Here is a 56049-nt window from a genome sequence, read left to right as displayed (position 1 = left end):
TGTTCATCGGGCTGGAAGGCGATGTGGACGGCATGGTCCACATGTCGGACATCGCCTGGGGCGTTTCCGGCGAGGACGCGCTCAACCTGCACCACAAGGGCGAGACGGTTCAGGCCGTGGTTCTGGACGTCGACGTCGAGAAGGAGCGCATCTCGCTTGGCATGAAGCAGCTTGAGCGTGGCGGACCTTCCGCCGCCGGAGCCGCGGCGGGCGCGCGCAAGAACGAGGTCGTCACCGTCACGGTGCTGGAAATCCGCGACGGCGGGCTGGAAGTGCAGATCGGCGACGATGGCGCGACCGGCTTCATCCGGCGCGCGGACCTGTCGCGCGATCGCGACGAGCAGAAGCCGGAGCGTTTCGACGTCGGCCAGAAGTTCGACGCGATGGTGACCGGCTTCGACAAGTCGAAGAAGCCCACCCTGTCGATCAAGGCGATGCAGATCGCCGAGGAGAAGCAGGCCGTGGCGCAATATGGCTCGTCGGATTCCGGCGCGTCGCTGGGCGACATCCTTGGCGCGGCACTGAACAAGGCCCGCGAGGAAGACACCAAATAAGCCTTCCGATCTTCATCGGTTGCGAAGCGGCCCGGGCGTGTCCCGGGCCGTTTTCGTTTGTGCGGTGTGGGCCGGGACGACGCAATAGCCAGGAAAGAGGGCCTGCCGGCTCACTATCTCAGAAGGTGGTGAGACCCTCATTAACGGCGAACCGACAGGCTTGAGTTGGAAACTAACGTTTAGGCGTTAACCGAGGCGGCGGCACTCCGCGCACAAAGGCTTTCCGCCCTTGCCCGCGCGAAGGTTTTCGCGTTCGATGTTGTTGCCGGTGTTGCAGTTAGTATCGTCATGATGGACATTGGCTTTGACCGAATGCCACGCAGCTCGTTTAGCCATGATTGGCCCTTTCTACATGGGGATATGGACAGACTCGCCGTCCTTTGTTATGAGAGGGCCGTGGACACGCGCCCGCTGAGGACGCTGCCCACGGCGGTCCTAGCTCACTGTTAAGAGCAAGGGATGTGCGGTTGCCGCCGCTACATCCCACCGATGGCCAGCCATCGGGACCTCCTTTCTGCGGGGCCTGTTGCACCCCCGCCTTGTGCTGACACCACGAGCGATCGAACGTCGTAGCCCCCTGGCGGGGCTACGATTCGTTACGCGCGCGACTCGGACCGCGAGCGCAACGCATTCTTAACCTGAATGTGGAATTCGCACAAGGCTGTTGTAGATACATTCAATTATGTGTATTTTGCGAGAGCCAAGGCGGCGAGGGCACAATGAACGATACAGCACTGGAGAATGCGCAGCAACGGCTCGCACATGCGCGGCAAATGATGGAGACAATCCATCGGCAGATAGAGGCATCGAAGGCCTCTCTCGCGCGCGTAGAAGCTGAGGCTATGATGCTACAACAGTTTATTGCAACGTGGTACGAACTCGCCGGAATACAGCCCCCGAATGATGTCGAACAAAGAGAGCCCATTGAGCCGCACGAGATTAAAAGCGTACGGCCAAAAAATCCACCACGGGAGAAGGTCGCAGAAGAGGCTGTACGGATCATCCGCGCTCACGGAGCGCCTATGCAAAGGAAGCCTCTTTTTGATGCATTGGCCGAGCGCGGCGTCGTGATACAAGGCAAAGATCCAGAGATGGTCCTGAGCACGATGTTGTGGCGCGAGAGTGATCAGATTGTACGGCTCCCGCCTCATGGCTATTGGCCGAAGGACACTCCGTATAAGCCAGCGTACTACGATCCAGACCTCGAGGAAATTTTCGGGTCTGCGGCAAAGGAGCCGGAAGGTCGTGTTGAAGCTACTGACACCGACGATTCCGACGTTGACCTACCAACCCATTAGGTCTGTGTGTCGGTGCGGTTTAGATGGAACCAACCCGCTCAGGCTGAGCCTGTCGAAGATTAGCGGGAAGGAAGCGCTGACTTCGACAAGCTGAGCCTGAGCGCTTCAACCTAATCAGGACGGAATCTAGCCGCTGCATGGGCGGGGGAGGCGACGCTAGGGTCCAAACTCAATCAGCCTCTTGAAAATCGTTGGTCTCATTGATTCAAGGCGTTTTCGCTGAAGAGGAGGCCTTGGGGATGTCGCGTTCGTTGTTCTGGCTATCGGATGAAGCGTGGACAGCAATCGAGCTCCACTTGCCCAAGAACCAGCCAGGAGCACGACGTGTTGATGACCGGCGGGTGATCTCCGGCATCGTTCACATGCTCAAGTGCGGCGGTCGCTGGGCAGATTGCCCCGCCGAATACGGGCCGGCGACGACGGTCTACAACCGATGGAACAGGTGGAGCCGGCGGGGCATCTGGACACGCATCCTGGCTGCACTGACCGAAGAAGGCTGGATCGCCGAGACCGGGCAGATCGATAGCAGCTACATCAAGGCTCACCGTAGCGCCGGTGGGGCAAAGGGGGGGCGCGAGCCAATGCCATTGGGATCTCGCGTGGCGGCCGGACAACAAAGATCCACGCCCTTGTCGACGTCCTCGGACGGCCGCTTCGTCTCGTCCTGACGCCCGGCAACACATCGGACGTGAAGGGCGCCGACCTGCTCATCAACGAAACAGCGGGAATGAAGCGGGTGATCGCCGACCGCGGCTACGACGCCAATCGCATTAGGACCATCCTGCGCGAACAGGGCACGACCCCGGTGATCCCCGGCCGCCGCAACCGCAAGCGCCCGATCCAATATGACAAACGCCGCTACAAAGATCGCTGGCGGGTCGAGGCTATGTTCTGCCGCCTCAAGGATTTCCGCCGGATCGCTACTCGCTACGACAAGCTTGCACGAAACTTCCTCTCAGCCGTAAGCCTCGCTGCCGCTGTGGCTTTCTGGCTCTGATTGAGTCTCAACCCTAAGATCATACCGTGCTTGCAAACTCCACAACCACCCAACGAAAAAGGCGGCCCGTTTCCGGACCGCCTTTTCATTCCCCCGCGGGACAACCCCCGCTCAGGCGGCCTTGAGAACCTTCACGATCTTGTCCTGCGCGGCCGGCTCGTCGATGTTTTCCATCGCCGCCAGTTCGCGCGCGAGGCGGCTGATCGCCGCTTCGAAGATTTGCCGTTCCGAATAGCTCTGTTCCGGCTGGTCGTCGGCGCGGTGCAGGTCGCGGACCACCTCGGCGATCGAAACCAGATCGCCCGAATTGATCTTCGCTTCATATTCCTGCGCGCGGCGCGACCACATGGTGCGCTTGATCCGGGGCTTGCCCTTCAGCGTCGTCATCGCTTCCTGCATCGTCGCGCTGCTGGACAGCTTGCGCATGCCGACGGATTCGGCCTTGTTGGTCGGAACGCGGAGCGTCATGCGCTCCTTCTCGAAGCGCAGAACGTAAAGCTCCAGCTTCGCACCCGCGATTTCCGAGCTTTGCAACTCGATGACACGGCCGACGCCGTGCTTGGGATAAACCACATAGTCGCCGACATCGAAGCTCAGCGCCTTGCTCGCCATCTAGTTTCCTTCCTCAGACCCATGGGGCTGCCGCTGATGCGTAGGGGGGCTCAGTGCGGCAGCGCCGATTCTGCGACGCAATCAATTGTGCAGACGCGAAGGATCACGCGCCTCTGTTACAGGTTTATAACAGAAACAGCGGCAGAAATCTACTGTTGCGAAGCGGCGGGGATTCGCATCGCCTCGCCCGGGCGGAGATCAGTCTCCCGAGCCGCCCTCCGCAGAGAAATATTTGTCATACTTGCCCTCTTCGCCCTTGTGCGCGTCGGCATCGTCGGGGACCGCGCCCTTGGTGGTGATGTTGGGCCATTGGGCGGAGAAGGTCGTGTTCAGCTCAAGCCACTTCTCAAGCCCGTTTTCGGTGTCCGGAAGGATCGCCTCGGCCGGGCATTCCGGCTCGCACACACCGCAATCGATGCATTCATTGGGGTTGATGACCAGCATGTTCTCGCCCTCGTAGAAGCAATCCACGGGGCAAACCTCGACGCAATCCATATATTTGCAGCGGATGCAGGCGTCGGTGACCACATAGGTCATGGGCGTAATTCCTTCATTTTTCCCTTCGGCATCCGCACTAGCCCTGCTTCCAGAGCGACGTCAATGCTTCTGCGCGGGCGGCGCACGGCCGGTCAGTTGAGTGCGGGGGTCAATTCCGTATAGGCGCGGCAGGCTTCACCATAGGGGCCGCGCCGTTCCGGCAACGCATCGACCCGCACCACCCTGATCTGTTCCCCGAGGGGAAGGGTGAGCACCTGGCCCGGCCTGACCTGGGTGGACGACCGTTCCACCACCCGCCCGTTCAGCCTCACATGTCTGCTTTCACAAAGCGCCTGCGCCACGGTGCGGGATTTCGTCAGGCGCGCGAACCACAACCATTTGTCCAGCCGCAATGCATGTTCAGCCACACATTTCTCCTACCCAGTGCCCAAACCGGCGAGAACCGCAAAAGGTGACGACGAAGGCCGCTGCGGCTTCTGCCGCCCCGACCGGCGCGGGCCGCGCCAGATATAGGCGGGGGCCCCGTGATCGTCCGTCTGCTCCCTGAAACCGAGCGCCGTCATCATGCGGCTGAGCGTGTGCGGGCGGCAGCCGATCGACACCGCCAGCGAATGGTCGAGGAGGAAAGGCCGCCGCCCCTCGCGCGCGCTGTGCGCCGCTTCGGCCACCCGTTCGATCAGATCGATCCTGACGGCCTGATCGCCCAGTTCGCGAAAGCCGCTGACCTTGAGCGCAGGACCGGCCGGTTCGCGCGCGCGGACATCCAGCGTCGCCGCCCCTGCGGCCGGAGAACTGGTCATCGGCTGGCCGCGCGACGCGGCCCAGAGCGCAAGCCGCCAACGGGTGGATTCCGGCTTCAGTACCTGCGGCGCGAACAGATCGAGCGCGCCGAAACGAACCCCCGCGCGCGACAATGTGCGGCGCCCCTCGACCGAAAGGGCGGCGACCAGATCGTCCACTTCGCGCCGCTCGACAATGCCCGCGCCGTCGATCAGCCGCACCGCCAGCCCGCGAACCGCAGGCGGCTGGGCCTTGTCCCCGGCCAGCGCGACGAGGCGCGCCAGCGGTTTCAGCCGCTGCTCCGTTTCCGAGGCGAGCCAGCCGTGCAGCCGCCCGGCGACCGCCTTGCGCGTGTCGGGCGGCAGCGTGTCGAGCGAACGGTCGATCTCCACCTTGGGGCTCAGCATGTCGCGTCCGCGCACCAGCCGCGCGACCCTGTGCCCGCGCCAGGCGACGCCCGGACGGGAGCCGGGTCGGGCGCAGAGCGCGAACGCATCGTTGCCGTCCTCGGCAAGCGAACGCGCGCGCCGGTGGAGTTCCTTGGGCAGGCGGCGTTCGGCGGCAGCAAGCAACATCTTCTTTTCCGCAAGCCGGGCGGTGGCGTCCACCTTGAACCGGAATCCGTCCAGCCTGCCGATCGCCTCGCCTTCCACCGCCACGGTGCCGTCGTCATCGACATGCGTGACGAGATCGGCTGCGCGGCCTCCCAGGTCGCGAAGCAGCACCGAGGTGCGCCGGTCGACGAAGCGGCTCGTCAGCCGCTCGTGAAGCGCGTCCGAAAGCCGGTCTTCCAGCGCCCGCGTCCGGTCGCGCCATTCGCCGGTGTCGGCCAGCCAATCCGGCCGGTGGGCGATATAGGTCCATGTCCGCGCGGCGGCGATCCGGTCGCCAAGCTGACCGATGTCGCCCTGCAGATTGTCAAGCTGGGCGATTTCGCGGGCGATCCAGTCGGTCGGCAGATGGCCGCTGCCTTCGGACAGGTGGCGGTACATGCGGGCCACGATCCGCGCATGCGCCTCCGCGCCCGTCTTCCGGTAATCGGGAAGGCCGCATATGTCCCACAGCCGCCTGATCGACGAAGGCGTGTTCGCGCGGTCGCCGATCCAGTCTTCCGCCGACAGCCGCTTCAGCACCTGCACGTCGATCGCGGGGGCGGCCCGGCGCAGCGCCTCGGCATCCGGATACAACTCCAGCGAGGCGATGAGGGCCGGGACGGAACGCCATTCCAGCCGTGCGTTCCGCCACTCCAGATGCGCGAGCGGATCAAAGTCGTGGCCTTCGACCGCCTCGATCTCGGCCGGCTCGAACAGCGTCTCGCTTTCCGTGCCAAGCTGCACCGTACCGAAGGTGCCGTCGCGCTGGTGCCGCCCGGCGCGCCCCGCGATCTGCGCCATTTCGGAAATCGTCAGGCGGCGGTGCCGCTTGCCGTCGAACTTGGACAGGCCGGCGAAGGCGACGTGCGACACGTCAAGGTTGAGGCCCATGCCGATGGCGTCGGTCGCCACCAGATAATCCACCTCGCCCGACTGATAGAGCGCGACCTGCGCGTTGCGGGTGCGGGGCGACAGGCTGCCCATGACCACCGCCGCGCCGCCGCGATGTCGACGCAGCATTTCCGCCAGCGCATAGACCTCCTCGGCTGAAAAGGCGACGATCGCGGCGCGCCGGGGCAGGCGCGACAGCTTTTTTGAGCCTGAATAGCTGAGCGTGGAGAAGCGTGGCCGGGTGATGATCTCGGCGTCCGGCAACAACGCGCGGATCATCGGGCGCAGCGTCTCCGACCCCAAAATCATCGTCTCGGCAAAGCCGCGCGCGGAAAGGATGCGGTTGGTGAAGACATGGCCGCGCTCGCGATCAGCGCCCATCTGCCCTTCGTCCAGCGCGACAAAGGCGACTTCCCTGTCGGTGGGCATGGATTCCGCCGTGCACAGGAAGTAGCGCGCGCCTTCCGGCAGGATTTTTTCTTCGCCGGTGATGAGCGCAACCTGATTGCGGCCCTTTATCGCGACGACCCGCTCATACACCTCCCGCGCGAGGAGGCGCAGGGGAAAGCCGATCATTCCGGAAGCGTGACCGCACATGCGCTCGACCGCAAGATGGGTTTTGCCGGTGTTCGTCGGCCCCAATACCGCGGTCAATGAAGCGCCGTGGTCGAAACGCATGCATGTAATGTCGGGGCAAACCGCCTGCTTCGCAAGTAGCTATTTTGCGGTGCATTAAGATTTTCCGCGGAGTCCCGATTTGAACGGCTCATCGGCTGAAACGCCACGGCTCGCCGCAGCACAAGGGCCCGGCAGCGGCGATTAAATTGACATTAACCTGTTAGCGGCACAGTCTCCGCCGCAGATTTTCGGGCTTTTTCGGCCGCGCAACGGAAGTCTGGAGAGCGGAGTGCGCGGCGGGGGATGGTGCTTGTTCCAACCGGATCTGCGCGCGATGGACGGAGCGGTCGACGGCAACGCCGTTGCCCTGCCCTCGGCCGGTGCGGTCGCGACCTTCGGCCGCGCGCCTTCCCTTGAAAGACCAACGGCGGCGGCGCGGCTTCGTTCCCTGGCGCGCGATCTTTCGGGCGACGGCGATCTCGTCGTCGACCTTGGCCGCGACATCGGATCGGCCAATTGGTGGCGGGGCGCGATCACCGTCGCCCTGCTCGCCGGATCGGCCGCCTTCATCGGCGCGCGCATGTCGCCCATGCCCGCAGCACCGGTCCCGGCCTACACCCCCACCCAACAGATCGAAGCGTCCGCGCAGGCGATCGCGCCCTTGTCGGCCCAGAGCGAAACCGGCCGCAGGCTCGCGCCCACGTCCATGGTACGCCCGCTTGCCGAAACGCCCGAGCGCCCGCAGATCGAGGTGGCGGCGACGCTCCGTCAGGGCGGCGAAATGGAACGGACATTGCGCAACGCGGGCGTAAGCGCGGAAGATGCAAGTGCGGCGGCCGGGCTTGTCGCCGACGCGGTCGCCCTGTCCGACATCAATCGCGGCGCGGCGCTGGACATCGTCCTCGGCCGCCGTCCGAACAAATCGGTCCCGCGCCCGCTCGATTCCCTCGCCTTCCGCGCGGCGTTCGACCTCAGGCTTGCGGTCAGCCGACAGGGCGGCGAACTGCGGCTGAAGAAAATCCCCATTGCCGTCAATGACGCGCCGCTCCGGATCACGGGCACCGTCGGCTCCAGCCTTTACAAATCGGCGCGCGCGGCGGGCGTGCCCGCCCGGCTGGTCGCCGAATATATCAAGGCGCTGTCCTTCGGGATCGATTTCCAGCGCGATGTCGGCGCAAACGCGAAGTTCGACATCATCTTCGAGCATCGCCTGGCCGAAACCGGCGAGACCGAAACCGGCAAGCTGCTGTATGCCAGCCTCGACCGGGGCGGCAAGAAGCTCCAGATGATGCGCTGGACGCTTGGCGGGCGCGAGCAGTTCTTCGACGCAAGCGGCGAGGCCACGCAAAAGGGGCTGATGCGTACGCCGGTCGACGGCGCGCGGCTCACCTCCGGCTTCGGCATGCGGCTACATCCCCTGCTCGGCTATTCCCGCATGCACAAGGGTGTGGATTTCGGCGCACCGCATGGCGCGCCGATCCTTGCCGCAGCGGCGGGCCGCATCGAATTCGCCGGGTCAAACCGGGGCTATGGCAAATATGTGAAGATCAGCCACGGCAACGGCCTTGCCACCGCCTATGCGCATATGAGCAGGTTCAAGGTATCGGCGGGCCAGCGGGTCCAGCAGGGCCAGGTCATCGGCTATGTCGGATCGACCGGCATGTCGACCGGCCCGCACCTGCATTACGAGCTTTACCGCAACGGACGCGCCGTCGATCCGCGCTCGGTCAAGTTCACCAGCCGCACGCAGCTTGCCGGACGGGATTTGAACGCGTTCAAGGCAAAGCTGGGCGGCCTGATGCAGATCGCCTCCGGTCCGAAGACGACGCCGGGCAAGGCGACCGCCCTTGCCCAGTCGAAAGCGCCTAACGAGGCGAAGGACAGGGCGAAGATCTGAACCGCGCGCATGCCCGGCCTGTTCAGAATATTTCCGCGTCCGACACCACCGGCCGGCTTTCCCGAGTCGCGCGGTATTTGACCGAGGGATCATTAGGTTCGGCCGCAATCACGACATGGTCGTCATGCACCTCCACAAGGGTGCCGACGAACGGGAAATCGCCATAGCTGCTGCCCGATACGCGATAGCTCACCACGTCGCCCACCTTGAAGGTGGCGGGATCGAAGTTGAACTCGAACGCGCACTTCTCACCCATGGTCTGCATCGCTGATCTCCCTGAATTGAGTTTACCGGCAAGAAGCAGCGTCGATCAAGTGCGTGCCGGACCACCGGTCAGAAGATCGCATCTTCTTCCTTGCGGACGATTTTCAGCGTCTTCGGATCCATCTTCAAATCATATTCCACGCCTTTGGCGTCGCGGGCGTCATCCACTTCCCAACGCCCGTCGTCGAGTTCGATTTCTTCCCAGCCTACAAAGCCTTGCGCGCGCAGCACCTTTTCAATGGCGGCGCGTTCCTCGGCATTGGCGTCCCGGTCGGCAAGGGCCGGAGTCGCGACGAACGCAGCGGCAAGCGCCAGCAGCATCGCAGTTCTTGAGGCGGCCATTGTTTTCTCCCTCTATCGTCAGGAAGAGAACCGGGTCACCGGAGAATGGTTTCAACCTTTGACCTGCGCCTGCCACCGCGCGAAAATGGCTGTCGGCAGCAGCAGGCCGCGCCTCTCCTCGCGGATCGCCATGTCACCCATCTCCACCGTTCCGCCAAGATCGGCCGTCGCCTGCCGGACCAGTTCACCGATCGCCAGCGCCGACATGCGGATCGCATAGACGGTCAACACCAGAAAGGACGAACGCGGGTCCAGCAGTTGCCGGCACAGGCCGATCAGCTCCGGCAGCTTTTCCTCCAGCTTCCACACCTCGCCATTGGGACCACGGCCATATTTCGGCGGATCGAGGATGATGCCGTCATAGCGCCTGCCCCGCCGGACTTCGCGCGCGGCGAATTTCACCGCATCATCCACCAGCCAGCGAATGGGGCGGTCGGCCATGCCGGACAGCGCCTGATTGGCCTTTGCCGCCTCTACCGCCTTTTTCGAAGCGTCGACATGCGTCACCCGCGCGCCCCGGGCCGCCATTGCCAGCGTCCCGACCCCCGTATAGCCAAACAGGTTCAGCGTCTCCGCACCCTCGCCGATCCTCTCGCGCATCCACGCCCATTGCGGGGCCATGTCGGGGAAGAAGGCGAGGTGACGAAATGGCGTGTTCGCGGCGTGGAAGCGCACATCCTCCCAGGCAAGCGGCCAGCTCTGCGGCACCTGGGGCGTAAGGTTCCAGCGCCCGCCGCCCTCGTCGTCAGACCCGCCGACGAACTCGCCGTCCGCCTGCCAGTCCGCGTCGGCCGGGGCCCACAGCGCCTGCGCTTCCGGCCGGATGAAGCGAAAGCGGCCGTACCGCTCCAGCTTGCGGCCATGGCCGCTGTCGATCAGCCCAAAATCGGCCCATGGCTCTGCGATAAGGGTGGAAAGCGTCACGCCGCCTTCGCGAGCCTGTGTCCGACCGTGGCCTCGGCCATCGGCCCGGCGAGCATGCGGGAGGCGACGCTTCTCACCCGATCCAGGTCGCAACGGTCGATCTCCGCCACGATTTCCGCCGCGTCGACCGGACGACCGTAGATCATCAGCTGGCGGGCGAGATGGTCGCACCGCGCCTGCACCGATTCCAGCCCCATCAGCAGCCCGGCCTTGGCCTGCGCCTTGGCGCGCTCCAGCTCGGCGGGCTGAAGCTCGGCCGCCGTCGCCTCCAGCACCTGACGGGCAAGCGTCTGCGCCCGCGCCGCCTCCTTGCGGGCCGTCGCCATATAGACGCCGAACAGACCGGTGTCGGCATAGGGAGAATGAAAGGCATAGACTGAATAGGCGAGCCCGCGTTCCTCGCGCAGTTCCTGAAACAGGCGCGACGACATGCCGCCGCCCACCGCCGATGCATAAAGCGCCAGCGCATATTGATCGGCCGCCGTATAGCCCACACCCTCGAACGCCATGGTCAGGTGCGCCTGTTCGAACTTGCGGTCGTCGGCCACCCGTCCGCCGCCGTACCGGGCCTGCTCGGCGACCGCGCGGCTTCCCGGCGACAGATCGCCGAAACGCGCCTCGGCCAGCTTCAAAAGCGCATCCTCGTCCACCTTGCCCGCCGCCGCCAGAACCATGGTCCCCGGACGATAGTGGGTGTCGATCCAGCCCTTCAGCGCGCCGACATCGGCCGCGGCGATGGTCGCCTCTTCCCCCAGCACCGGCCGCCCGAGCGCCTGTGCCGGAAAGGCGGCAAGCTGCAGATGGTCGAAGATGATGTCGTCGGGCGTGTCGCGCGCTTCGCCCAGTTCCTGCAGAACGACCGCCTTCTCGCGTTCCAGTTCGTCGGCGTCGAGACGCGGCGCGCGCACCAGATCGGCGATCAGATCCACGCCCAGGGCCAGATCGCCCGGCAGCAGCCGCGCATGAAACACCGTATGGTCACGCGCGGTATAGGCGTTGATCGATCCGCCGACATCCTCCACCGCCTCGGCAATCTCGCGCGCGGAGCGGCTGCCCGCGCCCTTGAACACCATATGCTCCATGAGGTGCGCGACGCCGTTCAGCCCCGCCTCCTCATGGCGCGACCCGCAATCGGCGTAAAGGCCCACCGCCAGCGTTTCCACCCCGGCCATCGGCTGGACCGCCACCGTCAGCCCATTTGACAGACGGACGATGCGGGGCGCTGCGGCGTTCGCCGTCACCGCTTTTCCGACTTCGCGTCGATATGGGCCTGGATCGCCTTCAGATCGGCCGGAAGCGTCTCGAACCGCTCCTCGCGATCGAACAGGCCCGAGACCCGCGTCGGGAGATGGGGACGAATGCCCGTCGCCCTTTCCACCGCGTCGCGGAACTTGGCGGGATGCGCGGTTGCAAGCGTCACCACCGGCACTTCGGCCGGCACCTCGTCGGAAAGCCGGGCCGCGGCAAGGCCGATGGCGGTGTGCGGATCGATCACCTGCCCCGCCTCGGCAGAAGCCCAGCGCATCACCAGCGCCATTGCATCCTCGTCGATGCTCGCGCTTGAGAAGAGATGCGCCGCCTGCGCCCGCTGCGCCTCGGTGATCGCGAGCGTTTTTGCGGTCTCAAAAGACTGCATGGCGGCTTCAAGCGCGGCCCCGTCGCGCCCGTGAAGGTCGAACAGCAGCCGCTCGAAGTTGGACGAAACCTGAATGTCCATCGATGGCGCGACGGTTGGAGTGACCGTGCCGACGGAATAGTCGCCCGCCGACAGCGCACGGTGGAGGATGTCGTTGACGTTGGTCGCGACCAGCAGCCGCGCGACCGGCAGGCCCATCTTCGATGCGACATAGCCCGCAAAGACATCGCCGAAATTGCCGGTAGGCACCGAAAAGGCGACCTGGCGATCGGGCGCGCCAAGCCGCACGGCGGCATAGACATAATAGACCACCTGCGCCATCAGTCGGGCCCAGTTGATCGAATTGACCGCCGACAGATTGTGCCGCCCGGCAAAGGCACGATCGTTGAACATCGCCTTCACCAGCGCCTGCGCATCGTCAAAGCTACCGTCGATGGCGATATTGTGGACGTTGGGGGCCATGACCGTCGTCATCTGACGGCGCTGCACGTCGGACACGCGGCCCTGCGGATGGAGCATGAAGATGTCGATCTTCTCGCGCCCCGCAACGGCGTCGATCGCCGCCGAGCCGGTGTCTCCGCTGGTCGCGCCGACGATGGTGACATGCATGTCGCGGCGCGACAGGAACCGTTCGAACAGGAGGCCGAGCAGTTGAAGCGCCACATCCTTGAAGGCGAGTGTCGGCCCGTGGAACAGCTCCAGCAGCCAGTGGCGATGGTCAAGCTGCACCAGCGGCGTGACACCCGCATGGTCGAACCGGCCATAGGCCTCGGCGCACAGGTCGCGAAGCTCGTCCTCGCTCAGCGCATCGCCGACGAACGGGGCCATCACGGCAACCGCCGTTTCCACATAGCTTGCGGTGCGCAGCGACCTGAGCGTCTCCACCGAAAGCTGGGGCCAGCTTTCCGGCACATAAAGCCCGCCGTCGCTGGCAAGCCCCGCCAGGGTCACTTCTTCGAAACTGAGCGCGGGCGCGCGGCCGCGGGTGCTGATGTATCGCATGGCGCGGGCTTATCGCCCCGGCGACGGACTCTCAACCAAAAGCTTGCGCCCGCCCCTGCCTGCGAAGCGCGGCAAGGGCGATGAAGCTCACCAGCCCGGCCGCGCTCAGATAGAGGCCGACGGGAAACAGGCCGCCCCTGTCCGCCAGCGCCTGCGCGATGATGGGCGCAAGCGCGCCGCCCAATATGCCGCCGAGGTTGAACGCCATCGATGCCCCCGTATAGCGCACCTGCGGCGGGAAAAGGCCCGGCAGCCACGCGCCCAGAGGCCCATAGACGAAACCCATCAGGGTGAGCGCCAGCGCAAGGAACAGGAAGATCAGGAACAGCGAGCCGCTGCCCATCATCGGCCCGAGCAGCAGGCCGCCAAGCGCGGTCGCGATGCATCCGCCCATCAGGACGCGGCGCGGGCTGACAATGTCTGACAGCCAGCCTGCGGCGATGATTGATGCGGCCATGAACAGGATCGCGCCAAGCTGCACGGCGAGGAATGTCTCGCGCGAATAGCCGAGCGTGGTGGTGCCATAGCCAAGCGCGAAAGCGGTTGCGAGATAGAAGATCGCAAAGCAGGCGACCACCGCGAAGGTGCCGGCCACCGTCTCCGGCAGGTGATGGCGGAGCAGCGCGGCCAGTGGCACGCGCGGCGGCGGGCCTTCCTCCAGCGCCTTTGCAAAGGCAGGCGTCTCGGTAAGCCTGAGCCGCACCCACAGGCCAAGGCCCACCAGCAGCGCGCTGGCGAGGAAGGGCAGCCGCCATCCCCAGTCGCGGAACTGCTCGGGCGTGAGCGTCAGGCCAAGCAGCAGGAACAGGCCGTTGGCCGCAATGAAGCCCACCGGCGCTCCAAGCTGCGGAAACATGCCGAAGCGGGCGCGCCAGCCAGGCGGCGCATTCTCCACCGCCAGAAGCGCAGCTCCGCCCCATTCCCCGCCCAGGCCCAGGCCCTGGCCGAAGCGCAGGATGCACAGCAGCAGCGGCGCGATCCATCCGACGGTCTGGTAGGTCGGCAGGAAGGCGATGAGCAGCGTCGACCCGCCCATCAGCATCAGCGAGGCGACGAGCGTGGACTTGCGGCCGACCCGATCGCCGAAATGGCCGAATATGCTTGCGCCCAGCGGACGGGCGACAAAGGCGAGGCCGAAGCTTGCATAGGCGGCGAGAAGCTGCGCCGACGCCGATTCGGACGGAAAGAACAGCGGCCCGAACACCAGCGCGGCGGCGGTGGCATAGATATAGAAGTCGTAGAACTCGACCGCCGTGCCGACAAGGCTTGCGAACAAGACCCTGCGGTGTGACGGCCCCACCCCACCCTGCTTCGCTGCTGTCATACCGGCGCCCCTCCTTCAAACATTCGAGGCGGGAATAGCGATGCAGGGCGCAACTCGCCACCGATTTGAGGTTTTGCACCGAAGTTGGAAATGGCGAAAGCCGCTACGAGCCCCGGCAGCTTCCTGAGGTGCGTGGCGGTGTGGAGATTTGCCGACGGGCGGGTGGCACCGTCACCGCCGATGGGATTGACGATAATAAATATCAGGAGTGGATCACTACGACACCCTATCGTTCGCGCTCATAATCAATGCCAAGCTGGTCAAGATATGTATCGTACCGGTCTTCGTCGTAGTACAATGGTGACATTTCTTCCCGATATTTCTTCATGATATCGCTGTTTATCCATATAGCGGGTTTGTCGGTGGCAGATAGCAGCGTCTCGTAATGCTGGTCCTTCAACTGTACATTGCTGAAGTAGGCTTTGGCCTCGCTTATCAGCTGGGGGGTGGTTAGCAGGTCGAGCACCGTGAAGGCCACAGCCTTCGCACCCGCAATTACCCCCTTATGAGCGATTGGCGTTGCCATCGCCATAGCCGCCAAAGGGTTGTGGTTGATGAGATTCGGAACATTGGATGGGTAGAAGATTGTGATGGTCGGCACGGCCCACATGATATCCCCAACATCATCGGAACCGCCATGGGGCATCGGCGGACGATTGAACGGCGTAGAAAGCGGTGGGACCAATGAGTCCAACGGCCTCGGTGTTCTGCCGTTTGCTGTCTGGACCTCGCGAGCAAAAGCTTGGTCCGCGGCCGACCATACGGGCATTCCGATGGTTTTGATGTTTTTCCACGCGGCTTCAGCCAAGGGCTTGTTGCCATATTGTGGCGCTGCATAGCCGAGAATCCGGCGCGAAACGGTCGTGCCCGTGGCCTTGGCAGCGGCCTCGGAAATCTGGTTGGCGGTCTCGAAAAGAGTCCGAACACCCCCAAAGGTGCGCTCCCGCAAATAATACCAGACCGCCGCTTCGGCCGGCACAACATTCGGCTGGCCCCCACCATTGGTGATCACATAGTGTGATCGATGGGTGATCGGCAGATGCTCTCGGCGCAAATTCCAAGCGGCACTCATGACCTCGACAGCATCAAGTGCGCTGCGGCCTTCCCACGGGTCCATGGCCGCGTGAGCGGTCCTGCCGGTGAAACGATATTCGACCGATACCATCCCGGTGCTCCCCAGGTCGCCCCAAGCGGTGTTGAACGTAGGGCTGACATGAGCAAACAACGCGACGTCGACATCCTTCAGCAGTCCGTCGCGAACGTAGAAGGCCTTGGAGCCCAGAAGCTCCTCCGCCACGCCGGGGAGGATAACGAGCTGGCCGCCCAAGTCATGCTCTTCCATAATGGACTTCAGAGCCTGCGCGGCAGCAATGATCACGGCCATTCCCGAATTATGGCCCTCGCCATGGCCGGGCGCGCCAGCTACCAGGGGACGCAATGAGGAAGTACCCGGCATCTGCGATGTGCCCAGAACCGCATCGATGTCGCTGGCAAGCAGGATCGTAGGCCCGGACTTGCCCCAACTGGCTCGAAATGCAGTTGGAATACCGGATATGCCACGCTCGACCTTAAAACCGTGGCTTTCCAATTTGGAGGTCAGATATGCGGCGGTTGCATATTCTTGAAAACCGGGCTCGGCGAAACTGAAAACCTTGTCCACCATCTCCTGGGCCTGCTTCGATCTGGCGTCGATGAGGCGTGCCGCCTCCTGCTTGAGGCGTGGCGGTGCTTCGGCTTGCGCAGATGACGCCAACATCCAGAATATTGGCGCTAACCTTAAAAACCAACAAGACATAGCGACGATACCCCCCTCGCAACGACGCCGCAGGCCGATCTGCCCGGACCAATTCCGCCTGGCTTCGCAGGCCGGTGGCGGATCGATCTCGGCAAACTCGAGCACTGTTCGCTCTACCATTGGTGTTGGCGTCGCCGGGAAGAGCCCGATCGCGCAACCTGCATTGGCCACCAGTTTAAAGGCTGTTTATTGCCGATCACATCGACAATCTGGGGCGCTCCGGACCAAATTGCCACGTGCTCCACCAAATCCGGCCTGCAAACCCCATCAAACGTGCGCCGCCCCTGCATAATGACCATCTGGTCACGGATTGCTGAACCATGGCACCTTCCGACGCGGATCATTCCGCCGGGGGGTCAACCAACGGCGGAACAAAACCCTGCAGGAAATGGTGAATAGAACGATCCATGTGCCCGACCGTGTTGCCCGTCACCGTGGAACGATAGATGTGCTTGCGGATAAGGAGATAAACAAGACTGGAATGGAGATGCCATAGAAGCTCACGGTCTTCCTGGCTCACTTTTTCCATCTCTTCACCAGTGCGAGCGAAATGCAGTTCCTTCGCGATGCGATCAAAGATAGGTGTCATGAAGCTGTTCAAATATTCCTTCATGACAGGAAAGTTCGCGAGACCAGCCCCGACGGCTACCCTTATCCAGCGGTAGTCGTCGGAGACCAAAATGTACGATCTGTAAAATCTCTTAAGCCGCTGCTCTATTGATACCGATCGATCCGACAGCATATTAATCCACTCGCTGTCGATCTTCTGCACGTACAATGTTTCAACCGCAGCGGTGATCAAGTCTTCTTTCGTGCGAAAATAACGGAATATCAGAGGACTGGAGACGCCCATGAAGCTCGCCAGATCGCGGATCGTCCCAGAAAACCCGTTCTCCGCAAAAAACCGCATGGCGCCTTCAAGGATTAACGCCTTTCGTGCGCCAGAAGTGAGGCGTGGGCTGCGAACGCGACGTGGCGGCTGCTCGTCGCCAGCCTTGCTCCCTCTTTTCGGCGGTCGAACCTTGGCTGGAGCCAAACGGCCGCTTCTACCTTCGCTATCGGATTCATCATTGATCATCTGTTCAACAGTGCCTCCGAAATATCCACGGCGCAACCCCCTAAACCTTCCGCGAGCGCTAACATCGCCCCAACGATACCAAGTCCTTGCGGGGACAGCCCCGTCGCTCCGCCTGCCTCTTTAATCTGGCCAAGGCGGAACGTGATTGAGCGTTTATGCACCGTCTAAAAGCCCTGAGCGTTCCTTTGGCAGCCTCATACTCCTCACATAGTCCTCCAACAATCGCCGCGACACCGGCACCGTCCGAAAATCGCGCAGGCCAGCAGAACCAACCCTTTCCTGCCCAATATCTTTTATCCTTTTACCCTCGCTTTTGAGGGAAAAGCTGGGCTGCGGTTACGTATAAAACGCGGCGCGGGGGCGGCGTGCAGCGCTCCATCACGCGTGCGATATTGCTCTCTGGCGCGATTGTGCGGGTGGTCGGCCGCTTCCTCCAAAGTGAGAACGGGGGCAAAGCAGGCGTCCGTGCCCTCCAATAACTTACACCAGTCGTCGCGGCTACGCCCCGCGAAGATACCGGCAAGGACCTCTGAGTCGGCTGGCCAGCGCGCGTGATCGTTCTGGCTTTCCAGCAGTGTTGCCGGTGCGCCGATCAACTCGAGGAGTTGGCGGTAGAACTGCTGCTCAACAGCGCCGACCGCGATATCGCGTCCGTCGGCGCAACGGTAACAGCGGTAGAAAGGAGCCCCTCCCCCGATCCAATTTTGTCCGGGCTCCAGCGAGATCGCTCCCGATGGGACAAGCCCTGCAAAGAAAGACATGAGCGAAGCCACGCCATCGACGATTGCCGCATCGACGATCTGCCCTTCACCCGTCTGTGCCCGTTGAAACAACGCAGCGAGGACCCCCATTACGAGATAGGTTGATCCACCACCAAAGTCGCCGACGAGATTGAGCGGTGGACGAGGTGGCCCCTCATCACTCCGGAGAGCAGCCAGCGCTCCAGTGAGGGCGATATAATTAATGTCATGGCCGGCCGCTCTGGCCAGTGGACCGTCCTGCCCCCAACCCGTCATGCGACCATAGATCAAACGACTGTTCCGCTCACACAGCACATCTGGGCCCAGGCCGAGTCGCTCCATGACACCGGGACGGAAGCCCTCGATCAGTACGTCAGCATTGTCAGTCAGCTTCAGGCACTGTTCCTTGCCCGCGGCACTTCTCAGGTCTAGCTCGAGAACCGACCGGCCCCGATCTACCACAGGATTCGGCCAGCCGTTGCCACCGGGGCGTTCAACCCGCAATATGGTTGCACCCATATCCCTCAGCAGCATCGCCGCATGTGGGCCGGGGCCGATGCTGGAAATCTCCACAACGGTTACACCCGCCAGTGGACCGTCCACTACGGCCCCACTCTCATTGCTCATTGTTGGCCCCAGTCTTGAACAAACGACCTCGACAGCGCGCGCATCACCTTGTGGAGGTTGTCACCAGCGCCAAGAAACCGGCAGCGCCGTGAATCATATCTCCATTCGCCAGCCAAGGCAGAATATCCGATATCAATCTTCCCTATCGTAGAACTTAATGGCCATGCCCCCGTGAGCCCCTGCCGCGCCAGCACAGAGCGCCGAGGAGATCATAATCGCCTCACTGAGCTCTTCTTTGCTTACGTCAATCTTCTTGGCATCCTTGACGTGAGCCTCAATGCAGTACACGCACCCTGTCGCATGCGCTACGGCAATAGCAATAAGCTCTCTATACTTCCGAGGTATTGCACCATCTTCAATGCCTACCACCCGCATAAGCCCCACGAACGCCTGGAACTCCTTCGGAGCAGCTTTAGCCATCTGGCTCCGATAAGCCGCGTCTTCCTTATCGTAATAGTGTGACATGCCATTCCTTTCTCGATTATAATAGAACTGAATACGTGACCCTTCGATGGTCTCAGTTCCGAGTTAAAGACAAAACTTTAGCCAAATCAGTATAGCCGTAGCGCTGGCGATCATCCGTTCTACTAGGCGCCAATCGCACTCAAGCCGGCCGATAAATCTCTTCGGAGATCCTCCACGTTTTCCAAGCCAGCAAAAAGCCTTATGAGCGGCGCGCCCGCCCACAATCGTTTCGTCCGCTTGATGGCGCCGATCATAACCATACTGTCGACTCCGCCCCATGAACCACCAATACGGAAAAGCCTTAGACTCTCGCAAAAGATCTTTGCCCTCAGCATATCTTGAGCGGCGTCTCCGACGGACTTCAATTCAATCGAAAACAGGCCGCAACTACCGGTAAAGTCTTTGCGCCATTGCTCGTGAGATCCAAAGGATGGCAATCCGGGATGAAGAACACGTGCCTATCCGCTTAAGGCATACACCCACTAGATATGGTATGGTGGGTCCATTGGCCTGAGTAGAGTTCGGCAAAGGTCGGCGCCTCGATATCACTGGCGATCCCGAGGAGGGATCGGAAGGCGTTGAACGGGTAGAAGCGGCGATTGAAGCGGAAAGTGAACTCGTTGAGGTAGGCTTGCAGATGCTTGGTGCTGACGCCGTGGTGGATGCCGTTGAGCCACGCTTTGAGGTTTGAGAACACCAGATGGACGATGGGCAGGAACTCTTCGGACACCTCCGGGTCGCCACACTGGGCGATGGCGTGATGGTCGTAACCGCCGCCCTGCAACCCGCTATAGCCGCTCCAATCATCGGTGATGACCAGCGTTCCCGGCTCGACCGCGCTCTGTACAAAGCCACCAAGGGCACCGGCACTGCGGTCTGCACCGATGGCCAATCGAACCCTTCCGGCATAGCGTCCGTTCCGGCGGCGGTCCTGGCCAGTGCCAGGCTCCCGGTGACGAACTTCGACGGCGGCGACCACCAGCGTTTTGTGGTGGGTTCCCCGGCCTTCGCCGCGCGTTCGCCCGCCGATCCAGGTCTCATCGACCTCGACATGCTGACCGCTCTGCCCGCCGATCCGATCCTGATCGGGGCGCACCATCGCGGCGCGCAGTTTATGGAGCAGGCCAAAGGCCGTCTCGTACCGGGTCAGGCCAAGCTGGCGCTGCAACTGGACGGCAGATATGCCGGTCGTCTGACTCGCAACCAGGTAAGCGGCCCAGAACCACACGCTGAGCGGGATGTGGCTTCGTTCCATGGCCGTGCCGACCATCAGGCCGGTCTGACGGCGACACGAGCGGCACATCAGGATGACAGGCCGAGTGGTGAAACGAAACGGATCGCCGACGACGCCACAGCGTGGGCACGCAAATCCATCAGGCCAGCGAGCTTTTTCAAGCCAGGACGCGCAAGCGCCATCATCCGGGAAAAGCCGCTGGAACTCGGGGAGGGATTTCGGGAACGGCAGCTTGTCGCGGTCAAGAACGTCCACAATCCCCACCCTTTACAACCGCTTTGGGTGGCACCAAGCCGCAGGAAAAGTCAGGCGCGCGCCACAAGGCAGCCACTAGATGTAGTGGGTGTATGCGTCAAGCGGATAGGCACGGAAGAACATTCGCGACTTCCTCCTGGCTTTCGAGCCAATGAGCAAGGAGCATCCCGGTAGCTTCGTGCTGCTTAAGGCGAACTGCCGCGGTCCTGACGCCACGCAATACCAGATAGGCGTCTTGACTGGTGACAGATGGACTCGTCCGCTGAATGTAGCGCCATAACGGATCCCAATGCTGCGTTCGAACGACAATTGCGCCCATCACGAGGTCGGAATGTCCGTTCCAGAATTTTGTAAGAGGTAGTATGGAAATGTCGACGCCCCAATCGAACGGCTTTCCAAAAAACGGGGATCCCCAAGCATTGTCAGCCGCTACCAAAATATTATTTTGGCGCGCAATTGCAGAAATTGCCGGAACGTCGATAACATCGAATGTCATCGTTCCCGGGCTCTCCAGGTATATCATCCTGGTAGACGACCGGAATCTTTCAGATAGACTATCGGCATCAATAAGCGGGTCGAAGAATTCTACCTCTATTCCAAAACGGGTCAGCTCTTCTTCGGCAAATATCCGTGCGGGACCGTATACGGAGTCAGATATCAGAACATGGTCGCCGCTAGAAAGAAATGAAAGAAATACTGCTATTATTGCATGTTTACCAGATGGCACGAGGGCGGTGCGGCAATCATGCCCTCTGCCCTCCACCTCGCTAATCACTTGAGCTAGCTGGGCGGTTGTTGGAGTGCCCGCAGTTCCGTACGCGTATCGGTCAGGTTCTCCGGATACGACCGATTTTACGGCTTCTTCGTACAGATCAATATTCTCAAAGAATATTGTCGATGCATGATAGACGGGCGGGAGAGCTGTCAAAGGCTCTTGTCTTGAACGCGTCGACACAATGACTTGGGTAGCGTCATCGAAATGATCGTCATGTCTCATTGCGAACCAACTCTCTCACGCTTTTCCATCCTGATTACTCAGCAATGTCGTTGAAAGGACATCAAGATGCTTTTGGATATCCCATCACGTCCCTGAGAGTGCCGTCGCTGTACTCACGGCGAAAAAGTCCGCGCCGCTGGAGCTCAGGAACAACTTCTTGTGTGAACGAATCGAGGTCTATCGGCACGACCGGGAGACCGACCATGAAGCCGTCACAAGCACCGTCCCGGTACCAGTCCTCCATCTCGTCAGCGATATCCGTAGCCGTCCCGGCGAAGATCGGCAGGCCGAGGCCGGGAATCAGGCGCTGATAGGCTTGACGGACAGTTACTGCGTCTGCGCGCACATATTCGTTCACCAATTTACGAGGTGACCCGGCACCGATAACGTCAGCCTCCAACAGCGGCATTGGCTTATCGAGGTCCTCTACGGTAAACGGATGCTTCACGGAGTGAACCAGGTGCTGGATTCCAACTGCCGGCGGAATGAGCTCTGAAAGACCTGCGATTCTAGCCTCCGCATTTTTCTTTGAGCTGCCGTGATAAGGCGTCATTCCCGGCAGAAACTTGATTTCCTTGGGATCGCGGCCGAAACGCCGGGCGCGCTCTAGGATGTCGGCCCGCAGTTCCTTACTGGCGGCCTTCGTACGCACTGCCGCAAAGATGGCGTCTGCATATCGAGCCGCGAGGTCCCGTCCCCCTTCGGACTGACCAGCATGCACCAGCAACGGCCGCCCCTGTGGGGGCGTCATGATGTTGAGGGGACCGCGAACCTGGTAGAAACGACCCTTGTGATTTAGTGAACTCACTTTTTCGGGATCGGCGTAGACACCGGTAGCCTTGTCCTCCGGGAACGCATTCTCCTTCCAACCGCTCCACAACCCCACACAAACATCGACGAATTCGTGCGCGCGCTCATAACGAAGTTCCTTTTCCTCGTGTGCGTCGCGATTGAAATTCAGCGCATCATCTTCGTAGGAGCCCGTGACGATGTTCCAGCCAGCCCGCCCGCCGGTGAGATGGTCCAGCGAGGCAAATCGACGCGCAACAAAATAGGGTTGATCGAAAGAGGTAACGGCGGTCGCCACGAAACCAATCCGACTTGTATGCTGTGAAAGTGCGCTGAACAGCGTCAGCGGCTCGAAGACGGACGGTCGTCCGTCCACGCGAAGGGCCTTGTAAATCTCGGGTTGATCAAGATCACGCACTCCATTCCCATCGGCGAGAAAGACGGCGTCCAGCTTAGCTGCTTCGGCCTTCTGTGCGAACTCGATGTACTGTTCGAGGTTCATCATAGTGTCAGTCCACGCGGATGGATGGCGCCATCCGGCGAGGTGAAACCCCGTATTAGTGAGCACGGCGAACAGATTCATCATAACAGCTTCCTTTCGCACAATTGCTAGCGGGCGTGGGTATCCAGCGGAATGCCAGCGGTTTCTATACGTATCGTGGATGCCGCGAATGCTACGGCGACGAGCAGGACGGCTATCGTCCCTGTAACTGCGTAGCCGATGCCGATGGGCGTCAACGCAACAACGACCAAAGGCAGAACAACATTACACACCCGGAAGGTTGAGGTGGCAACTCCCAGACAGGCGCCTCGAATACGAGTTGGGAATATCTCGCTGGTGTAGAGGAAGCCCACCGTGCCGAGGTAGGTGAGAATTGCAAGCAGGAAAAAACCGGCGCCCATTCCTAAAGCCGAGGAATAGTTTATCAACGAGATAAAAGAAGCCGCCGAACAGAAGCCGAGGATAGACGAAATTATTATCATCTTTCGCCTGCCGACGCGGTCGCCGATCAACCCACCTGCAATGCCTGCCAATAGTGTTCCGCTCACTATTACAAGGTTGTAAATCAGACTGTTGGACAGATCGATCTGTGCAGCAAGGAGTATGGTCGGCAGCCATTGCATGAATAAATATGTGCCCGCATTGGCAGCGATCAGGATCAGGCAAGCTACGACGAGCCTCTTCGCGTATTTAAAGCGTGGTGGATTGGAATCGTCCACGATGGCTGGTGGGGCAAGCACCGTTTGCCGATCACTTGATATCACACCCCGCTTATCGCCTTCGAACTTCGTTACAATGGCATCGGCCTCAGCATCACGGCCCTTCCCGGCTAACCAGCGCGGCGACTCCGGCATTGCGCGACTTAATATGAGGAGAAGCAAACACGATATGCCGGGTATCGCGAACATCCAGCGCCAGCTGTACGTTGGCAAGAGCAGGTACGCGGCGACAGCGGACGCAAACAGACCGGCCTGACCAACCAGGCTTGACCAGAAGGTCCACGATGCACGCGCCGTGGCGGGGGTGACTTCAACCAGGAGCAATGTTGCCGGAACCGGCATCGAGCCCATGCCAAGACCGCAGACAAATCGAAGCGCGATCAGCGCCGCCATGGAAAAAGGCAGGATTGCCGACAGCAGCGAGGAGACTGCTACGAGCGATAAGGCCCATAGAAGCGTGGTCTTACGCCCCACCCGGTCGACGAAGGCCGCTGCCGCTATGTTTCCGACGAGCATGCCGAGGGCAGTTACCGATATGAAAGCGGCGTTGAGGCCGGCACTCGAAGCCCCTGAATGCAGCCAAAGGCCCAAAAGTACTCCGGCCATGGATAGGTCGAAGAAATCCCAGAACAACGCAAATCGTACAAAAAGTGTCCATTTGAGGAGGTAGCGTCCGGGCGCCACGCGGTCCAGACGCTCCCCGATAGACAAGGATTCAGTTATCGCTGTCAACGACTCGACGCCTCTGCACAGTGGTTCAAGCGAAACATGCCAGGCAATACCAATCCGATCTCAGAAAAACTCGGGATCAGAACCGGACCTCAAAATTTACTCCGTAGGTTCTTGGGTCGGCAGCAGAGCCCGTCGATGCGAGATTAACCGCACTCATGTTATAGTAATAGAACTTGTTGGTCAAGTTTCTACCCCATATGGAGATTTTATACATGTCATTTATTTGCCAAGCTATCTGGGCGTTTACCAGACTAAGCTCAGGCACGAACAGATATTCATCAAATTCTTGGTAGCTTTTCGAAGAATACGTATAGTTCAAATTAAAGTCGATCTCACCGTCGCCCACCGGCACCGTGTAGTTAACGGCAGCGTTAGCGGTAAAGCTTGGCGCACGTATCATATGGTTGCCCGACGCATCGATATTGGCCGTACTGTTGCCTCCAGTGGGGAGAGGCACAGCGGCAGGTGCTCCCGGAAATGACGTGAACCGAGCGTGCAGCCACTCGGCCGATCCGGACAACCGTAACCTGGAGGTCGGGGCAACCTCGAAATCGACATCAATGCCATAGATCTCGGCCCGAGCAGCGTTTCGCAGGGAAATGGAGCCGGCAAGCGCGAACGAACCTAGCTGGATGTCCTGAAACCCGTAACGAAAAGCGGCGACATTCAATCGGACCTTTCGATCCAAGAAGGTTGTCTTGAGGCCCGCCTCATATGCGTCAACTATTTCCGGCCTGACCGGCGCGCCCGTCAGGCTGAGAATATTATAGACACCGCTCTTGAAGCCTCGGTTATAGCTGAGATAGCCGAGCACATCGTCAGCGAAGTCGTGCTCCAGGGCCACTCTCCAGGTTGGCTTCTTGAAACTTGTCTTTTGGTCGGGCACTGGCGTCGTTGTGACAACGCCCGCCAGACTGGCCGACAGAAAATACCCGTCCAGTTTACGCTTTTCCCAGGTATAGCGCCCGCCTACCGTCAGGCGGGTGCGAGGAAACAGCTCCTTTGTCACCTGAGCGTAGACGGCTTGAGAGGCTGCTCGCTGCCTGCCATGCAAGCCGGAATATTGCAGTGTCGGAAATCCGATCCCCCGATTCGTGAACGTCTGGTTTCCGTCATAGGAGAACAGGTATACACCCGCCGTCCACTGCAAGGTTGACGGCGTTCCGCCGGAAAACTGAAATTCCTGGCTATACTGGTCTTCACGAGCATCAGCGATAGACGTCTGGCGAGGAACGGCCGTGTAGTCATTATCGAGCACAAAGGTGTAGTGGGTTCCTCTCCAGGCCGAAATACTGAGGAAATCAGCAAAAGAGAATTCGTGCTCGACCTTCAGACTGACGCCCCCGCTTCTCGACGTGATCCCGACATCGGTATCTAGATCGACGTCGTACTTTCCTCCTGTGAAAAATCCCGCAAGAGCTGGCTTGAGACCGGGAAGCGGCTGTAGCGCCAGGCCCACAGATGTGTCGAGGTAGGCGTAATCCCCCACGAGTGTTACTCGCGTCGATGAGGAGGGCTCCCACTTGATCTTGCCGCGGGTATTGAATTTATCCGTGAGGTTTACATCATTGCCGGTAGCGATGTTTTCCCCCCAACCCTCACCTTGGTTCCAATACGACGCCGACAGGTTAGCAGCCAAAGTATCTGTTAACGGCAAGTTCCCGTAGCCGCTGAGCGTGACAGTATCGTAATTGGCGTAGCCTGCCTTCAAGGCAAGCTCGGGGTCGTCCGAAGGGTCCGCCGTGATTATCTGAATCAGGCCACCGGATGCATTTCGACCAAAAAGCGTGCCCTGGGGTCCCTTTAGCACCTCAATTCGTTCAACACTTTCAAGATCGGTAACCGCGGAAGCCTTGGTCGCGTAATAGACACCATCGACGTAGACCGCGACGGAGTTTTCAGTCCCAGGACCATTCGCAGACGTGCCTACTCCCCGCAAGAAGGGCGAACCCAGGCCAACACCGCGGCCATAGGTGAGTCCCGGCGTTATCCGGGCGAGGTCGACAGTGCTGGTGATCCCTGCCGCTTCCAGCTCAGTCTCACTAAACGCCTGAACGGCGATCGGAACTTTCTGGAGGTTCTCATTCCGTCGTTGCGCGGTGACGACAATGTCCTCCACCCCGCCACCGACGGCAGATGACGCATCCCCGTCTGCGGAGAGCTGCGTATCTCCACCGCCCGGGCGAACCTCTTGCGCAGCAGCAGCCGACGCGAATGCCAACGCAACCAGCGACACGCCAACTCCATGGAACCTACTCAGCATTTCGATTCTCCTCACGCCTGGAAAGTTTCTGCCGTTGAGGCTTATTGCGATGGTCGCTCCTAACCCCTCGATGTTGAGGTTACGCCTAATGATCATTGAGTCAATATAAAACTTGGGCCTTGTTTGTGGCAGGTGGAGCCGACCCTCAGCCGCCACCGGGGGCAGTCCAGACTGGACGCGGCCCGCCGATGCCGGAGCAATGCGCGAATGCTGCGATTCGGTTTCCGCCCCAACTACCTGACAGATAAACATGGCGTGGACCTCTGTTGACCATAGGATCACTATAATCTTGTCCTGCCTGGGTGTTTGCGCCTTTGGTCGCGAACCGAAAGGGCCGTAGGTCCCGCGACCGCTTGGGGACGGTTGCGATCGCCGAGTGTGGCCTCGACATCCCGCGGGAAAAGCCAGACGTCAATGGTGGCGCTACCGCGATCGGCGCATCGGGCGCGCGGATAGCGGTTGCGCTTGTCGCCGCCCCTAACGGCGTGGACTGAATGCAGGATAGCAGAGGTTTGCATAGGTGGCGGCGAAGCGATGGCGATCGCCGTCGAGCCCTTTCAGAAAGAACAACCGTGATGGACATCAAGGGAGTCATCTCGATTGTTACGGGGGCGGATGGTGCTGGATTCCCTGGCGTGCCAAGTGTCTCACCCCGGTCGGCCAGGTCGCCCCGAGGAATATGCGCACCCCGTGGATGCGATCATCGCTAATCCCGCGCTCAACGGCGAGGCAATTCCGTCTCGACGGGGCGATCCGCATAGGACGTCTTTGAAGACCCGCCGATCAACCAGCATGCGGCATTTAGTGATCATGCGATCATCTATAATTTCTCCCCGTCTTCCAGTTTCTATCGCTTGTGATTCGGAGCGGTCGCTTCCACTGAACGGTTCCTCACCGGACGCGAACGTGAGTTTTTATTGCCTCTCTTTGCCTCAACACAGGCTTGTGGCACCCACCCGTCAACCATCCATCCAACCTGCAGGACAGTGCCTGGCAATTGCTGTATTGACTATTCGATCACTAGTGGTAACTTAGAAGTGAAAGCTCGGAAGGCAAGATTCAATGAGTCTCCGCCGCAATCAGAATCCAGTGAAGTTCGCGACGCGTGGAGACATGGAAATGCCAACCAGACACTATGCTGCACGGTTCTCGCTGTCCGATCTGCGATCAATCCCACCCGTCCTTTGTCGACCAGAGAGCCGAGTGCCTTCTTGGTCCGATGGACGGCACCAGCAGCGCCCGTAATCCCGAAAACGCCATTAATCGCGTGAAAAACACGAAGGATCCCGTATGAGCAAAGTCATAATCACATGCGCAGTTACCGGCTCCGTCCATACGCCGAGCATGTCACCCTATTTGCCGATCACGCCTGACGAAATTGTTGCCGATGCCGTTGCCGCGGCGGAGGCCGGTGCTGCAATGATACATCTTCATGCTCGCGATCCAAAAACCGGCAAACCGACCCCTTCCCCAGAAATATTTGGTCAGTTCCTTTCAAGGATAAAGCAGCAGACAGATGCAATAATTAATATTACAACTGGCGGAGCTCTAGGAATGTCGATGGAAGACAGACTTGCTGCGCCTCTTCATTATAGGCCAGAAGTTGTATCCATGAATATGGGATCATTCAACTTCAACATATCTCACGCTGGAAGTAAAGTTACTGAATGGAAGTACGACTGGGAGCAGCCATATCTAGAGGCAACTAAAAACATCATCGTATCAAATACGTTTACTCAAATAGAAAATGCCATTAGCTTGCTTAACGAACACGATACAAGGTTCGAATATGAGGTGTATGATATCAGTCATCTCCATACACTGGCCTACTTTGCAGATAAGGGACTCATAAAGCCTCCGTTCTTCATTCAGGGCATTTTCGGAATTTTGGGAGCTTTGGCCGCGGATCCGCAGCACGTCATGTACCTCAAGGCGACAGCCGACCGCCTCTTCGGGAAAGACTGTCTGTTCTCGGCGATTGGCGCCGGACGCCACCAGCTTCCAATAATTACGCTAAGCGCGATTCTGGGCGGCAGCGTTCGAGTGGGTCTCGAAGACAGCCTCTATTCTGGTCCGAAAACGCTGGCAACCAAGAGTGCGGACCAGGTGAGTAAAATCAGGACGATCGTCGAGACCCTCGGACTCGAGATCGCCTCGCCTACGGAAGCTCGTGAGATGCTGCAAAGCAAGGGCGCCGATAAGGTCAACTTCTGAGTTATTCGGAAGATCGAAGATTTCACCACTGTCAAAAGAATCATACAGAAGTACGGAGAACAGGATTGACGATAATTCGTCAGGCGAAAGGATCAAACCCCCTTGTCGGATGGCAACTTGATCCTGCCTCGGTCACGCGCGTGGGCAAGGGGCTTCAACGCCCGGAATGTATTTTGGCGGAACGCGACGGCAGCCTGTGGGTCGCCGATGCACGTGGCGGTGTGACCTGGATCAAGCCCGATGGAAGTCAGGCGCTGGTCACTCAAACTGCCGATAAACGTTTCGATCTTGTAGAGAACGCCAAGGAAAGCCTTTTGGTCGGCACATTGCCAAACGGTTTAGCCTTCGCGGAGAATGGGGACATTCTGATCGCGAACTTCGGAACTGACAGACTTGAGGTAATGACGCGGGCGGGCAAGACGGATGTATTGCTGGATACCCTCGACGGTATGCCCATCGGAAAGGTGAACTTCGTATTGCGGGATCGCAAAGGCCGATTGTGGGTGACGGTGTCGACCCGCGCGCCGATGTGGGACAGCGCACTCAACTCGAAGACGGCCGACGGGTACATCATACTCATTGATGATCGCGGTCCTCGCATCGTGGCTGACGGGTTCCATTTCACGAACGAAATCCGCCTGGACCGAGAAGAGCAGTGGCTTTACGTCGCGGAGACCACCGCCAAGCGCGTGTCGCGCCTTCGGGTTCATGAGGACGGCTCCCTTTCCAATCGCGAAGTGTACGGGCCCTCTTCCCTGGGTGACGGTCTGGTCGATGGCATCGCGTTTGACGAATATGGCAACCTGTGGGCCACAATGGTGTTCGCAGATCGCCTCGTAGCGATAACGCCCGAGGGAGACCTGCTTAATCTCTCGGATGATGGCGACCGCGAAGCGACGAGGCGTTTCGAGGATGCTTTCGCCAGCGGCAATGTTGTTGATTTTGACGTTATAAAGGCGACGGGCGGCCCCCTCTGCACCTGGACCGCTTCGATTACTTTTGGCGGAAAAGACCTGAAAACGGCCTATCTTGGCGGGTTGTGGAATGACTCCATTCCTTCCTTCCGCTCACCGGTTGCAGGTTTGCCCATGGTTCATTGGTAAAGACCGCTCGATCACTTTGCCTCCTCGAGAACAACCGTGATCCCGCTGCTAGCCGAAAGTTCATATAATGCTTTTTGAAACGCTCCTTGTCGAACAACGCGGTCCCGTCACTCTTTTGACGCTGAACAGGCCGCATGTGCTCAACGCACTGAACGATCAAGTCTTGCGTGACCTCAGCGCAGCATTTGCGGCCTACAGTGCGGACGATTCCCAGCGCTGCGCCGTTCTGACCGGAAGCGCGAGGGCATTCGCCGCAGGAGCCGATATCAAGGAAGTGGCCACCAAGGCCGCGTCCGAGCTCTTTCTGCAGGATTTCTTTTCGGACTGGCAGGCCCATATTGCTGCTGTGCGCAAGCCATGGATTGCGGCAGTGGCGGGCTATGCGCTTGGCGGAGGCTGCGAGCTGGCGATGATGGCGGATTTCATTATCGCAGCCGATACCGCCCAATTCGGACAACCCGAGATCAAGCTCGGTGTTGCGCCGAGCATGGGAGGGTCTCAGCGACTCACTCGCGCCGTCGGCAAGGCCAAGGCCATGGAGATGTGCCTCACCGGAAGGATGATGAATGCAAGGGAAGCCGAGAGCGCGAACCTCGTCGCGCGGGTCGTGCCGGAGAGCGAACTCCTGGCTGACGCCTTGTCGACAGCGGCTACCATAGCGGCAATGCCGCCCATGGCCGCAATGATCAACAAGGAGATGGTCAAGCTGGCTTTTGAGACCAACCTTTCAACCGCCCTCATCACGGAACGTCGCCTTTTTCAGATTCTGGCTGCTACCGAAGATCGAAGGGAAGGCATGGCGGCCTTCATTGAAAAGCGTGCCGGGGTCTGGAAGGGTCGCTGATGGTGGCTGACCAGATTTCGAGATCTTTGCCGCTTCGCCGTTGCACGCAATGGGACGGCTCTTCTCCAAATAGACAATGTTCTTGATCGGGGCAGCCAGTCCCATCCTCGGCATATTTCGGAGCAAACTACATGCAGCAGACCACTGAATCTCAGAGCTGGGTTAATGAGGATGGAGCCGCGCTTGAACGCCTCTTACGGCAGCGCCACTCCGTGCGCGGCTTTCTCGCTCGCCCGATCCCGGCACCACTTCTGACGCGCGTTTTCGAATTGGCGCAGCTGGCGCCGTCAAACGTCAATGCCCAGCCCTGGCGTGTCGATGTCCTATCCGGAGGAGCGGCAGAGCGAATGCGTAACGCCCTCTTACACGAGGCCGCTTCAGGCGCAGGGGAAAGCCCGGACTACCCCATCACCGTCGTCCGGCCCGGGGAGTACCGGACTCGTCAAATAGATGCAGCAAAGGCACTTTTTTCCGCGACCGGGGTGAAGCGAGAGGATCTGGTTGCCCGCCAGGAATCATTTCTTGGAAACTTCAGGTTCTTTGGCGCGCCACATGTAGCATTCTTGTCTATGCCGGACTGGTGCGGCGTACGGGAGGCCGCCGATGTCGGCATGTTTGCTCAATCTTTGATGCTGGCATTGACCGCTCACGGCCTGGCTTCTTGTCCTCAAAGTTCGCTGAGCCACTATGCGGCCGTTGTGAAGCGGGAACTGAACATACCGGACGACATGCGAGTCCTCTTCGGATTATCCTTTGGATATGAGGATCCAGATCATCCTTCCAACGTTGTCCGGACTTCCCGGCTGCCGATCGAGGAGGCGGTAGCATTCACCCGATGACCCCGGCGGCATATGAAGCAACTGCTTTGGCTGATGCCGGTGCGTTTCAACAAAGGTATATCCCTGCAAGGGCCAACCGCGGATCTGCCGACCAATGGAGCCTCGCATCCTCCCGGCCACGGAGCAAGCATCTTTATTGATCGTTTGATCAGGTGCTTGCACTCTGCTTCGAAGGCATCCTGCTGTTGACCCGCCAATTCTCGAGAGACAGATTGCATCAGTGCCGTGGTCCAGTCCACCACCACCGATGCACTGGCGAGAATCAGGCTGCAGGGAGGCCCGCGCGAGCATCAGAGTCGTTGGATATTGACTCTTTGATCATTAGTAAATAGCAACATCAAGGGCAGTCTGGGCTGTCGAGATTGGGAGAGCAGCAATGAACTCGAGTGTTTTCGAAATAGTAACGCAGGAGTATGCTGGTTTGGGTGACCGCTGTTCCGAACTCGAACTTCAGCAAGCTCGCCGGGCGCTCGCGCTGCTCAAGAATGCTATTGGGCCGGAAGGAATTCTGGAACTTCTGGGGACGCAACTGGAAGAGGGAAATGAATTCTGGCGCAAGGCGTTAACGGTATCGAATGGTGCGTTGGTGCCCGCAACCGTCGAAATCCGCGTTAAAGGCATGTCGGCCGCCCAGTTCGGGGATTGGTTCAAGAGTGCGCTAAACGTGCAAGAGAAACTAATTTCCGCCAATCCTGAACATTACCGGATTCAATGGAATGTATCCCCCTCGGAGGATCCTGAGGGATTTGGCATAATTTCGGTCACTGAAGCGTTGGGCGGCATCCTCACCAAGTTTGACATTAAATGGGGGGGGACGGAACTTGTCTCTCTCCCGCTGGATCCGGAATTTCCGCGACGGGTATTGGGCAGCCTCCGCCTCGAGGATGGCAGCGAAATCGGCCAGTTGATGCATCAGTTTCGTGATTACGACGGTGGCATGGTAGCAAGGCTATGCATTCTCCTGCCGAAGGGGGTGCCGGAACATGTTCTTGCTAATCATCGTGAACATTTGATTGTCGAATGGTCAAACTGGTTCGAGAGGGCGGCAGCTGAGTTGGGCTCCTGAGGGCTCATCTCGATTGCATGGCCGTAATGGGCGCGGCGCAGCCACCCGGCACTGAATCCAACAAGCCTCGCGCACAGCCCCAGCCTCACCGCTGGGGCTTTTTGCTTGCCTGCGGTTTCGGACACAGCGCGGACCCCGATTTCGGCCTATGGCTTTGCCGATAGGCTCGCGCGGATCGGCACCCGGCCTCATTCAACTCGGCTAGCGGACGGCGCTCGTCTATTAGAAGCCGCCGCGTCGGTCAGGCATCGGATCGCCTCCGAAACAGGCTCACCCCCACGTCGGCAAACCGTCCGCCTATCGGGGCATCGGGTTTGTGGACGGTGACGTTGAGCGCTGCAATTGCCGGGAAGCTCTCCAGCAGCTTCGTCGCAATCCTCGCAGCAAATGTTTCGATGAGACGCCAGGGCTCACCGACGATCAACGCCACAACTATATCGAAGATCGCCTTATAGCAGACCGTATCGCGCATATCGTCCGTGGCGGCGGGGCGGTAGAGCCACCAGTCGACGTCGACGATGAAGCGCTGACCTTCTCGCCGCTCTGCCTCGAAAACGCCGTGACGCCCGTGCGCTTCGATCCCGCGCAGGAACATATGGTCTTGGGACGGCAGTTGCTGGGGGAAAGCGGAGTGCGACGCCGAACCGCACCCCAGCCTTGCGGGCTTATCCAAGCGCGACACGCGCGCCCTTGGCGGCGTCGATCATATTGATCAGCGCCGGCTTTACCTCTTCCCATTTGCGCGTCTTGAGGCCGCAATCGGGATTAACCCAAAGCTGCCCGGACGACAGGCGCCCACCGGCCTTGATGAGAAGCTGCTGCATCTCATCGACTGTGGGGATGCGCGGCGCGTGTATGTCGTAGACGCCCGGCCCGATCTCGTTGGGATAGCGGTAGGTCGCGAACGCGTCGAGCAGCTCCATCTTCGATCGTGCGGTCTCAATTGAGATGACGTCGGCATCCATCGCACCGATCGCGGCGATGATGTCGTTGAACTCGGAATAGCACATATGGGTGTGGATCTGGGTTTCCGGCTTCACGCCCGAGGCTGTGATCCGGAAGCACTCCACCGCCCAGTCGAGATAAGGCTGCCAGTCGGCTCGCCGGAGCGGTAGCCCCTCGCGCAAGGCCGCCTCATCGATCTGGATGATCTTCGCGCCCGCGGCTTCGAGGTCGACCACCTCGTCGCGGATGGCGAGCGCGATCTGCCGGCAGGTCTGCTCGCGCGGCTGATCGTCGCGGACGAACGACCATTGCAGGATCGTCACCGGCCCCGTGAGCATGCCCTTCATCGGCCTGGTCGTCAGACCCTGCGCATAGGCCCACCAGTCGACCGTCATCGGCTTGGGCCGCGAGACATCGCCGTAGATGATCGGCGGGCGAACGCAGCGCGAGCCGTAGCTCTGCACCCAGGCGGCCTTGGTGAAGGTGAAGCCGGCAAGCTGCTCGCCGAAATATTGCACCATGTCATTGCGCTCGAACTCGCCGTGGACCAGCACGTCGAGGCCAATCTCTTCCTGCCAGCGGATAGCCCGCTCGGTCTCTTCCTGCAGGAACTGCTTATAGGCGGCATGGTCGAGCGCACCCTTGCCATGCGCGGCCCGCGCCTTCCTGACCTCGGCGGTCTGCGGGAAGGAGCCGATCGTCGTGGTCGGCAGCGGCGGCAGATTGAGGATCGAGCGCTGGAGCTTGATGCGCTCGCCGAACGGCACGGCACGCCGCGCCCAATCGGCAGTGACCGCGGACACACGCGCCCGGACCCGCCGATCATTGGTGAGCGACGAAGTGCGGCGGCTGGTGATGGAGTCGGCGTTGGCCGCCAGCTCGTCGGAAATCACATAGCGTCCATCCGCAAGGCCGAGGCGGAGGATCGACAATTCTTCCAGCTTCTGAACCGCGAAGGAGAGCCAATCCCTCACCTGGACGTCGAGCTTCGTCTCCAGGGCGAGATCGATCGGCGTGTGCAGCAGTGAGCAGGACGGCGCGATCTGGACGTTCCGGCGCAGCTTCACGATCGGCTCGTAGCGGTCGAGCAACGCGGTCAGGTTCGCCTTCCAGACATTGCGGCCGTCGATGACGCCCAGCGACAACAGCAGTTCGGGCGGTGCCTTGGCCAGCACCTCGTCGAGCTGTTCGGGCGCACGGACAAGATCGATGTGGAGGCCGGCGATGGGCAGGCCAACCGCGGTGGCCAGATTGTCGCCGAGCGGCCCGAAATAGGTGGCGAGCATCAGCTTCACGTCCGGCACGGTGTGGGCCAGCATGATATAGGCCGTGGCGAACGCGCCGCGCGCGCGATCGTCGAGGTCGAGCACCAGCGCCGGCTCGTCGATCTGCACCCAGTCCGCGCCGGCGTCGCGCAGCCGGCGCAGCAGCTCGGCATAGACTGGCAGCAGATTGGGAAGCAGCGTCAGCGGATCGAAGCCGTTCTGTTTGGATTTGGCGAGCAGCAGCCAGGTCACGGGGCCGAGGATGACCGGCCGCGTCCGATAGCCGAGCGCCTTGGCTTCGCGATACTCGTCGATCGCCTTGGTCGAGGTGAGCTGAAACGACTGGCCCGGTGTCACCTCGGGCACCATGTAATGATAGTTGGTGTCGAACCATTTGGTCATTTCGAGCGCGGGCACATCCCCGCCCTTGCCGTGCCCGTGGGAACAGCTTTCGTCGGCGGTCCCGGTCTGGGTGCCGCGCGCCATCGCGAAATAGACGTCCAGGGAATCCGCCGCGCCGAGCGCCCGGTAGATGTCGGGGATCGCGCCGACCATGACGCTGGTGTCGAGCACCTGATCATAGAAGGAGAAATCGTTGCTCGGAATGACATCGACGCCGAGCGCCCTCTGCCGCGCCCATGTGGCGGCGCGCAGACCGGCGGCCGTTTCCAGCAGGGCCGCCTTATGGGTTTTGGCGGCCCAGTAGGATTCGAGCGCGGTCTTGAGTTCGCGGCGGGGACCGATGCGAGGGAAGCCGAGATTGGCAACGGTGACGGACATGAATCTTCTCCTACGGCGACAGCACAGCATCGCCGGTTCATCAGTGGGGACGGGGACGGGGTGAGCGCGCCGCGTCAGCCGGACGCGACGCGCCGACGCATTCGCGGCGGTAGGGGCAGCGCACTGCGGATCGTCATGCCGGCACGACCGTCTTGATGATAGAAGCGTCGAGCGCCTCGTAATCATGCAGTCCGATGGCGTCGTAGAGTTCTGCCCGCGTCTGCATCTCGGGCAGCAACGCCTGTGTGCCGCCGTCGCGCCGGATCGCGGCGTAGAGCTTTTCCTGGGCCTTGTTGGCGACGCGCAGCGAGCTGACAGGCCAGATCACCATGCTGTAGCCGAGCGCCTCGAACTCGGCCGCCGTCTGGTAGGGTGTCCTGCCGAACTCGGTCATGTTGGCGAGCAGCTTCACGCCCGGCAGCGCCTCGGCGACGGCACGGAACATTTCGATGCTGGTCAGCGCCTCGGGGAAGATCGCGTCCGCGCCAGCCTCGACATAGAGCTTCGCCCGCGCGATCGCGCCGTCCAAGCCCTCGCTCGCCGCCGCATCGGTGCGGGCGACGATGACGAGATCACGCCGCGCCCTGGCCGCTGCCGCCACCTTGGCGGCCATGTCGCGGGCGTCGGCCAGCTTCTTGTCGTTGAGGTGACCGCATTTCTTGGGAAGGAGCTGGTCCTCCAGATGCACCGCACCCGCACCGGCCTCTTCAAAAGCTCGAACCATGTGCATGACATTGAGCGCCTCGCCATAGCCGGTGTCCCCGTCGACCAGCAGCGGCAGGCGCGAAGCGCGCACGATCTGCCGGATGAAGAAAGCCACCTCGTCGACGGTGATGATGCCCAAGTCGGGCAGGCCCATCGAGGCCGTCATCGCTGCGCCCGACAAATAGAGTCCCTCGAATCCCGCCGCCTTGGCCTGGAGCGCGGCCATGCCGTTATGGGCGCCGGGAAGCTGGAGGATTTCCGGCCGGTCGAGCAGGGTGCGAAAGCGCCTGCCGGCGGACTCGCCGGGAAGATTGCTGGCGATCAGATAAGGCATCTATCCTCCTTTCAGCCCGCCAGCGCGGGAACGCCGTCGCCGCGCGCCTCGATCGGCACGAAGGCGAGATTGTCGGGGCCGGTGTAATTGGCGGATGGGCGGATGATCTTGTTGTCGATCCGTTGCTCGATGACGTGCGCCGCCCAGCCCGAGGTTCGCGAGATCACGAACATCGGCGTGAACATCGCGGTCGGCACGCCCATCAGGTGGTAGGAGACGGCGCTGTACCAGTCGAGATTGGCGAACATCGCCTTGGTGTCGGCCATCACGCTCTCGATCCGCTCGGCGATCTCGAACTGTCGGGTGGCCTTGGCCTCCAGCGCGAGCCGGTGGGCGACGTCCTTGATAATGACGTTGCGCGGGTCGGACTCGGTATAGACCGGGTGGCCAAAGCCGATCACAACCTCCTTCGCCTCGATGCGGCGGCGGATGTCGGCCTCGGCCTCGTCGGCGGTGGAGTAGCGCTTCTGGGTCTCGAACGCGACTTCATTGGCGCCGCCATGCTTGGGGCCGCGCAAGGCCCCGATCGCGCCGGTAATCGCCGAATACATGTCGGCGCCGGTGCCCGCGATCGACCGGGCGGTGAAGGTTGAGGCGTTGAACTCGTGCTCGGCATAGAGGTTGAGCGAGGTGTGCATAGCGCGGACATGACTGTCGCTGGGCGGCTTGCCATGCAGGAGGTGGAGGAAGTGCCCGCCGATGCTGTCGTCGTCGGTCTCGACTTCGACCGCGCGGCCATGATGCGCGAAATGATGCCAGTAGAGCAGCATCGAGCCCAGCGACGCCAGCAGCCGGTCGGCGATATCGCGGGCGCCGGGATGGTTGTGGTCGGCCGCCTCGGGCAGCACGCAACCGAGCGCCGAGACGCCGGAGCGCATCACGTCCATCGGATGCGCGGCGGCCGGAATTGCCTCCAGCGTCCGCTTCACCGCCGCGGGCAGACCGCGCAACGACCGGAGCTTGGCCTTATAGCCGGCGAGCTGCGCGGCGGTCGGCAGGCTGCCATGCACAAGCAGATGGGCGATCTCCTCGAACTCGCAGGTCCCGGCGACGTCGAGGATGTCGTAGCCGCGATAGTGCAGGTCGTTGCCCGTGCGCCCCACGGTGCAGAGCGCGGTGTTGCCGGCGGTGACGCCTGAAAGCGCCACCGACTTCTTCGGCCTGAAGGTTGCTCCCATGACCATGATCCTCAGAAGATGCCAACCGGGGCGTCAGGCCCCAGCCGGGCGGCATCGACGGTGAAATTGAGCCTGGCGACCTGCGCCGCGCTGAGGGTCGGCAAGCACTCGACCAGGGCCAGGAAGCGATCCTGCTCCCCGATCGGGACGATCCCGTCCGCCAGGGTCCGGAATTTCTCGATATAGTTGGACCGGGTAAATGGGCGGGCACCGGCCGGATGGGCATCGGCGACGGCCAATTCGTCGACGATCGACTGGCCGTTCTTCAGCTTGACGACCACCTTGCCGCCGAACGCCTTTTCCGGCCCCTTGGCATGGTAGCGCGCGGTCCAGGCCGGGTCTTCCTCGGTGCTGATCTTGTGCCACAGCTCGACAGTGTCGGCACGTTGTGTGCGCTCCGGTGCATAGCTGTTTTCGTGATGCCAGCCGCCGTCCTGCAACGCGACGGCGAAGATATACATGATCGAATGATCGAGCGTTTCGCGGCTCGCCTTCGGGTCCATCTTCTGCGGGTCGTTCGCGCCGGTGCCGATCACATAATGGGTGTGGTGGCTGGTCTTTATCAGCACGCTTTCGACCTGACTGAGATCGCCGATCTTCGGTCCCATCCGCTTGGCGAGGTCGATCAGCGCCTGGCTCTGATATTCGGCGGAATATTCCTTGGTGTAGGTGTCGAGAATTGCGCGTTTAGGTTCGCCGGGTGCGGGCAATGGAACTTGATAGACATGCTCCGGTCCAGATAGCAGCCAGGCGATGAACCCGTCCTCGCCTTCGTAGGTCGGCGACGGCGCGCCTTCGCCGCGCATGGCCCGGTCTACCGCTTCGATCGCCATCTTGCCCGCGAAGGCCGGGGCATAGGCTTTCCAGGTCGAGATTTCGCCCTTGCGCGACTGGCGGGTCGTGGTGGTGGTGTGCAGCGCCTGCTGGATCGCCTGCCAGGCGACTTCGGTCGACAGCCCGAGCAGGGCACAGATGCCGCCGGCTGCGCTTGGCCCCAGATGGGCGATGTGGTCGATCTTGTGCTCGTGAAGGCAGATGCCCTTCACCAGATCGACCTGTATTTCGTAGCCGGCGGCAATGCCGCGCACCAATGCAGCGCCATCCAGACCCTTGGCCTGGGCGACAGCTAGGATCGGCGGGATGTTGTCGCCGGGATGGCTGTATTCCGCAGCGAGGAAGGTATCGTGGAAGTCCAACTCACGCACCGCGACGCCATTAGCCCAGGCCGCCCATTCCGGGCTCACCCTCACATCTTCGTCCAGGCCGAACAGCGCCGCGCCGCGCTCGGAGCGATGGCCCAGCGCCTGCGCGCGGGCCGAGCGGATCGGCTTGCGCGCGATCGAGGCGGCCGCCACCGCGGCGTTGTCGATGATCCGATTGCCGATCATTTCGGCGACTTCGGCCTCGACGGCCACGGGGTCCGTCGCGACCGCCGCAAGTTTCCACGCGAGTTGATCCTCGCGCGCCAGCGGCTCGGCGGACTTGTAGGTGCGGACGTCGTGCAGCTTCATAAACTCAGGCTTCCTTCGTTGTCGGGTTTTCGGGGTCGATCGGCGCGGGCCTGCCGTCTTCATCGACAGCGACCATCTCGAACTGCCCGCGCATCGCCGGCCGGCGTTCGCCGGTCGTGAGGGTCTCGACGATCACGGCGACTTCGACGGTCATCGACGTGCGGCCGACACGCGATACGTGCGCCGCAAGCTCGACGAGCTGGCCGACCGCGACGGGCATGTGAAACTCGATCTTGTCTGAGGTCGCCATGACGACCGCCCGGCGCGCGCGCCGGCTTGCGGCCACGAATGCCGCCTTGCCCATCAGGCTGAGCGCGGTCCCGCCGAACAGTGTCCCGTAGTGGTTCGCCTGTTCGGGGAAGATCATCTCCACGAACAGGGTGTCGCCGGGATCATTATTGAGAACGGGCTGCATCCACTCACCTTGCGATGACCCTTGCGGGACAGGTGAGTTCACAATATTCACACAATCAGGTCGTACGGAATGACTGAACAGGTGAAGTTATGCGGATGAGTTACTGCGAAGTTGTGGATTTTGTGAAGTGAGCGCCGCGTCATGAGCAAGGCGTTCATGGGCGTACGGCTGCGCCGCCTCCGCGAGGAGCGCGGCATCACCCAGGCCGCGCTGGCGCAGGCGCTAGCGATCTCGACCAGTTATCTCAGCCAGCTCGAACAGAACCAGCGCCCGCTGACCGTGCCGGTGCTGCTGCGCCTCAACGCCGCGTTCGGGGTCGATGTGCAGATCTTCTCCGAAGACGATGAGGCGCGGCTCATCACCGATTTGCGCGAGGCACTGTCCGATGGCGCCCAGGCCGAGACGATTTCGGTGGCCGAAATGCGCGAGCTGGCGACCAACATGCCCGCTGTCGCGCGGACGTTGGTGGCGCTGCACCGGAAGAATCGCGAGGGCGTGGAACGCGCCGAGGCGATGGCGGCGCGGCTCGGCGACGAATGGATGGGTGATGCGCCCGCCCGGATGCCGTTCGAGCAGGTCCGCGATTTCTTCTATGCGCGGCACAACCATATCGCCGAGTTGGATGACGCGGCCGAGCGCCTCTACGCCGCGACCGGCCTCGGCCCTCGCACCGTCCATGCCGGGCTCGCCGCATGGCTCGCGAAGCGCCATGACGTGCGCCTGATCTACGACGAGGGCGAGACCGCGCAACGCCGCTACGATCCCGCCAGCCGTGCGCTGCACATCTCACCCGATCTCAAGCAGGGCCAGCAGGCGTTCCAGATGGCGACCCAGCTCGCCTTCCTCGAATTGGGGGATGTAATCGACCGGCTTGCCGACGATCCCGCGCTGTCGGGAGATGAAGCGCGGCATCTCGCGCGGATCGGGCTCGCCAATTATTTCGCGGGCGCACTGATCCTGCCCTATGGCGATTTTCTGCGCGCTGCCGAGGCGCAGCACTATGACATCGAGCGGCTGGGACGTCATTTCGGGGTCGGGTTCGAGACGATCTGCCATCGGCTCTCGACCCTCCAGCGGCCCGGAACGCGCGGCGTGCCCTTCTTCTTCATCCGGGTCGATCGGGCCGGCAATATCTCCAAACGCCAGTCGGCGACGGACTTCCATTTTTCGCGGGTCGGCGGGTCATGTCCGCTGTGGAACGTCTATGAAGCGTTCGTGCAGCCGGGGCGCGTGCTGACCCAACTCGCGCAGATGCCTGACGGGCGAACCTATTTGTGGATCGCGCGGACGGTCGGGCGCGGTAATGCCGGTTATGGCGTGCCGGGCAAGACCTTTGCGGTCGGGCTCGGCTGCGACGTGCGGCACGCCCCGCGCCTGATCTATTCGAAGGGGCTGGATCTTGCCGATCCGGGAGCCGCGACGCCGATCGGCGCGGGCTGCAAGGTCTGTGAGCGGCCCGCCTGTCCGCAGCGGGCTTTCCCGCCGATCGGCCGGGCGCTGGCCATCGATCAGGACCACAGCTCGCTTACGCCCTATCCAGTGGCGTGATGATCGGGTGTTCGGGATCGGCAGGGAATCGCAATTGATTCCCGAGCTATGCCGCAGGCGCGGTAAATGTGCCGGCAAATGCACCGAGGACACAGCTTCGAAACCAACGCTGGGCTGAAGCAGGCGGTCGCCGCCTGGGTCGATCAGGAGGAGGAGCATCAAGATGACGCTCGAAGCCCTGGAAGATCTCGATGCCGGCCGGGTGATCGACCATCAGGCGATCCAGACATGGGGCGACAGCCTCGAGACGGAAAAGCCGCTGCCCTCGCCGGTCAAATGAAGAGGTCCGCCGGATCATCGTCGGCAACTATGAGATGCGGTACGAGATCGCGGCCGGGACCATCTTCTTCCTGCGCCTCTGGCATTGCCGCGAAAACCGCAGCTTCGAGTCGGAGGAGTAGCGGCGATGGCGCAGGCGGGCACGGTCGGCGACGCGGCGCGCAGGAAGCTGCGGCAGGGCGATGGCTCATTCGCCCGCGATCACATCCGGGCGGTCGCCCAGCGCGTCGAGGTAGTCAGCAAGACGGAGGTTCGGATTCGCGGCCTGCGCAGCGAGTCGCTCCGAACGCTCACCGCCGCTTCTGGCGTAGAGGCGGCGGTGCTAGCGTTCGTGCCTTCGAACCAAAAATGGCGCACCCGAGATGATGAAGATGAGAACTGGTCGATCGTCGTTTGAGCGCGGCGGCACGTCGTTGCGTGCCATGCCAGTGGATGGACGTGCCTTCGGAACTGTTGTTGACGAGGTCGACGATCAGGTTCTGGCCCTGCCCAGCGGCCTCATGAAATGGGGCGTGAAGGGTGAAGGCGGCCGGGCCGCGTGATAGTGCGCCGCCCGGCGCTTCCTTCGATCTACTATTTGCCGTCCTTGGGTTTGCTATCCGCCGGCTTGCTAGCTGCCGGACATGGCGCCTGACCCTGCATCATCGCCTGATGATCGCCATGCTGCATCATCTGGCCCTGCATTTGCCCTTGCATGGCTCCGGTGCCCATATTGCCATGCCCCATGGTGCCGCTTCCCATGCTGCCATCACCATGTTGCATCATCTGGCCCGGTCCGCTCATGGCACCATCGCCCATATGCTGCTGAATTTGCGGGCAGTTGGCAGGCGGGGTCCTGTCCGTAGGCGGCGTCGGCGCTGCGACGGCAAGCGATAGCGGAGCAACTGCAAACAGAACTGCTGCAACAGTATATCTGATCATTGCGACCTCCTGAAAACCGGAAAGCTGGAGAGGCGAAGATCCACGGTTAGCGACCCTGTTTCTCGAACAGCGACACAAGTTCGGAAAATTTCTGCTTCTGGTCGTGCTTATCACCCGATGCGATAGCTTCCTCTACGCAATGTCCCGCATGTATCTTGAGCACTTCAGCGCGCGTCGAGCGCAAAGCCGCTTCTATTGCGGCAAACTGCTGAAGGATGTCGATGCAATAGCGGTCTTCCTCCATCATCTTGGCGATGCCGCGCGCCTGCCCCTCGATGCGGCGCATGCGTGCGATCTGCTTGCCGAATTTGTGCATTGGGCGTTCACCTTGCAAACTGACAGAATAAATATTACTATACCCCCCTATAGTATCTCGCAAGGGGGCTTTGCGATGATGAGCGATCAGCACCGCGGACATCATCATGACCAGATCTGCCACGCGCATGGCAGCGAAGTGCCGAAAGACGGCCGTTATGACCGGGTGCCTTCGGGCTATGGCGAGCCGGTCTATACCTGCCCGATGCACCCGCAGGTGCGGCAGCCCGGCCCCGGTTCCTGCCCGATCTGCGGCATGGGCCTCGAACTGGAATCCGCCGCGATGGTTGAGGAAGGTCCCAACCCGGAGCTGGTGGATTTCACCCGGCGCTTCTGGGTTGGCGCCGCGCTGACCATTCCCCTGCTGCTGCTGTCGATGGGGCCGCTGGTCGGGCTCGGCGGCGTGCGCCAGGCGCTTGGCGCGCGTACCGCACTGTGGGTCGAACTGGCGCTCGGAACGCCGGTCGTCCTTTGGTGCGGCTGGCCCTTCCTGGTGCGCGGCTGGAATTCCTTCCGCACGATGAACCTCAATATGTTCTCACTGATCGCCATGGGCGTGATCGCCTCGTGGATCTTCAGCGTCGTCGCGGTTCTGGCGCCCGGCATTTTTCCCGCAGGCTTCCGAGATCCGGAAGGCAATGTGCCGGTCTATTTCGAAGCCGCTGCCGTGATCGTCGTGCTGGTCCTGCTGGGGCAGATGATGGAATTGCGCGCGCGCGAAGGAACCGGCAAGGCGATCCGCGCGCTGCTCGATCTCGCCGCCAAGACCGCACGCGTGATCCGCGACGACGGTCGCGAGGAGGAAATTCCGCTCGAGGACGTTCAGGTCGGCGACCGGCTGCGAGTGCGGCCCGGCGAGAAGGTGCCGGTCGACGGGACCGTGATGGAAGGCCGCTCGTCCGTCGATGAAAGCATGATCACCGGCGAACCGGTCCCGGCCGAGAAAGTCGCGGGCGACCCGGTAACTGGCGCCACAATCAACGGCTCGGGCAGTCTTGTGATCGAGGCGAGGCGCGTGGGCGCGGATACAGTCCTTGCGCAGATCGTCGAGATGGTCGCCAATGCCCAGCGTTCGCGCGCGCCGATCCAGAAATATGCGGACAGGGTTGCGGGCTGGTTCGTGCCGGCCGTGATCGGCATTGCCGTTCTGGCCTTCATCGCCTGGGCCTTCTGGGGGCCGTCTCCGCCGTTGTCCTACGCGCTGATCGCGGCCGTTTCCGTCCTCATCATCGCCTGCCCCTGCGCGCTCGGGCTTGCTACTCCGATGTCGATCATGACCGCGACCGGGCGCGGCGCTCAGGCCGGCGTGCTGATCCGGAACGCCGAAGCGCTCGAGCGCTTCGAGAAAGTCGATACGCTGATCGTCGACAAGACCGGCACGTTGACGGAAGGCAGACCGAAGCTCGTCGCTGTCCTGCCCGAACCGGGCCATGACGAAGCCGAAGTGCTGCGCCTCGCCGCCACGCTGGAGAAGGCGTCGGAGCACCCCCTGGCGGAGGCGATCGTGGCGGGCGCAGAGGAACGTGGTATCGAGCTCGGCTCGGCGAGCGATTTCGAGGCGGTTACCGGCAAGGGCGTGAAAGGCACGGTCGACGGAAAGCGCGTCGCGCTCGGCAATCTGAAGCTCGTCGCCGACCTCGGGCTGGAAGCGGCCACGCTGACGGACAAGGCCAATGTGCGACGCGACGAGGGCGAAACCGTGATGTTCGTCATGCTGGGCGGCGCCGTGGCCGGGCTCGTCAGTGTCGCCGATCCGGTCAAGGAGACCACCCCGGCGGCGCTCAAGGCATTGCACGCGCTCGGCTTTCGCATCGTCATGGCGACCGGCGACAATGAGCGGACCGCGAGAGCGGTGGCCGCGCGGCTCGGCATCGACGAGATTCGTGCCGATGTCCTGCCGGCTGACAAGGCACGTATTATCGCGGAGCTTCAGGCGGGCGGCAGCAAGGTCGCGATGGCGGGCGACGGCATCAACGACGCGCCGGCGCTGGCACAGGCCGATGTCGGCATCGCAATGGGAACCGGCGCGGACGTCGCCATCGAAAGCGCCGGGATCACGCTGGTCAAAGGCAATCTCGACGGCATCGTGCGCGCCCGCCGCCTGGCCCACGCCACCATGCGCAACATCCGCCAGAACCTGTTCTTCGCGCTTGTCTACAACGGCGCAGGCGTGCCTATCGCGGCTGGCATCTTCTATCCGCTGTTCGGCATCCTCATCAGTCCGATGTTCGCCGCCTTCGCCATGAGCGCCTCGTCGATTTCCGTGGTCGCCAATTCGCTGCGGCTCAGAGCCACCCGTATTTGAGGTGACGCTGCCTGAAAGGAGCACAAGATGTTCAGCCACGTCTTTTCGCCCCTGACCTTGCTGGCGGGGCCGGCAGGCGTTCAGGCCCAATATGGCTGGCATATGTATGGCGGCCCCGGCACCATGATGGGCTTCGGCTGGGGCGCCTGGGGCATATTTCACGCCATTTTCTGGCTGGCGGTCCTTGTCGCGGTCGCAGGTGCCTGCATCGTGATGATCCGCCGCTCCGACGCCGATCGGAATGGAACCGGAAACGACATGAAGGCTTCCGCGCCGGACCAGCTCGACGAACGCTATGCCCGCGGCGAGATCGACCGCGAGGAATATCTCCCATGCAAACAAGACATACTGGAGCGCTGATATCGTGCGGATTCGCTGGAGCGCTGTCGGCCTTGAGGATATGCCTGGTTATCGGCCATTCATTCAGCACACACCGAGCATCGGATTCGGACGATGGTTCAATTCGGCGTAGCGGATAGATGAGCGAGCTTGTCGGGATTTCTCACAATGTAGATCGCGACGATCTGGCCCTCGCTTATGTCGAGCGCCGTCGTGTGGGGCAAACCGGCTTCATCGACGCTGATATAGCCTGGCAAGCCGTCGATCATCGCCGTCCACAACAGGGTCGGTGGAGGCGCATTCTTTCGACGTAGGCCGGCGAAAAGGCGTAGCGCATTCTCCACGCCTCTTACGATGTTGCGGAATGCCAGAACCTTTCCGCCACCATCGGTGTGAATCTCGACATCCTTCGCCAGAAGCATCGAGAGGGCCGTCATATCGCCATCACGGGCGGCAACGAAGAAGGCGCGCGCGATCCGGTCAGCTTCCGCCGCCCCGAGATTGAAGCGCGGTCGCGTGGTCTGGATGTGTTTGCGCGCACGGAACGCGAGCTGACGCACCGCAGCAGGTTCGCGTCCCAGCGTTGCGGCCACCTCGGTCAATGCGACATCGAAGACATCGTGGAGGAGAAATGCCGCGCGCTCCAACGGTGATAGGCGCTCCATGGCAAGCATGAGCGTGAGTGTGATGTCGTCGGCAATCGTCTCGTCCGGTTCCACCGGGTCCATCAGGGGATCGGGGAGCCACGGCCCGACATAGGTTTCGCGCCGGGCCTGCGCTGACTTCAGCCGGTCGAGGCAGAGGCGCGTGACGATCCGGGTGAGATAGGCAGCAGGGGCATCAATACCGGTCTTCGCCTGATCCCAGCGCAGCCAGGCATCCTGCACGGCGTCCTCGGCCTCGCTGACCGAACCGAGCATGCGATAGGCAAGGCGCAGCAAGCGCTTCCGCTGCGTCTGGAAGTCGGCGGTTCGCGTGTCGAGCTGCCGCATCCGTCGGCCTTCGCCGTTCCTGCTCATCCCGACAGACACTGACACCTCCTTCGTAGATCGCTGATAAGACGATGCAGCCTGGGCCGGTGTGACATGGGGCGGGGCCAGGGTGGAAAAAAGATCGGCGGGCATGTCACACTGCCCCATCCTGCCTCGTCACGTCGGCGAGCGTCTCTGAACGCCGCCCAAGACGAAGGAAATCATCATGAGCGAAGGCAAACGGCTGGTCTGGCACGAGGTCGCGCCGCAGGGCGCCAAGGTGCTTTTCGGCATCCATCATTATGTCACCACCAGCACCAACCTTCCGGAGGAGTTGATCCATCTCGTCTTCCTGCGTGTTTCGCAGATCAACGGCTGTGCCCATTGCATCGATCTGCACACGCGCGATCTGCTGAAGACCATGCCGATCGACAAGGTCGCGCTGTTACCGGTCTGGGCCGAGGTGCCTCACCTGTTTCCCCAGCAGTATCGCGCGGCGCTGGCCTGGGCCGAGGAGGTGACGCTGCTCAGCGAGACGCACGCATCGGATGAAGGCTATGCAGCGGCGGCAGCCGCCTTTGCGCCGAAGGATCTGGTTGATCTCACCATCACGATTGCAGCCATGAACGCCTTCAATCGGCTCGGTGCACCGTTTCGACTGCCCGTGAAGGCTCAGGCCTGATCCGCGCCGGCGATGCCGCAGTGGCAAGCGACGTGGCCAAGCTGTCTATCGCATCTTCGAGAAAGCACTGCGCTGCAGTCGACTAGTTGTAGCGTTTCGGATCGCCACAGAAACGACGAGGGTTAGGCATATTGCGCAGCCTGTCGTTAACTGAATGGCCCATATATCTGATAACCTGCCGAAAAGGTCGTTCAATGTACCATTTTTTGCTTATAATCCTGTCATCCATGCTGCTGGCGACTGCCGCCGAAGCGCGGCAGGTAACGCCAATCCAACCTTTGAATCTCATCGCCGGCCAACCGGTAAGGATCACTGGAATGGATCTTGATTTCACTCCTGAGCTGCGCGCTGAACTAACCGCCAGCGAGGCGAAGGCAGCGCGGCGCCGGGCAGAGGCGGGCCTCGCACCACTCGACCCGCACAGCTACCCGAGCGGACCGCGAGATGGCGCACTTTATGCCACCATGCCTTTCAAACAGATGTTCCCGCTCGTCATCCGCGACGTTATTCGCGATTGGAAGCTGGAGGAGGGGCGGCCAGTGTTCCTGCGCATTACGCTAGACCGCTATAAGACGGCCGATGCGGCCATCGCGATCTTGTTAGCCAGCAACTCGGATATACTTGAGGGATCAGTCGAGGTTGTTGATGCCACTACCGCCGCATCGCTTGGCAGCTTTCGGGTGAAGGTGCGCAACAGCCATGGCGGATGGGGCGGCATGTTGATTCGTGGCGGCGGCATAAGGGAGAAGCTGGCTGAGGAATTTGGTCTGGAGCTGGCGCGCCATGTTTCGGGGCGAAAAAGGAAGGGTTGATAACGGTCAGGCCTCTTGGGCTGGCCTAACCCCACCGCACCGCACCGCAGTGTTGAACAACCTGTAATTGTGCTGAAGCGGACAGTAGAACGAAAGGCCGGTTGATCCATTCCCATCCTTGAAGGACCGGAGGCCGCGATGAATCAGCACCAGGAGATGGGCACGGGTTGAGGACGCTTTGCGGCAATGATCTCAACATCGACCATCATCATGTTCTTCCTCACATATCAACTCGTTTACAGCTGGGACCACGCGCTATTCAGCTTGTCCAAGCTAATTTCTTTCTTGCCCATGGGTTGTGTCATGTCAGCGGTCATGGTCACCTTCATGTGGAGGATGTATCGACCAGCGACCGCGAAAATCATTGTTGTTGCTGCGTCTATCATTGGCGGCTTGGCGCTTCTGACCCTCAACCGGAGCCAAACGTTCATCCGCGATACCGACTTTATGAAGGCGATGATCCCGCATCACTCCATCGCCATCAATAATGCGCGAAAGACCGACATTCGTGATCCGCGTGTGCGCTATTTGGCAGACCGGATCACGCGGGATCAAGTGAAGGAAATTGCCGAAATGAAGAGCTATTACAGGACATCGAGGAGCACGGCAGGCGGGCGGATCAACCACTCCCAGCGGGGTCTGCGGCCTTGAAACCTGAAGGTGCAGCCGATGCGCAAGATCTTCTGAGCGGAGATTTGCTGACTAAGAAGCCGCTATAAGCGAGAATGTCCGTAAGTGGTGTCGTGTTCGGTAAACACATCAGCGCGCAAATGCCATGAGCCGTCCTTCGCCCTCACCCTCACATCACGCCCCTTACCGCCAAAGTCCCGTCTTTCGACGCACGGGCGGTGCCTGAAAGATACCAAAGGTTCAGTTTCGCTGCGAGTGGCAGCAACGGAGTGAGGAGCAGCGTGGGCCGGTCAGGTCAGTCGGAAGAGCGGGCGACGGTGAGATTCGGAGGCGGCGCGGAGGTCGCTGGCGGCCTGCAAATCCCTTCTTCTATATAGCGCAAAGCTGCAATGAGGCCATCGCGTGAAAATGGCTTGGAGATGACACCCTGCGCGAGAAGCTGCATCACGGTCCGGCCGATCTGCGGCAAGCCTATGCCCGCTTACTACTCAGCGAGGTGCGCGTGAACGACAGGGATATCCGCATCAGCGGCTCCAAATCCGTGCTGGCCCGCAGTTCTCTCTTTTTGTTCGGGAATGGTCCAGCCACGAATCACGGATTTCCGCACTTCTGGCGGTATGGCGCGCCCGGAACGATTCGAACGTCCGACCCTCAGATTCGTAGTCTGATGCTCTATCCAGCTGAGCTACGGGCGCGGGAGCAGCGGACATAGTAGGATGTTCCGCGTTGCGCAAGCCCGTTGCGCAAGCCGCCCGCGGCGCATAAGGATTGAAGGCGTGAAAGCCGCTCTCCCCTGCCTTTTCCTGTTTCTGCTCGCCGGATGCACATCGAAAAACGATGCCGCCTATCCGAGCCTGTCCCCCCGCCCGGTGGAAAAGATCGCGGCCGAGGACTTGTCGCCGGACGACACGCCCGCACCTGAACCGGCGGCGGTCGATCCGGCCATATTGAAACGCATGGCGGCGGTGCGGGCGGCGCTGAGGCAGGCGCGCGAAAGGCTTGATCAGGCGGTGGCGGCCGCATCGGCTCCGGCGCCCGAAGCGGAGCGCGGCAGCGAGCAGTGGGTCGACAATCAGGTGACGCTCTCCCGATTGCTGGCGGCGCAAGGCGCGGTGCGCAATGCCGGCACCGACCTTGGCGCGGTGATGTCCGACCTTGCCCAGGCGCGGGTCGGCGGCGCTGCGACCGCCGAGGCGGAGGCCGAAGTGCAGTCGCTGCAGGCTGAGGTGGAGGCCTTGCTGACGCGCGGCCAGTCCGAAATCGGGCGACGGACGCCCTGACGGCCAGTTTGCGGTTGCATCGGCCGGGCCAGCGCCCCACATTCATGCCATGAGCAAGATCGACAAGGCTGATGCGCAGTGGCGCGAGGAGCTTGACCCCAGCCAGTATCATGTGCTGCGCGAGGCGGGGACCGAGCCTGCCTTCACCGGCAAATACTGGAACAACCACGACCAGGGCATATACCGCTGCGCGGGCTGCGGCGCGGTGCTTTTCACCAGCGACACGAAGTTCGATTCGGGCACCGGCTGGCCCAGTTTCACCGCTCCTGTCGAACAGGATGCGGTGGAGGAGCACCGGGATGTCAGCCATGGCATGGTTCGAACCGAAGTGCGCTGCACGACATGTGAAGGCCATCTGGGCCATGTCTTTCCCGATGGCCCGGGTCCGGAGGGCCTGCGTTATTGCATGAATTCCGCCGCGCTTGATTTCGAGGCGAAGGAATGAGCCTTCGCATCGTCGCAACCGGCGCGTGAGACGGCTTTCGGCAGGCCCTGAAATGGTCTAGGCGCGGGGACAATGACCCGCCGTCGCACCCCCGCCCGCACCGGAAATGGTTTCAACAGAGCCGCGATCGCAGCGCTGAAGATCACCGGCGTCGCCGCCCTGTTCGGCCTTGTCGCGCTGGGCGTCGCCGTGATGATCGCCCTGTCGTCATTGCCCGGCTATGAGGAAATGCGCGCCTCGCCCAACGGGCAGATGGTTCGCGTGCTGTCGCGCGACGGCAGCGTGATCGCGTCTGTCGGCCCGTCCTATGGCGAGTGGCTGAGCCATGACGAAATCCCGCCGGTGATGATCGATGCGATGGTCGCGGTGGAGGACCGGCGCTTCTACGGCCATCCGGGCGTCGATCCGATCGGCATCGCCCGCGCCGCCTGGGTGAACTTCTCGCGCGGGGGCAATTATCAGGGCGCGTCCACCATCACGCAGCAGCTTGCCCGCAACATCTTCCTCACGAACGCGCGCAAATTCGCCCGCAAGTTCCGCGAGGTCATCCTCGCCATGGCGATGGAGCGCAAGTTCAGCAAGGAGCAGATCCTGGAGCTGTACCTGAACCGCGTCTATTTCGGCGGCGGGGCCTATGGCATCGACGCGGCAAGCCGCCGCTTCTTCGGCCATTCCGCCACCCGGCTGAGCCTTGAAGAAGCGGCGATCATCGCGGGACTGGTGAAAGCGCCGTCGCGCTATGCGCCTTCCGCCGATCCCGAGGCCGCGCGCGGGCGGGCGCAGGTGGTCATCCGCCTGATGAAGGAGACGGGGAAGATCAGCGCCGCCACCGCGAACATGGCCGACCCCCGGAACGCCAAGATCGCGCCCCAGCCCCGGCAGAACAGCGTACGCTATTTCACAGACTGGGCGCTGGCGCAGCTTGACGAATATGTCGGCGACACCAGCCAGCCGCTGAATGTCACGACCACGCTTGACCTGGGGATGCAGAAGGCCGCCGATGAGGCGATCGACCGCTTCACCCCCCGCGGCGCGCAGGGGGCGCTGGTCGCCATGTCCAACGACGGCGCGGTGCGGGCGATGGTGGGCGGCAAGGATTATGTCACCTCAATCTACAACCGCGCCACCCAGGCGCAGCGGCAACCGGGTTCAGCCTTCAAGCTGTTCGTCTATCTCGCGGCGCTGGAAGACGGGGCGACGCCCGACGATCTGGTGGTCGACCAGCCGATCACGATCGACGGGTGGACGCCGCGCAACTACAGTCGCGGCCATATGGGCGAAGTCACGCTGCGGCAGGCCTTCGCCTTTTCGCTGAACACCGTCGCCGCCAAGCTCGGCCAATATGTGGGCTATGGCCGCGTGGCCGACATGGCCCGCCGGTTCGGAATCACCACGCCGGTCAACACCCATCCGTCCATGGTGCTTGGCACATCCGATGTACGGCTGATCGACATGACGCGGGCCTTTGCGAGCGTCGCCAACGGCGGCGGCGCGGCCGTACCCTATGGCATATCGCGAATCACCACCGGCGCGGGCGAGGTGCTGTACGAGCGCACCCCCGCCGAACCGCGAGTGCTGGTCGCGCCCTGGGTCGCGGCTTCCATGACCGACCTGCTGAAGGCGGCGGTGGAGACCGGCACCGGCCGCGCGGCGCAGATCGGCCGACCGCTGGCCGGCAAGACGGGCACCACCAGCTCCAACAGGGACGGCTGGTTCCTTGGCTTTACCGGAAATCTGACAGCGGGCGTGTGGATGGGCCGCGACGACGCCCGCCCGGTCGCCGGTCTGCAAGGCGGGCGTGCGCCTGCCACCGCCTTTGCCGCCTTCATGCGTCAGGCAACCTCGGATATTCCGGTTTCGGAGCTGACCACCTCGTTCGATCTGCCCGGCAACCAGATGGAACCCGACGACGAGGTTTACGGCATTATCGAAAATGGCGTGAGCACCGGCCAACTCGTCGATCCGGACGGCATGCCGATCGACGGCTCTCAACGTATGGAGGATCAGCCCGTCGACCCACGCCTCGATCAGCAATGGCTCGATCGAGTCTTGTCCGACCAGTATCAGCCCGCCCGTCCGACCCAATAAAGCGCGGGGCCGTTCGCCGCCAGCCAGGCGCGGGCGCATGCCGGATCGCTGCCCAGCAGTTTCCTGTGCAGCGCATGGAAGGCCGGTGAATGGTTGAGATGCACGAGGTGGGCGACTTCGTGCGCAACGACGGACTGGCGCACCCAGGGCGGGGCCATGACAAGCCGCCAGCTATAGGCGATGCGTCCGCCGCTCGTGCAGCTTCCCCAGCGTCCCTTGGGATCGCCGAGGCGGACGCCCGCCACCGGCTTTCCGGCCTTTTCCGCATAGGCCCGGCTTTCCTCGCTCAGCACCTCCAGCGCCCTCCGCCGCAGCCATCGTTCCACCCGGCCGTGCAGCCCCTCCGCCGGTCCGCCGACGATCAGCCGCCCGCCTGGTGCATCATGGACAGGGACACGCGGGCGATGCGCGTCCCATATGATTTGCAGTATCTCTCCCTCGAACGGGATTTCCGCGCCGGCCATGAACGGCCGTGGCAGCGGCAGCGAGGCGACCCGATCGGCGATCCATTCGCGATGCGTTTCGATCAGGCGGCGGGCGCGCGCTTCGGCAACGCGCGGCGGCAGCGTCAGGCGAATCTCCCCTCTCGTCGCGTCGACGCGCAGCGCGGCGCGCCGGGCGCGGGGCGAGCGGACGATCACGAGCGGCAGCGAACGGCCGCCGATCTCCAGCCTTTCCTCGCAGGCGGCGGCTGGTCGCTTAGGGGTCCTGACCCTAAAGGATGCGATCAATGAGGTGATGCTCAAGGTCGCCCGCCTCATCCTCCGACACGGTCCAGCCGCGCACCGATTGGCCTGCCCGGTGCACCGATTCAGGGTCTCCGGTCACCAGCGGGTGCCAATCGGGCAGATCCTCGCCATTGGCCAGCAGCAGATAGGCGCAGGTGGAAGGAAGCCAGTCGATCTTGCGGATATTCTCGGCGGTCAGCCGCACACATTCCGGCACATAGGCCTGACGGTGCTTGTAATCGCTGCACAGGCCGGTGCGGCGGTTCAGCAACCGGCACGAGACGTTGGTGGGCATCAGTTCGCCCGTATCCTCGTCCTCAAGCTTGTGGACGCAGCATTTGCCGCAGCCGTCGCAGAGCGATTCCCATTCGGCCCGCGTCATCGCCCTGAGCGGCTTTGTCTTCCAGAATGGCGGGGAGGCGCTCACTGCACCCAGCGATCGAGCAGTGCCGCAATGTCGTCGGGCTTGTCGACCTGCGTGAACAGCAGCATCGGCTTTCCGTCCGGGTCGAACAGATAGCCATTGGCACTATGGTCCATCAGATAGTCGGTCGCCTCTTCGGGGCCTACCTTCCTGGCGTAGACGCGATAGGATTTGAGTGCGCCGTCGACCGCCTCCTGATTTCCGGTCAACCCCATCAGGCGCGGATGAAACGCGCTGACGAACTGCTTGACCACCGGCACGGTGTCGCGGGCGGGATCGATGGTGATGAAGACGGGCTGCACCCTTGCGGCGCGCGCGGCGTCCTTCGCCTCGAACGCCCGCAACCCCTGCATCAACCGGGCAAGGTCCACGGGGCAGACGTCCGGACAATAGGTGTAGCCGAAATAGACCAGCGCATAGCGGCCCTTCAGCGCATCCTGCGTGACGGGCCTGCCGTCCTGATCGACGAGGCTGAACGGGCCGCCGATCGTCGCACCGGCCAGCGGCGGCGCTTCGGTGGCCTGCTTGCTCCCCGGAGCAAGCACCAGCACCGCCCCGGCCACGAGGATTGCAGCCAGCAAAGCGAGCAAAATAAAGCGTCTGTTCATGGCCTGCCCACCTCTGCTTTGCCAAGAGCGTGCTTGCAAGCCTAGAATGGGCAGGAAAATCAGTGCGGGAATGAAGAATATGAAGACAAGGCTGATCCGGGCGACCATCGCAGCCGGGCTGATCGCGGCCACGGCCATGCCGGCGGCAGCGCAGTTCCAGTCACACGCCTATCAGTTCCTGAAGGCGGTTCGCGATCAGGATGCGCTGAAAGCCAAGGAGTTTTTCGACAAGCCCGGATCCACCGTGGTCAACAGCCGCGATTATTCCACCGGCGAAACGGGACTGCACATCGTGGTGAAGCGACGCGACGTGCCGTGGATCAACTTTCTCGCCAACGCCGGAGCGAATCTGGAAGCGCGGGACGACGAAGGGCGCACACCGCTGATCCTGGCGGCGCAACTTGGCTTTGCCGATGGCGTGCGCGTGCTGCTTCTTCGCGGAGCCGATCCCAATGGAGTCAACGGCCGTGGCGAGACGGCGCTGATCTTTGCCGTGCAGGCGCGCGACGCAACCACCGTGCGCGCGCTGATCGACGGCGGGGCCGATCCCGATCAGACCGACCGCTTCACCGGCAACAGCGCCCGCGATTATGCAAAGCGCGACAGCCGCAGCGCGGCGTTGCTCAAGATCATGGAAAGCGCCAAGCCGAAGAAAAGCTCCTCCAAGGAGAAGATGGTCGGCCCACGCCTCTAGCGAAAAAAGGACACCCGCCGCGTCTTCGGCGGGTGTCCGAAGGGTTGCTCAATCGTAACGGCGACGGCCGTCCTTATCGATGTAATAGCGGTTGCCATATTCGTCGCGATACCACTGGCGGCCCTCGTCGTCCTTGTCGAGAGCGCCGACGACCGCACCGCCCGCCGCGCCGATGGCCGCGCCTTCCACGGTGCTGAGGCCCGGCACCACCGCGCCGACAACAGCGCCGCCAGCGCCGCCGATTGCAGCGCCCCGGCCGATCTTGCTTTCACACCCGGCCAGCCCGACGGCGAGGCCGATGGTCAATACAACGAGGCTCGTTCGCATCCTGCTTCTCCTTTTAACGCTTGTAGTGACGGCGCCCCCGCTTATCGACCCAATAGCGGTTTCCGCGTTCGTCGCGGTACCAGCGGCGGCCATCCCTATCGAGCGCTCCGATGACGGCTCCACCCGCGCCGCCGATCAGCGCGCCTTCGCCGGTGCTTATGCCGGGCACCACTGCGCCGACCACCGCACCACCGGCAGCGCCGATCGCGCCGCCTTTCAAAATGTCTCCGGCGTCACCTGCAATTGCGGGCGAAGCCATCAGCAGGGCTGCGCCAGCCGTGCCGAAAACGGCAAAAATAGTCCGGGGCATAGGTTCCTCCAGTCGATTGCCGGAGTATAAAACGCAGCCCCAGGCTGAATCGTTCCTGAAACAGGCAGGAAGTGTTCGGCGGACGGAACGAAAATCGGGCCGGCCGGACGCCCTCAGGCCCAGCCCTCCAGCACCTGATCGGGCGGGCGGTGGCCATCGGACCAGGCGCGGATGTTGGCGATGACCTTTTCACCCATCGCCAGCCGCCCCTCGATGGTGGCCGAGACCATATGCGGCAGCAGCACGACGTGCCGCATCGCGAGCAGCCGCTCGTCAACGGCGGGCTCATGCTCGAACACGTCGAGCCCGGCGCCGGCGATCCGCCGTTCCTGAAGGGCCGCGATCAACGCCGGCTCGTCGATGATCTCGCCGCGCGCGGTGTTGATCAGATAGGCGTGGCGCTGCATCAGCCGAAGACGCTCGGCATTGATCATGTGGTGGGTCTCGGGCGTGTGCGGACAGTGGATGGAGATAATGTCCACCCGGCTGAGCATTGCGTCCAGCGTCGGCCACCACGTCGCCTCCAGCGGCTCCTCGACCGCTTCCGGCAGACGCTTGCGGTTATGGTAATGGATTGCAAGGCCGAAGGCGCGGGCGCGCGTTGCGACCGCTTGTCCGATTCGTCCCATGCCGATGATGCCAAGCCGCTTTCCGGTGATGCGGTGGCCCAGCATGTGGCAGGGACTCCAGCCCTTCCACTCGCCCTCCAGTACCATCT

At 61.9% G+C, this 56049-nt stretch carries 58 protein-coding genes, 1 tRNA gene and 2 pseudogenes (2 of these 61 only partly in view); 23 read left to right on the top strand and 38 right to left on the bottom strand.

From position 1 onward, the window contains the following. A protein-coding gene (rpsA, locus tag BSL82_RS15575) for a 30S ribosomal protein S1 (RefSeq protein ID WP_072598186.1) crosses the window boundary here: on the top strand, positions 1-554 show its 3' portion. The gene continues 1156 nt to the left of window position 1, outside the view; 554 of the gene's 1710 nt are visible here — the last part of the coding sequence; its start codon lies beyond the left edge, outside the window; the stop codon is at positions 552-554. 186 nt (positions 555-740) lie between these two features. Here rpsA and BSL82_RS20785 read toward each other — a convergent pair whose 3' ends face one another. Further along, positions 741-890 (bottom strand): hypothetical protein, encoded by a 150-nt coding sequence (locus tag BSL82_RS20785; RefSeq protein ID WP_193408586.1) that lies wholly within the window; start codon positions 888-890, stop codon positions 741-743. A gap of 383 nt (positions 891-1273) precedes the next feature. Between BSL82_RS20785 and BSL82_RS15570 the strand changes: the two genes are divergently transcribed. Next, positions 1274-1852, top strand: coding sequence for a hypothetical protein (locus tag BSL82_RS15570; RefSeq protein WP_072598185.1), 579 nt, complete (start codon positions 1274-1276; stop codon positions 1850-1852). A gap of 239 nt (positions 1853-2091) precedes the next feature. Beyond that, a pseudogene (locus BSL82_RS21860) lies at positions 2092-2849 on the top strand (IS5 family transposase). A 111-nt stretch (positions 2850-2960) separates the two neighbouring features. Here BSL82_RS21860 and BSL82_RS15555 read toward each other — a convergent pair. From BSL82_RS15555 to BSL82_RS15540, 4 genes are all read right to left on the bottom strand, one after another. Then, the gene (locus tag BSL82_RS15555; RefSeq protein WP_072598184.1) at positions 2961-3461 is read right to left on the bottom strand and encodes a CarD family transcriptional regulator; all 501 of its coding nucleotides are present in this window, start codon (positions 3459-3461) and stop codon (positions 2961-2963) included. Between the two features lie 198 nt (positions 3462-3659). After that, complete coding sequence (gene fdxA / locus BSL82_RS15550) at positions 3660-3998, bottom strand: ferredoxin FdxA (protein ID WP_072598183.1); 339 nt, start codon at positions 3996-3998, stop codon at positions 3660-3662. Between the two features lie 92 nt (positions 3999-4090). After that, positions 4091-4366: an RNA-binding S4 domain-containing protein gene (locus BSL82_RS15545; RefSeq protein WP_226998500.1), complete on the bottom strand. Its 276-nt coding sequence runs from the start codon at positions 4364-4366 to the stop codon at positions 4091-4093. 9 nt (positions 4367-4375) lie between these two features. Further along, positions 4376-6901 (bottom strand): helicase-related protein, encoded by a 2526-nt coding sequence (locus tag BSL82_RS15540; protein WP_072598182.1) that lies wholly within the window; start codon positions 6899-6901, stop codon positions 4376-4378. A gap of 250 nt (positions 6902-7151) precedes the next feature. Between BSL82_RS15540 and BSL82_RS15535 the strand changes: the two genes are divergently transcribed. Then, complete coding sequence (locus tag BSL82_RS15535; protein WP_158010941.1) at positions 7152-8738, top strand: M23 family metallopeptidase; 1587 nt, start codon at positions 7152-7154, stop codon at positions 8736-8738. A gap of 22 nt (positions 8739-8760) precedes the next feature. Here the strand turns inward: BSL82_RS15535 and BSL82_RS15530 are convergent, their stop codons facing one another. The 16 genes and pseudogenes from BSL82_RS15530 to BSL82_RS15455 form a co-directional block, all read right to left on the bottom strand. Continuing rightward, complete coding sequence (locus tag BSL82_RS15530; protein ID WP_072598181.1) at positions 8761-9003, bottom strand: hypothetical protein; 243 nt, start codon at positions 9001-9003, stop codon at positions 8761-8763. 68 nt (positions 9004-9071) lie between these two features. After that, positions 9072-9344: a PepSY domain-containing protein gene (locus BSL82_RS15525; protein WP_072598180.1), complete on the bottom strand. Its 273-nt coding sequence runs from the start codon at positions 9342-9344 to the stop codon at positions 9072-9074. Positions 9345-9395: 51 nt separating this feature from the next. Further along, the gene (locus BSL82_RS15520) at positions 9396-10268 is read right to left on the bottom strand and encodes an RsmD family RNA methyltransferase (RefSeq protein ID WP_072598179.1); all 873 of its coding nucleotides are present in this window, start codon (positions 10266-10268) and stop codon (positions 9396-9398) included. Beyond that, positions 10265-11440 carry a M16 family metallopeptidase gene (locus tag BSL82_RS15515; protein ID WP_072598832.1) on the bottom strand — a complete coding sequence of 392 codons (1176 nt, stop codon included), beginning with the start codon at positions 11438-11440 and terminating at the stop codon, positions 10265-10267. The genes BSL82_RS15520 and BSL82_RS15515 overlap by 4 nt, the downstream gene beginning before the upstream one ends. 65 nt (positions 11441-11505) lie before the next feature. Next, positions 11506-12906: a threonine synthase gene (gene thrC, locus BSL82_RS15510; protein WP_072598178.1), complete on the bottom strand. Its 1401-nt coding sequence runs from the start codon at positions 12904-12906 to the stop codon at positions 11506-11508. A gap of 31 nt (positions 12907-12937) precedes the next feature. Further along, a complete protein-coding gene (locus tag BSL82_RS15505; RefSeq protein WP_072598177.1) occupies positions 12938-14230 on the bottom strand; it encodes an MFS transporter in 1293 nt (430 codons plus the stop codon). 226 nt (positions 14231-14456) lie between these two features. Continuing rightward, a complete protein-coding gene (locus BSL82_RS15500; protein ID WP_072598831.1) occupies positions 14457-16025 on the bottom strand; it encodes an amidohydrolase in 1569 nt (522 codons plus the stop codon). 340 nt (positions 16026-16365) lie between these two features. Then, positions 16366-17103 (bottom strand): TetR/AcrR family transcriptional regulator, encoded by a 738-nt coding sequence (locus BSL82_RS15495; protein WP_083579250.1) that lies wholly within the window; start codon positions 17101-17103, stop codon positions 16366-16368. A gap of 293 nt (positions 17104-17396) precedes the next feature. Further along, positions 17397-18446, bottom strand: coding sequence for a CaiB/BaiF CoA transferase family protein (locus BSL82_RS15490; protein WP_226998498.1), 1050 nt, complete (start codon positions 18444-18446; stop codon positions 17397-17399). A gap of 156 nt (positions 18447-18602) precedes the next feature. Continuing rightward, complete coding sequence (locus BSL82_RS15485; RefSeq protein WP_072598174.1) at positions 18603-18935, bottom strand: carboxymuconolactone decarboxylase family protein; 333 nt, start codon at positions 18933-18935, stop codon at positions 18603-18605. Positions 18936-19057: 122 nt separating this feature from the next. Further along, positions 19058-19378: pseudogene (locus tag BSL82_RS15480) on the bottom strand (PLP-dependent transferase); the annotation flags it as partial. Positions 19379-19401: 23 nt separating this feature from the next. Further along, positions 19402-20424 carry an IS1595 family transposase gene (locus tag BSL82_RS15475; RefSeq protein ID WP_048575010.1) on the bottom strand — a complete coding sequence of 341 codons (1023 nt, stop codon included), beginning with the start codon at positions 20422-20424 and terminating at the stop codon, positions 19402-19404. A 97-nt stretch (positions 20425-20521) separates the two neighbouring features. Then, positions 20522-21421 (bottom strand): trans-sulfuration enzyme family protein, encoded by a 900-nt coding sequence (locus BSL82_RS15470; protein ID WP_072598172.1) that lies wholly within the window; start codon positions 21419-21421, stop codon positions 20522-20524. Positions 21422-21482: 61 nt separating this feature from the next. Then, the gene (locus BSL82_RS15465; RefSeq protein WP_083579249.1) at positions 21483-22796 is read right to left on the bottom strand and encodes an LLM class flavin-dependent oxidoreductase; all 1314 of its coding nucleotides are present in this window, start codon (positions 22794-22796) and stop codon (positions 21483-21485) included. 23 nt (positions 22797-22819) lie between these two features. Continuing rightward, positions 22820-24163, bottom strand: a complete 1344-nt coding sequence (locus BSL82_RS15460; RefSeq protein ID WP_158010939.1) for an MFS transporter — start codon at positions 24161-24163, stop codon at positions 22820-22822. A gap of 76 nt (positions 24164-24239) precedes the next feature. After that, positions 24240-26399, bottom strand: a complete 2160-nt coding sequence (locus tag BSL82_RS15455) for a TonB-dependent receptor (protein ID WP_162274410.1) — start codon at positions 26397-26399, stop codon at positions 24240-24242. Between the two features lie 380 nt (positions 26400-26779). Here BSL82_RS15455 and BSL82_RS20615 point away from each other — a divergent pair, with 380 nt between their 5' ends. The 6 genes from BSL82_RS20615 (at position 26780) to BSL82_RS15430 (ending at position 32492) form a co-directional block, all read left to right on the top strand. Further along, entirely contained in the window at positions 26780-26920 is a 141-nt protein-coding gene (locus tag BSL82_RS20615; protein ID WP_158010936.1) for a hypothetical protein, read from the top strand. 796 nt (positions 26921-27716) lie between these two features. Then, positions 27717-28640 carry a 3,5-dioxohexanoate:acetyl-CoA acetone transferase gene (kce, locus tag BSL82_RS15450; protein ID WP_072598169.1) on the top strand — a complete coding sequence of 308 codons (924 nt, stop codon included), beginning with the start codon at positions 27717-27719 and terminating at the stop codon, positions 28638-28640. A gap of 65 nt (positions 28641-28705) precedes the next feature. Next, positions 28706-29743, top strand: coding sequence for an SMP-30/gluconolactonase/LRE family protein (locus tag BSL82_RS15445; protein ID WP_072598168.1), 1038 nt, complete (start codon positions 28706-28708; stop codon positions 29741-29743). Between the two features lie 67 nt (positions 29744-29810). Beyond that, entirely contained in the window at positions 29811-30587 is a 777-nt protein-coding gene (locus tag BSL82_RS15440; protein WP_072598167.1) for an enoyl-CoA hydratase-related protein, read from the top strand. 131 nt (positions 30588-30718) lie between these two features. Next, the gene (locus BSL82_RS15435) at positions 30719-31426 is read left to right on the top strand and encodes a nitroreductase (protein ID WP_072598166.1); all 708 of its coding nucleotides are present in this window, start codon (positions 30719-30721) and stop codon (positions 31424-31426) included. A gap of 376 nt (positions 31427-31802) precedes the next feature. Beyond that, entirely contained in the window at positions 31803-32492 is a 690-nt protein-coding gene (locus BSL82_RS15430) for a hypothetical protein (protein WP_072598165.1), read from the top strand. Positions 32493-32733: 241 nt separating this feature from the next. On the opposite strand, the gene folB is transcribed toward BSL82_RS15430, so the two are convergent. The 6 genes from folB to BSL82_RS15400 all read right to left on the bottom strand — a co-directional run bounded on the left by folB (position 32734) and on the right by BSL82_RS15400 (position 39625). Beyond that, positions 32734-33174, bottom strand: coding sequence for a dihydroneopterin aldolase (gene folB / locus BSL82_RS15425; protein ID WP_226998497.1), 441 nt, complete (start codon positions 33172-33174; stop codon positions 32734-32736). Further along, positions 33158-35482, bottom strand: coding sequence for a 5-methyltetrahydropteroyltriglutamate--homocysteine S-methyltransferase (metE, locus tag BSL82_RS15420; protein WP_072598163.1), 2325 nt, complete (start codon positions 35480-35482; stop codon positions 33158-33160). Before metE ends, folB begins: the two co-directional genes overlap by 17 nt. Positions 35483-35615: 133 nt before the next feature. Continuing rightward, positions 35616-36521 carry a methylisocitrate lyase gene (prpB, locus tag BSL82_RS15415; protein ID WP_072598162.1) on the bottom strand — a complete coding sequence of 302 codons (906 nt, stop codon included), beginning with the start codon at positions 36519-36521 and terminating at the stop codon, positions 35616-35618. An 11-nt stretch (positions 36522-36532) separates the two neighbouring features. Then, positions 36533-37699, bottom strand: coding sequence for a bifunctional 2-methylcitrate synthase/citrate synthase (prpC, locus tag BSL82_RS15410; RefSeq protein ID WP_226998496.1), 1167 nt, complete (start codon positions 37697-37699; stop codon positions 36533-36535). A gap of 11 nt (positions 37700-37710) precedes the next feature. After that, positions 37711-39210 (bottom strand): MmgE/PrpD family protein, encoded by a 1500-nt coding sequence (locus tag BSL82_RS15405; protein ID WP_072598160.1) that lies wholly within the window; start codon positions 39208-39210, stop codon positions 37711-37713. Between the two features lie 4 nt (positions 39211-39214). Then, the gene (locus BSL82_RS15400; protein ID WP_072598159.1) at positions 39215-39625 is read right to left on the bottom strand and encodes an acyl-CoA thioesterase; all 411 of its coding nucleotides are present in this window, start codon (positions 39623-39625) and stop codon (positions 39215-39217) included. Positions 39626-39766: 141 nt separating this feature from the next. On the opposite strand from BSL82_RS15400, the gene BSL82_RS15395 reads away from it, so the two are divergent. The 4 genes from BSL82_RS15395 (at position 39767) to BSL82_RS20780 (ending at position 41849) form a co-directional block, all read left to right on the top strand. Then, positions 39767-41173 carry a short-chain fatty acyl-CoA regulator family protein gene (locus BSL82_RS15395; RefSeq protein ID WP_072598158.1) on the top strand — a complete coding sequence of 469 codons (1407 nt, stop codon included), beginning with the start codon at positions 39767-39769 and terminating at the stop codon, positions 41171-41173. Positions 41174-41336: 163 nt separating this feature from the next. Then, positions 41337-41453 (top strand): hypothetical protein, encoded by a 117-nt coding sequence (locus tag BSL82_RS21930; protein WP_503660808.1) that lies wholly within the window; start codon positions 41337-41339, stop codon positions 41451-41453. A 13-nt stretch (positions 41454-41466) separates the two neighbouring features. Further along, the gene (locus BSL82_RS21635) at positions 41467-41574 is read left to right on the top strand and encodes a hypothetical protein (RefSeq protein ID WP_335743912.1); all 108 of its coding nucleotides are present in this window, start codon (positions 41467-41469) and stop codon (positions 41572-41574) included. A 5-nt stretch (positions 41575-41579) separates the two neighbouring features. Next, on the top strand, positions 41580-41849 hold the full coding sequence (locus BSL82_RS20780) for a hypothetical protein (protein ID WP_072598157.1): 270 nt from the start codon (positions 41580-41582) through the stop codon (positions 41847-41849). Here BSL82_RS20780 and BSL82_RS21855 read toward each other — a convergent pair. The 3 genes from BSL82_RS21855 to BSL82_RS15365 form a co-directional block, all read right to left on the bottom strand. Continuing rightward, a complete protein-coding gene (locus BSL82_RS21855) occupies positions 41743-42051 on the bottom strand; it encodes a multicopper oxidase domain-containing protein (RefSeq protein WP_083579351.1) in 309 nt (102 codons plus the stop codon). The genes BSL82_RS20780 and BSL82_RS21855 overlap by 107 nt on opposite strands. Continuing rightward, the gene (locus BSL82_RS15370; protein ID WP_226998495.1) at positions 42026-42235 is read right to left on the bottom strand and encodes a hypothetical protein; all 210 of its coding nucleotides are present in this window, start codon (positions 42233-42235) and stop codon (positions 42026-42028) included. The genes BSL82_RS21855 and BSL82_RS15370 overlap by 26 nt, the downstream gene beginning before the upstream one ends. A 184-nt stretch (positions 42236-42419) precedes the next feature. Then, complete coding sequence (locus tag BSL82_RS15365; RefSeq protein WP_335743897.1) at positions 42420-42812, bottom strand: metal-sensitive transcriptional regulator; 393 nt, start codon at positions 42810-42812, stop codon at positions 42420-42422. Here BSL82_RS15365 and BSL82_RS15360 point away from each other — a divergent pair. Together BSL82_RS15360 and BSL82_RS15355 are read left to right on the top strand one after the other, a co-directional pair. Further along, positions 42765-44993 carry a copper-transporting P-type ATPase gene (locus tag BSL82_RS15360; protein ID WP_083579247.1) on the top strand — a complete coding sequence of 743 codons (2229 nt, stop codon included), beginning with the start codon at positions 42765-42767 and terminating at the stop codon, positions 44991-44993. The two genes, BSL82_RS15365 and BSL82_RS15360, sit on opposite strands and share 48 nt — an antisense overlap. 27 nt (positions 44994-45020) lie before the next feature. After that, positions 45021-45353, top strand: coding sequence for an SHOCT domain-containing protein (locus BSL82_RS15355; protein ID WP_226998494.1), 333 nt, complete (start codon positions 45021-45023; stop codon positions 45351-45353). Positions 45354-45451: 98 nt separating this feature from the next. Here the strand turns inward: BSL82_RS15355 and BSL82_RS15350 are convergent, their stop codons facing one another. After that, entirely contained in the window at positions 45452-46324 is an 873-nt protein-coding gene (locus BSL82_RS15350; protein ID WP_083579246.1) for a sigma-70 family RNA polymerase sigma factor, read from the bottom strand. A 205-nt stretch (positions 46325-46529) separates the two neighbouring features. Between BSL82_RS15350 and BSL82_RS15345 the strand changes: the two genes are divergently transcribed. The 3 genes from BSL82_RS15345 (at position 46530) to BSL82_RS15335 (ending at position 48448) form a co-directional block, all read left to right on the top strand. Next, positions 46530-46985, top strand: a complete 456-nt coding sequence (locus BSL82_RS15345; RefSeq protein WP_072598153.1) for a carboxymuconolactone decarboxylase family protein — start codon at positions 46530-46532, stop codon at positions 46983-46985. 227 nt (positions 46986-47212) lie between these two features. After that, a complete protein-coding gene (locus tag BSL82_RS15340) occupies positions 47213-47797 on the top strand; it encodes a hypothetical protein (protein ID WP_158010934.1) in 585 nt (194 codons plus the stop codon). Between the two features lie 186 nt (positions 47798-47983). After that, entirely contained in the window at positions 47984-48448 is a 465-nt protein-coding gene (locus BSL82_RS15335) for a DUF305 domain-containing protein (protein ID WP_226998493.1), read from the top strand. Positions 48449-49045: 597 nt separating this feature from the next. Here the strand turns inward: BSL82_RS15335 and BSL82_RS15330 are convergent. Next, positions 49046-49122 (bottom strand) — tRNA-Arg (locus BSL82_RS15330). Positions 49123-49203: 81 nt separating this feature from the next. Here BSL82_RS15330 and BSL82_RS15325 point away from each other — a divergent pair. From BSL82_RS15325 to BSL82_RS15315, 3 genes are all read left to right on the top strand, one after another. Next, positions 49204-49707, top strand: coding sequence for a hypothetical protein (locus BSL82_RS15325; protein ID WP_158010932.1), 504 nt, complete (start codon positions 49204-49206; stop codon positions 49705-49707). A gap of 49 nt (positions 49708-49756) precedes the next feature. Beyond that, complete coding sequence (msrB, locus tag BSL82_RS15320; protein WP_072598150.1) at positions 49757-50152, top strand: peptide-methionine (R)-S-oxide reductase MsrB; 396 nt, start codon at positions 49757-49759, stop codon at positions 50150-50152. Between the two features lie 72 nt (positions 50153-50224). Continuing rightward, positions 50225-52240, top strand: a complete 2016-nt coding sequence (locus BSL82_RS15315; protein WP_083579245.1) for a transglycosylase domain-containing protein — start codon at positions 50225-50227, stop codon at positions 52238-52240. Here the strand turns inward: BSL82_RS15315 and BSL82_RS15310 are convergent. Genes BSL82_RS15310 through BSL82_RS15300 form a run of 3 tightly spaced genes read right to left on the bottom strand, consistent with a single transcriptional unit; the run spans position 52216 to position 54000 of the window. Then, positions 52216-52971, bottom strand: a complete 756-nt coding sequence (locus BSL82_RS15310; RefSeq protein ID WP_226998492.1) for a M48 family metallopeptidase — start codon at positions 52969-52971, stop codon at positions 52216-52218. The genes BSL82_RS15315 and BSL82_RS15310 overlap by 25 nt on opposite strands. Further along, the gene (locus BSL82_RS15305; RefSeq protein WP_237267760.1) at positions 52955-53350 is read right to left on the bottom strand and encodes a YcgN family cysteine cluster protein; all 396 of its coding nucleotides are present in this window, start codon (positions 53348-53350) and stop codon (positions 52955-52957) included. The genes BSL82_RS15310 and BSL82_RS15305 overlap by 17 nt, the downstream gene beginning before the upstream one ends. 41 nt (positions 53351-53391) lie before the next feature. Further along, positions 53392-54000, bottom strand: a complete 609-nt coding sequence (locus BSL82_RS15300; RefSeq protein WP_072598148.1) for an SCO family protein — start codon at positions 53998-54000, stop codon at positions 53392-53394. Between the two features lie 70 nt (positions 54001-54070). On the opposite strand from BSL82_RS15300, the gene BSL82_RS15295 reads away from it, so the two are divergent. Then, on the top strand, positions 54071-54694 hold the full coding sequence (locus BSL82_RS15295) for an ankyrin repeat domain-containing protein (protein ID WP_083579243.1): 624 nt from the start codon (positions 54071-54073) through the stop codon (positions 54692-54694). Positions 54695-54742: 48 nt separating this feature from the next. Here the strand turns inward: BSL82_RS15295 and BSL82_RS15290 are convergent, their stop codons facing one another. The 3 genes from BSL82_RS15290 to BSL82_RS15280 form a co-directional block, all read right to left on the bottom strand. After that, positions 54743-55021: a YMGG-like glycine zipper-containing protein gene (locus tag BSL82_RS15290; protein WP_072598146.1), complete on the bottom strand. Its 279-nt coding sequence runs from the start codon at positions 55019-55021 to the stop codon at positions 54743-54745. A gap of 13 nt (positions 55022-55034) precedes the next feature. Next, complete coding sequence (locus tag BSL82_RS15285; protein WP_226998491.1) at positions 55035-55280, bottom strand: hypothetical protein; 246 nt, start codon at positions 55278-55280, stop codon at positions 55035-55037. Positions 55281-55444: 164 nt separating this feature from the next. Then, on the bottom strand, positions 55445-56049 hold the 3' portion of the coding sequence (locus tag BSL82_RS15280; RefSeq protein WP_072598144.1) for a 2-hydroxyacid dehydrogenase. The gene runs 394 nt beyond the window's last position; the window shows 605 of its 999 coding nt (coding positions 395-999); its start codon lies off the right edge, out of view — the gene reads right to left on this strand; the stop codon is at positions 55445-55447.

Origin of the sequence: Tardibacter chloracetimidivorans, from assembly GCF_001890385.1 — a bacterium.
Lineage (GTDB): Bacteria > Pseudomonadota > Alphaproteobacteria > Sphingomonadales > Sphingomonadaceae > Tardibacter > Tardibacter chloracetimidivorans.
Note: the sequence above shows the minus strand (reverse complement) of the source record. Positions and strands in the feature narration are given on the sequence as shown.

Excerpts from the sequence above, each read along its gene's own strand:
- BSL82_RS20785 (WP_193408586.1), bottom strand. The coding sequence starts at position 890 with ATGGCTAAACGAGCTGCGTGGCATTCGGTCAAAGCCAATGTCCATCAT.
- BSL82_RS15570 (WP_072598185.1), top strand. The coding sequence starts at position 1,274 with ATGAACGATACAGCACTGGAGAATGCGCAGCAACGGCTCGCACATGCG.
- BSL82_RS15555 (WP_072598184.1), bottom strand. The coding sequence starts at position 3,461 with ATGGCGAGCAAGGCGCTGAGCTTCGATGTCGGCGACTATGTGGTTTAT.
- fdxA (WP_072598183.1), bottom strand. The coding sequence starts at position 3,998 with ATGACCTATGTGGTCACCGACGCCTGCATCCGCTGCAAATATATGGAT.
- BSL82_RS15540 (WP_072598182.1), bottom strand. The coding sequence starts at position 6,901 with ATGCGTTTCGACCACGGCGCTTCATTGACCGCGGTATTGGGGCCGACG.
- BSL82_RS15530 (WP_072598181.1), bottom strand. The coding sequence starts at position 9,003 with ATGCAGACCATGGGTGAGAAGTGCGCGTTCGAGTTCAACTTCGATCCC.
- BSL82_RS15525 (WP_072598180.1), bottom strand. The coding sequence starts at position 9,344 with ATGGCCGCCTCAAGAACTGCGATGCTGCTGGCGCTTGCCGCTGCGTTC.
- BSL82_RS15515 (WP_072598832.1), bottom strand. The coding sequence starts at position 11,440 with ATGGCCGGGGTGGAAACGCTGGCGGTGGGCCTTTACGCCGATTGCGGG.
- thrC (WP_072598178.1), bottom strand. The coding sequence starts at position 12,906 with ATGCGATACATCAGCACCCGCGGCCGCGCGCCCGCGCTCAGTTTCGAA.
- BSL82_RS15505 (WP_072598177.1), bottom strand. The coding sequence starts at position 14,230 with ATGACAGCAGCGAAGCAGGGTGGGGTGGGGCCGTCACACCGCAGGGTC.
- BSL82_RS15500 (WP_072598831.1), bottom strand. The coding sequence starts at position 16,025 with ATGTCTTGTTGGTTTTTAAGGTTAGCGCCAATATTCTGGATGTTGGCG.
- BSL82_RS15495 (WP_083579250.1), bottom strand. The coding sequence starts at position 17,103 with ATGATCAATGATGAATCCGATAGCGAAGGTAGAAGCGGCCGTTTGGCT.
- BSL82_RS15485 (WP_072598174.1), bottom strand. The coding sequence starts at position 18,935 with ATGTCACACTATTACGATAAGGAAGACGCGGCTTATCGGAGCCAGATG.
- BSL82_RS15470 (WP_072598172.1), bottom strand. The coding sequence starts at position 21,421 with ATGAGACATGACGATCATTTCGATGACGCTACCCAAGTCATTGTGTCG.
- BSL82_RS15465 (WP_083579249.1), bottom strand. The coding sequence starts at position 22,796 with ATGATGAATCTGTTCGCCGTGCTCACTAATACGGGGTTTCACCTCGCC.
- kce (WP_072598169.1), top strand. The coding sequence starts at position 27,717 with ATGAGCAAAGTCATAATCACATGCGCAGTTACCGGCTCCGTCCATACG.
- BSL82_RS15440 (WP_072598167.1), top strand. The coding sequence starts at position 29,811 with ATGCTTTTTGAAACGCTCCTTGTCGAACAACGCGGTCCCGTCACTCTT.
- BSL82_RS15435 (WP_072598166.1), top strand. The coding sequence starts at position 30,719 with ATGCAGCAGACCACTGAATCTCAGAGCTGGGTTAATGAGGATGGAGCC.
- BSL82_RS15430 (WP_072598165.1), top strand. The coding sequence starts at position 31,803 with ATGAACTCGAGTGTTTTCGAAATAGTAACGCAGGAGTATGCTGGTTTG.
- metE (WP_072598163.1), bottom strand. The coding sequence starts at position 35,482 with ATGTCCGTCACCGTTGCCAATCTCGGCTTCCCTCGCATCGGTCCCCGC.
- prpB (WP_072598162.1), bottom strand. The coding sequence starts at position 36,521 with ATGCCTTATCTGATCGCCAGCAATCTTCCCGGCGAGTCCGCCGGCAGG.
- prpC (WP_226998496.1), bottom strand. The coding sequence starts at position 37,699 with ATGGGAGCAACCTTCAGGCCGAAGAAGTCGGTGGCGCTTTCAGGCGTC.
- BSL82_RS15405 (WP_072598160.1), bottom strand. The coding sequence starts at position 39,210 with ATGAAGCTGCACGACGTCCGCACCTACAAGTCCGCCGAGCCGCTGGCG.
- BSL82_RS15400 (WP_072598159.1), bottom strand. The coding sequence starts at position 39,625 with ATGCAGCCCGTTCTCAATAATGATCCCGGCGACACCCTGTTCGTGGAG.
- BSL82_RS15395 (WP_072598158.1), top strand. The coding sequence starts at position 39,767 with ATGAGCAAGGCGTTCATGGGCGTACGGCTGCGCCGCCTCCGCGAGGAG.
- BSL82_RS21930 (WP_503660808.1), top strand. The coding sequence starts at position 41,337 with ATGACGCTCGAAGCCCTGGAAGATCTCGATGCCGGCCGGGTGATCGAC.
- BSL82_RS20780 (WP_072598157.1), top strand. The coding sequence starts at position 41,580 with ATGGCGCAGGCGGGCACGGTCGGCGACGCGGCGCGCAGGAAGCTGCGG.
- BSL82_RS15370 (WP_226998495.1), bottom strand. The coding sequence starts at position 42,235 with ATGAGCGGACCGGGCCAGATGATGCAACATGGTGATGGCAGCATGGGA.
- BSL82_RS15360 (WP_083579247.1), top strand. The coding sequence starts at position 42,765 with ATGATGAGCGATCAGCACCGCGGACATCATCATGACCAGATCTGCCAC.
- BSL82_RS15355 (WP_226998494.1), top strand. The coding sequence starts at position 45,021 with ATGTTCAGCCACGTCTTTTCGCCCCTGACCTTGCTGGCGGGGCCGGCA.
- BSL82_RS15350 (WP_083579246.1), bottom strand. The coding sequence starts at position 46,324 with ATGCGGCAGCTCGACACGCGAACCGCCGACTTCCAGACGCAGCGGAAG.
- BSL82_RS15345 (WP_072598153.1), top strand. The coding sequence starts at position 46,530 with ATGAGCGAAGGCAAACGGCTGGTCTGGCACGAGGTCGCGCCGCAGGGC.
- BSL82_RS15340 (WP_158010934.1), top strand. The coding sequence starts at position 47,213 with ATGCTGCTGGCGACTGCCGCCGAAGCGCGGCAGGTAACGCCAATCCAA.
- BSL82_RS15335 (WP_226998493.1), top strand. The coding sequence starts at position 47,984 with ATGATCTCAACATCGACCATCATCATGTTCTTCCTCACATATCAACTC.
- msrB (WP_072598150.1), top strand. The coding sequence starts at position 49,757 with ATGAGCAAGATCGACAAGGCTGATGCGCAGTGGCGCGAGGAGCTTGAC.
- BSL82_RS15315 (WP_083579245.1), top strand. The coding sequence starts at position 50,225 with ATGACCCGCCGTCGCACCCCCGCCCGCACCGGAAATGGTTTCAACAGA.
- BSL82_RS15305 (WP_237267760.1), bottom strand. The coding sequence starts at position 53,350 with ATGACGCGGGCCGAATGGGAATCGCTCTGCGACGGCTGCGGCAAATGC.
- BSL82_RS15300 (WP_072598148.1), bottom strand. The coding sequence starts at position 54,000 with ATGAACAGACGCTTTATTTTGCTCGCTTTGCTGGCTGCAATCCTCGTG.
- BSL82_RS15295 (WP_083579243.1), top strand. The coding sequence starts at position 54,071 with ATGAAGAATATGAAGACAAGGCTGATCCGGGCGACCATCGCAGCCGGG.
- BSL82_RS15290 (WP_072598146.1), bottom strand. The coding sequence starts at position 55,021 with ATGCGAACGAGCCTCGTTGTATTGACCATCGGCCTCGCCGTCGGGCTG.
- BSL82_RS15285 (WP_226998491.1), bottom strand. The coding sequence starts at position 55,280 with ATGGCTTCGCCCGCAATTGCAGGTGACGCCGGAGACATTTTGAAAGGC.